Here is a 41,384-nt window from a genome sequence, read left to right on the forward strand (position 1 = left end):
CGCGGTGCCGGGTTCAGTGAGCGCGGCACGCTGGAGAACCTGCGGCGCGGGCTCGCCGCCCCGATCTCCGCCCAGCACCGGCATGCCTGGAGCGACGGCCTCGCGATGCGGGCGGCGCCGTTCGGCGTGTTCGCGGCGGGCCGGCCGGCGGAGGCGGCACGGCTGGTGGCGGTCGACGGCCGGGTCAGCCATGAGGGGGAGGGCATCTACGGCGGCCAGGCGGTCGCGGCGGGGGTGGCCGCCGCGATGGTGGGGGCCGGGCTCGCCTCGGTGATCGCGGCCGCGCTCTCGGTCGTACCGATGGACTCCTGGACCGCCCGTTCGCTGCGGCGCGCGGTCACGGCCGCGCAGCGCCCGTACCCGGACCGGCTGGCGAGGGAACGCGCGGTGCGCTCCGCGGTGGTGATCGGCGGCTACCCGTGGACGGACCTGGCACCGGAGGCGGTGGGGCTGGCCTTCGGCGCGTTCACGGCGGCGCGGGGCGACTTCCGTACGGCGGTGCTGACGGCCGTGAACATGGGCCGGGACGCCGATACGACGGCGGCGGTGGCGGGTGCGCTGGCCGGCGCCCTGCACGGGGCGTCGGCGATCCCGCAGGAGTGGGCGTCGAAGATCGGCCCGGTGCGGGGCAGCTGTCTGCCGTCGATGCGGGGGTACCACGTCCTGGACATTGCGGAGCTGCTGACCCCGGACGACACGGAGGACACGGAGGGTGCGCCCGCACCGGTCCGGGACCGCCCCGCCCCGGCCTCCTCCTGGTACGAGCCTGCCGGGTCGCCTCCACGGGACGAGACCGGTACCCCGCGGACCGGACCGGCAGCCAGGCCCACGTCCCCCTCCGTCGCCACCGGTCACGGAGCCACCCGATGACCGCCGCGGACGGGGCCGCCGGGGACACCTCGCCCACCCCGGGGCCCACGGTCCCGGACTCGGCCCCGCCGGACGCGGCCCCCCACCGCGTCGCCATCCACATCACGGCCGAGCCGGCCGCCCGTCCCCCCGCCGGCAGGCCGTCGGCCAAGGGCCCCCGGGCGCGCACCGCACCCGGCCGGCAGGCCCGGATCGAGGGGCTGCTCCTCGGCCTGGCGGCCGGGGACGCCGCCGGGTGGCCCGCCGCGCGGCACCGGGCGGCGCGGATGCCCGAGTGGACCCGGCGGCTCACCCGGGAGCTGGACACCTTCGCCGAACAGAACGCGACGACGACGCTGCCCGTACCCATCGCCCTCAACCAGCCGCCCGAGCCCCTCAGGCTCGGTCCGTCCGACGATGCCGAGTGGGCGGCGTTCGCCGCCCGGACGGTGCTGGCCGCCGCGGCCGACCACGCGCCCGGCCTCTCCCCCGGCCACCGGATGCGGGACGCGATCGACCGGTCCTGGAACGCCCTGGCGGCGAAGGTCGCCGCCGCGAGTGCCCGGGCGCCGGAGGTCGAGTCCGCCGTTCTTCCGCTCCGCGCCCGGATCTCCGTACGGGCCGGACTCGGCAACCTCGCCGCCGGACTGCGCCCGCCCGCCACCGGGCACGACAACCCGCACTACTTCGACGACGCGGCCTGCGTCAGGGCCGCCGTCCTCGCGGTCGTGCACCCGGGCGATCCCACCGCGGCGGCCGGACTCGCCGAGTTCGACGCCCGGTACACGCAGGACGGCGACGGCGTGCACGGCGCCCGTGCCGTTGCCGCGGCAATCGCCGAGGCGCTCGCGGGGGCGGACGTCGACACAGCGGTGAACGCCGCGCTCGAACAGCTTCCCGAGGGGACCGAGATCGCCCGCAACGCGGTCCACGCCGTGCGCCTGGCCCGGGAGTTCGCCGACGAGACGGCGGGCGCCTTCGCCCTGGTCCCCGTTCTGGAGCACCAGATCGTCGACCACGTCTACAGCTACGGGATCGCCGCGGCCGAGACCGTGCCCGTCGCCCTCGCCCTGGCGACCGCCGCCCGGGGCGACATCGCCCAGGCCGTGCCCGCGGCCGCCTGCCTGTCCCGGGTCGCCGACTCCGCGCCCGCCCTCGCCGGGGCGCTGACCGGGGCACTGGGCGGGGCCGGCACGATTCCCGCGGGCTGGCGCGAGGCCTGCCGCACGCTGGCGGGGTGTGCGCTGCCCCGCCTCGCCGGCACCGATCTCATCGAACTCGCCGGGCTGCTGGCAGCCACGGAACCGGCCACCACGGGTGGACAATCCCGGCATGACACTCAAAACACCCGCACCGTTCTCGGCAGATACGACCACCACGACGCTCACCCTGGATGAGCGGATCACCGGCGCACTCGTCGGCGCCGCCGTCGGTGACGCGCTCGGCGGCCCCGTCGAGGGCTGGACCCCGGAGCAGATCGCCGAGCGCCACGGCGGCCGGGTGAACGGCATCGTCGGCCCCTGGCACGGCGACGCGTGGCGCACCGCGCGCCCCATCGCCCCGTACCACAAGGGCGACGGGCACGTCACCGACGACACCCTGATGACGCATGCGCTGGTGCGGGTCTACGGCACGGTGCGCGATCACCTGGACGCGTACTCCGTCGCGGACCACCTCGTACCGGATCTGATGTCCCGTCCCCGCTGGATCCCGGAGCTGGAGGCCGAGGCGCTGCCGCTGCAGCGGATCTTCCTTGCGGAGAAGTGGATCGTCACGCGGCTGCACTACGGCCACGCCGACCCGCGCGAGGCGGGCTCGGGGAACATCGTGAACTGCGGGGCGGCGATGTACATGGCGCCGGTCGGCCTGGTGAACGCCGCCCATCCCGAGGCCGCGTACGCGGAGGCGCTGGATGTCGCGGGGGCCCACCAGTCCTCGTACGGACGGGAGGCGGCCGGGGTCCTCGCCGCCGCGGTCGCCGCCGCCTGCGTCCCGGACGCCACGCCCTCCTCCGTCGTCGGAACCTGTCTCGCCCTGGCGAAGGACGGGACGCGTGCGGCGATCGAGGCGGTGTGCGACGTGGCCGCCGGGTACAGCGACTTCGAGTCCGCGCTGGTGCCCCTGCGCGAGGCCGTGGCCCCCTTCGACACGGTGGGCCCCGACTACCGCGACCCCTCGCTCGGTGCCCGGCGGCCCTCCCGGCTGCACTCCATCGAGGAACTGCCGGTCGCGCTCGGCATGCTGCTCGTGGGCGGGGGCGACTACCGCCGCACGGTGCTCGGTTCGGTCAACTACGGCCGGGACTGCGACTCGATCGCGACGATGAGCGGCGCGATCGCGGGCGCGCTCCACGGCGAGCAGGCCATCCCTACCGCCTGGGTGAAAACGGTCGCCGACGCCAGCCGCCTCGATCTGCACGCCCCGGCACGGGTCCTGACGGAGGTGGCCCGCGAGGTCTTCGTACGGGACACGGCGCGCCGCCGGGCCCACGAGTCGGCGTTCGCGACGCTGGCCGGCCCGCGATGACCGTACGGCTGACGTGGGTTCAGCCCGAGGACCTGGTCGGGCACGAGCTGCGGCAGGCGGCGCAGGACGGCCGGGACGCCCGGGACATCGAGGAGCGCTGGTACGGATCCGGCGGCGCCCCCGCTCCGGAGCGCGCCGGCGCCTCGGAACTTCCCGCGGTGCCCCGGATGCGCGCACTGGCCGCACAGCTGCTCGACGAACTCGCCCTGCTGGAGAGCCCGCTGTCGGACGTCGAGCCGACGGGCCTGGCGGCGATCCGGGACGCCTGCCCCCGCTGGCCGGCCCCCCGCACCCGGCCCGTCGTTCTCGGACCCGAGCGGCTGCACGCTGCCTGGCTGGGCCGGGCCGCGGGCTGCCTGCTCGGCAAGCCCGTGGAGAAGCTGCCCCTCGCCGGCATCCGCTCCCTCGCGCAGGCCACCGGCAACTGGCCTCTCACCACCTGGTTCACGGCCCGTGGCCTGCCCGGCGAACTGGCCGCCGCCTACCCGTGGAACCGCCGCTCGGCCACCACCTCCCTCGCCGAGAACATCGACGGCATGCCCGAGGACGACGACCTCAACCACCCTCTTCTCGCCCTGCTGTTGCTCCAGCGCCACGGACGCGCTTTCAGCACGGCCGACCTCGCCCGGCTCTGGCTCGACGCACTCCCCGCCGGCCGGCTCTTCACCGCGGAGCGCATCGCGTACCGCAATCTCCTCGACGGCATCGAGCCGCCGGAGACGGCCCGCTACCGCAATCCCTTCCGCGAATGGATCGGCGCCCAGATCCGGGCCGATGTGCACGGCTGGACGCACCCGGCCGACCCGGCCGCCGCCGCCGAGCAGGCGCACCGGGACGCGGTGCTCACCCACACGGCCAACGGGGTGTACGGGGCGATGTTCACCGCGGCCGCACTCGCCGAGGCGGCCGGCGGCGAGACGGATGTGCACGGGTGTCTCGCGGCCGGACTGCGCGTCGTGCCGCCCCGCTCCCGGTACGCGCACGCGGTGCGCCTCGGGATCGCGAGCGCCCGTGCCGAACCGGACTTCGACACGGTCGTGGACCGGCTCCACGCCGCCTACGGGGCGACCCACCACTGGGTGCACGTCCTGCCCAACGCCGCGGTGCTCGCCGCCGCGCTCACCCACGCCGACGGCGACTTCGGCCGCTCCATCGGCTGCGCCGTGTCCGGCGGCTGGGACACCGACTCGAACGGTGCGACGGCCGGTTCGCTCGCGGGGCTGCTGGCCGGGCGGCCCACCGCGCTTCCCGACCACTGGACCGGCCCGCTGAAGAACCGGCTCGCCACATCCGTCCCCGGTTTCGACTCCATCGGCTTCGACACCCTCGCCGAACTGACCCACCAGGAGGTATGCCGCCCATGACAGCGATCGCGGTGCTCGGCAGCACCAACATGGACCTAGTCACCTACGTCGCCCGCGCGCCCGCGCTCGGGGAGACCGTCACCGGACGGGAGCTTCGGACCGTGCCCGGCGGCAAAGGGGCCAATCAGGCCGTCGCCGCGGCCCGCGCGGGCGGTGAGGTGGTGATGATCGGCGCGGTCGGGACCGACGAGTTCGGCTCGCGGCTGCGGACGAATCTGGAGCACGCGGGCGTGGACACGGACCTGCTGCACACGGCCGCCGGTCCCAGCGGCACCGCCCACATCGTCGTCGACGACGAGGGTGCGAACGCGATCGTGGTGATCCCCGGCGCCAACGGCACCGTCACCGCGCTCGGCCCGGGAGAGCACGCCGCCATCGCCGCCGCGGGTCTGCTGCTCCTCCAGCTGGAACTCCCGCTCTGCGCGGTGACCGAGGCCGCGCGGGCCGCGAAGGCCCGGGGAGTACGGACGATCCTCACCCCCTCCCCCGTACAGCTGCTGCCGTCCGAACTCCTGGACGCCGTCGACCTGCTGATCCCCAATGAGCACGAGGCGGCGGCGCTCTCCGGGTGCGACGAGCCGCACGCGGCCGCGGAGATCCTGCTCCGGCAGGTCCCGGAGGTCGTGATCACGCTCGGCCGGAAGGGGTGCCTGTACGCGGCCCGGGGAGGCGAAGCCGTCCTGTTCCCGGCGCCCGAGGTGACCGCCGTCGACACGACCGGTGCGGGTGACACGTTCGTCGGGACGCTGGCCGTGGCGCTCGGCGAGGGCAGGGCCGTCCCCGAGGCGCTTGCCTGGGCGTCGTCGGCCGCGGCGCTCTGCGTACAGAGACCCGGTGCCTCCACGTCCATGCCGTACCGCAGTGAGATCGATGCCGCATGAGTACGACGACCGCACCTCTCGCCGGCCTGCGGGTCCTGGACATCGCCACCCTGTTCGCCGGACCGCTCGCGGCCACGATGCTCGGCGACTTCGGCGCCGAGGTCATCAAGGTCGAGCATCCGCGCAAGCCCGACCCGTCGCGCGGGCACGGTCCCGCGAAGGACGGGGTGGGTCTGTGGTGGAAGCTGCTCGGCCGCAACAAGCGCACCCTGACGCTCGACCTGTCCTGCCCGGGCGGCCGGGACGTGCTCCTGCGGCTGGCGGCGGACACCGACGTGATCATCGAGAACTTCCGGCCGGGGACGCTGGAGCGCTGGGGGCTGGGCTGGGAGGAACTGCGCGCCGTCAATCCGCGGCTGGTACTGGCCAGGGTCACCGGCTTCGGCCAGTTCGGCCCGTACGCGCACCGGCCGGGCTTCGGCACCCTCGCGGAGGCGATGAGCGGCTTCGCCGCCGTGACCGGTGAGCCGGACGGGCCGCCGACCCTGCCGCCGTTCGGGCTCGCCGACTCGATCGCGGCGCTCGCCACGGCGTACGCGGTGATGACGGCCCTGGCCGGGCGCGACCGCACCGGGGCGGGACAGGTGGTCGACATGGCGATCATCGAGCCGATCCTGACGGTCCTGGGGCCGCAGCCGCTCTGGTACGACCAGCTGGGCTACGTCCAGCCGCGTACGGGAAACCGCTCCCGCAACAACGCCCCGCGCAACACCTACCGGACCTCCGACGGCCACTGGGTCGCCGTCTCGACCTCGGCCCAGTCGGTCGCCGAGCGCGTGATGCGCCTGGTGGGCCGCCCGGACCTGATCGACGAACCGTGGTTCGCCGCCGGGACCACGCGCGCCGAGCACGCCGACGAACTCGACGAGGCCGTCGGCCACTGGATCGCCCGGCGCACCCGGGAGGAGGCGGTGTCGGCGTTCGAGAAGGCGGAGGCCGCGATCGCTCCGATCCAGGACGTCCGGGACGTGATGGAGGATCCGCAGTACCGGGCGCTGGGCACGATCACCGAGGTCGACGACCCCGAGCTGGGGCCGCTGCGGATGCAGAACGTGCTGTTCCGGCTCTCGGAGACCCCCGGGGAGATCCGCTGGGCCGGGCGTCCGCACGGCGCGGACACGGACGAGATCCTGGCCGGGCTCGGCCTGTCGGCCCCGAGCATCGCGGCCCTGCGGGACGAGGGGGCGCTGTGAGCACCAGGGCGGTCGCGCTGACCTGGCTGTACGTGCCCGGGGACCGGCCGGACGTGGTCCGCAAGGCGCTCGGCTCGGGCGCGCACGTGGTGATCGTCGACCTGGAGGACGCGGTCGCTCCGGACCGCAAGGAGTACGCGCGGGCGGCGACCGCGGAGCTGCTCACCGATCCCGGTACGGCCGACGCGTCGGCCGTACCCGTCCATGTCCGGGTCCACGGTGAGGACGACGTCAAGGCTCTGGCAGGGCTTCCCGGGCTGTCCGGGATGAGGCTCCCCAAGATCACCCATGCGGCTTCAGTGCACCATGTCGCGGCGCTGGCGCCGGGGGTTGCGCTGTATCCGCTGCTGGAGTCGGCCATGGCGATCGAGCACGCGTACTCGATCGCCAGCGCCCATCACGACGTGCGGGGTGTGGCACTGGGCGAGGCGGATCTCCGGGCCGACCTGGGGGTACGGGACGATGCCGGGCTCGACTGGCCGCGCAGCCGTCTCGTGGTCGCCGCACGGGCGGCGGGGCTCGATCCGCCCGCCATGTCGGTGTTCACGGACGTCAAGGACCTGTCCGGGCTGCGGTCGTCCTGTGCGCACGGGCGGGGCCTGGGACTGCTCGGACGTGCGGCGATCCATCCCCGGCAGCTGCCTGTCATCGAGCGGGCGTTCCGGCCGACGTCGCGGGAGGTCGAGGCCGCGGAACAGATCGTGGAGGCGTCGCGGGCGCAGGCGGGGGCGATGGCGCTGCCGGACGGGAGGTTCGTCGACGCGGCGGTGGTGGCGACCGCGCAGCGGACGCTGGCGCTGGCGGGCCGCGTGGCATGAGGCCCGGTCGGCCCGGGTGCCGGGCCGCCGGGGGCACGCGAAGGGGCCGCCGGACCTGTGCGGTCCGGCGGCCCCTTCGGGTGGCTCCAGGTGCGTCAGCTCTTGTCGGCCGTCTGCGGGGCGTCGTCGCCCTCGGGCTCCTTCGCCTGCGCGTCGGGGGCGTCGGACGTGTCGGCGGCCTCGGGCCTGTCGGCACCCTCGGCGGAATCAGCGGTCCCGCTGTCCTTGCCGCTGTCCTTCGACAGGTCGACCGCGGCCGGTTCGACGATCTCCTCGCGTCCGGGGCGCAGCTTCGCCGAGATCACGAAGTACGTCACCGCGAGGACGAAGACGATGATCGCGGTCCATACGTTGAGCCGCAGTCCGAGCACGTGGTGCGCCTCGTCGACGCGCATGTACTCGATCCAGGCACGGCCCGTGCAGTAGGCCGCCACGTACAGCGCGAACGCCCGTCCGTGTCCGAGCTTGAACCGGCGGTCCGCCCAGACGACCAGGAGCGCGACACCGATGCACCACAGCGACTCGTACAGGAAGGTCGGGTGGTAGGTGTCCGCCACCCGGTTGGGGCCTTCGCTGATCTTCACCGCCCACGGCACGTCCGTCTGCTTGCCGTACAGCTCCTGGTTGAACCAGTTGCCCCAGCGGCCGATCGCCTGGGCGAGGGCGATACCGGGTGCGAGCGCGTCGGCCCAGGCGGGCAGCGGGATTCCGCGGCGGCGGCAGCCGATCCAGGCGCCGACGGCGCCGAGCGCGATCGCGCCCCAGATGCCGAGGCCGCCTTCCCAGATCTTGAAGGCGTCGACCCAGTTCTCACCGTCGCTGAAGTACAGCTGGTAGTCGGTGACGACGTGGTAGAGCCTGCCGCCGACGAGGCCGAAGGGCACGGCCCAGACGGCGATGTCGGCAACGGTGCCGGCTCGGCCGCCGCGGGCGATCCAGCGCTTGTTGCCGAACCAGACGGCGACGAAGACACCGATGATGATGCAGAACGCGTAGCCGCGGAGCGGGATCGGGCCGAGCTCGATCACGCCGGTCGACGGGCTGGGAATGAAGGCAAGGTTCATGACGGGGTCGACGCTACCTTGCCGGACGGGACGTGAGGCAAGCCGTCCGGCAACTTCTGGGTAACGGGCCGGGCCCTCAGGACGGCTCGGAGCCCGAGGGCGTCGCCCCGACCGTGCCCGGTTCCTTGCCCTTGTTGGCCTCCGCCACCCACTTCTTGAGATTCGCCACGGAGATCTCCTCGTCGCCCTTCTTGGGGAAGATCGACTCACCGTTGAGCAGCGCGGTCGGAGTCCCCTGGAACCCGCCCTTGCCGAAGGCGGTGTTCGACTTCTCGACCCAGCTGTCGTGCGTGCCGTCCTCCACGCAGCTGCGGAAGGCGGGCGTGTCCAGTCCGTCCACGGTGCCGGCGAGCTCGATCAGCTTGCTGTTCTCGCCGAAGGCGTCATCGGTCTCCGGCGGCTGATTGCGGTAGAGCACGTCGTGGTACGGGGCGAATTTGCCGACGTCCTGGGCGCAGGCCGCTGCGTTGGCGGCCCGCAGTGATCCGCTGCCGCCGAGGTTGCCGTCGATGATCGTGGCCAGGTGGTACTCCACCTTGATCTGGCCGCTGTCGGCGAGCTCCGCGATCGTGCCCCGGAAGGCCTCCTCGAACTGGGCGCAGACGGGGCAGCGGAAGTCCTCCCAGATCGTGAGCGTGGACGGCGCGTCGTCCGCTCCGACCTGGAGGGCCAGACCGTCCTTGCCTGACGCGCCGGACGGGGTGACCGCGGGTCCGGCCTCGCTGTCCGTGTCGTTCTTGCCCGCGTTGGCGGCGATCAGGCCGATCACGGCAGCCAGCGCCAGCACGCCCACCACGGCGGTCGCGACGATCAGCGTGCGCCTGCGGCGCTCCCGCGCCCGGTCCAGCTCACGCTGCTGTACGAGCCGGTCGCGTGCGGCTCTCTTTGGCTCATGGTTCTTGTCGCTCACACCGCGCAAACGAACCGGGGAGGCACGTGAGCGCCTCCCCGGTCCCATGTCCACCCGTACGGATGACGACTACCGGCGCTTTCGAACACCTTCGGCCAGCTCGCCGGCCAGGGCGCGGACGGCGGCGAGTCCGGCTGCCGCGTCGGGGGCGTCCAGCATCCTCTTGACGAAGGCCGAGCCGACGATCACGCCGTCGGCGAAGCCGGCGACCTGTTCGGCGTGCTCGCGGGTGGAGACCCCGATCCCGACGCAGACCGGCAGGTCCGTCGTGGCGCGGGTGCGGCGCACCAGCTCCTGGGCCTGCTCGCCGACCGACTCACGGGTGCCGGTGACCCCCATGAGGGAGGAGGCGTACACGAAGCCCGAGCCCGCCGCGGTGATCGTGGCGAGGCGGGCGTCCTTGCTGCTCGGTGCGACGACGAAGACGGTGGCGAGACCGTGCTTCTCGGCGTGCTCGCGCCACAGTCCGGACTCCTGGACCGGCAGGTCGGGCAGGATGCACCCGGCTCCGCCGGCCGCGGCGAGTTCGGCGGTGAAGCGGTCCACGCCGTACCGGTCGATGGGGTTCCAGTACGTCATGACGAGGATCGGGACGCCGGTGGCCTCGTAGGCCTCACGGACGGTGCGCATGATGTCGGCGATCTTGACGCCGCCCTTCAGCGCGATGTCGTCGGCGGTCTGGATGACCGGCCCGTCGAGCACCGGGTCGCTGTGCGGGAGGCCCACCTCGACGATGTCCGCCCCGCCCGCGACCACGGCCTTGACCGCCTCGATGCCGCCGTCGACCGTCGGGAAGCCACCGGGCAGGTACGCGATGAGCGCGGCCCTGTCCTCGGCTGCCGCCCTGGCCAGTGCCGCGTCCAGAAGCTCTCGGTTGCCGCTCACTTCTCCCCCTCCTGGTCGTACAGGCCGAAGTACCGCGCGGCCGTGTCCATGTCCTTGTCGCCCCGGCCGGACAGGTTGATCAGGATCAGCCCGTCCTTGCCGAGTTCCTGCCCGACCTCCAGCGCACCGGCCAGCGCGTGCGCGCTCTCGATGGCCGGGATGATCCCCTCGGTGCGGGAGAGGAGGCGCAGCGCCTGCATGGCGGCGTCGTCCGTCACCGCGCGGTACTCGCCGCGGCCGACGTCCTTCAGGTAGGCGTGCTCCGGCCCGATGCCCGGGTAGTCGAGGCCGGCCGAGATCGAGTACGGCTCGGTGATCTGTCCCTCGTCGTCCTGGAGGACGTAGCTGCGTGAGCCGTGCAGGATTCCGGGCTCGCCCGCGGTCAGGGTCGCCGCGTGCTCGCCGGTCTCCACGCCGTGTCCGGCGGGCTCGCAGCCGATCAGCCGGACGCTCTCGTCGGGGATGAAGGCGTGGAAGAGGCCGATGGCGTTGGAGCCTCCGCCGACACAGGCGACGGCGGCGTCCGGCAGCCGGCCGGCCCGCTCCAGGATCTGGCGGCGGGCTTCGACGCCGATCACCCGGTGGAAGTCGCGGACCATCGCCGGGAAGGGGTGGGGGCCCGCGACGGTACCGAAGAGGTAGTGCGTGCGGTCCACGTTGGCGACCCAGTCGCGGAACGCCTCGTTGATGGCGTCCTTGAGGGTCCTGGAGCCGGACTTCACGGCGATGACCTCGGCGCCGAGCATCCGCATGCGCGCCACGTTCAGCGCCTGCCGCTCCGTGTCGACCTCACCCATGTAGATGGTGCATTCGAGCCCGAACAGGGCGCAGGCGGTCGCGGTGGCGACGCCGTGCTGACCGGCGCCGGTCTCGGCGATGACCCGGGTCTTGCCCATGCGCTTGGTGAGGAGCGCCTGGCCCAGCACATTGTTGATCTTGTGCGAGCCGGTGTGGTTCAGGTCCTCGCGCTTGAGGAAGACCCGTGCGCCTCCGGCGTGCTCGGCGAAGCGCGGGACCTCGGTCAGCGCGCTGGGCCTGCCCGTGTAGTTGACCATGAGCTCGTTGAGCTCGGCGGCGAAGGCCGGGTCGGCCTTGGCCTTGTCGTACTCGACGGCCACCTCGTCCACGGCGGCGACGAGCGCCTCCGGGATGAACTTGCCACCGAACGCGCCGAAGTACCCCTCGGCGCTGGGAATCAGACCCTCGGGGTCCGGAATGAAGAAGTCGGACGACATGCGACGTGCTCCTCGACCTTGCAACGGGTGGGTTCACCGTATGCGCCGTGGGCGGAGCACCGCGCCGGCCGGTGAGCGGTCGGTGCGGTAGGACGTGCGGACCTCCCGGTGGGGGGAGGGATGCGACGGCCGGGGCTCGCTACGGCGCGGACCCCGTGCGCCATCGCATGCCGTTGACCTGTCCCGGTTCGTCGCCGATCACATAGCGGACGCGGCGGCCGTGCACCCGCCGGGCGGGGGCGCGGCAGCCCCGCGGCCGGCAGCCGCGGGCCAGGGGCGCGTGGGGGTCCCGGGCCGTCGCCCCGGCGGGGCGCAGGCCCGGCCGGATGCGGGGCGCGGGACGGTCGGACACGGTGCGGGTCAGCCCCGTCCGTGCCGGAGGGCCGGGTGGGCGCCTGCGGCGACCAGGTCGGCGACGGCGGACCGCGGGTCCCGGCCGGTGACCAGGGACTCGCCGACGAGCACCGAGTCGGCGCCCGCGTTGGCGTAGGCGATGAGGTCGTGCGGGCCGCGGACGCCGGACTCGGCGACCTTCACGATGTGGTCGGGGATCTCGGGGGCGACGCGCTCGAAGGTGGAGCGGTCGACCTTGAGGTCCTTCAGGTTGCGCGCGTTGACACCGATGATCTTCGCTCCGGCGTCCACGGCACGCTCCGCCTCCTCCTCGTCGTGCGCCTCGACGAGCGGCGTCAGGCCGATCGACTCGGCGCGCTCGATCAGGGAGACGAGGGCCTCCTGGTCGAGGGCGGCGACGATCAGCAGGGCGAGGTCGGCGCCGTAGGCGCGTGCCTCCCACAGCTGGTACGAGGTGACGATGAAGTCCTTGCGCAGGATCGGGATGTCCACCTTGGCGCGGACGGCCTCCAGATCGGCGAGGGAGCCGCCGAAGCGGCGCTCCTCGGTGAGGACCGAGATGACGGACGCGCCGCCTGCCTCGTAGTCCGCGGCGAGCGCGGCCGGGTCGGCGATCGCGGCAAGGGCCCCCTTGGAGGGGCTGGAACGCTTGACCTCGCAGATGACGGTCACGCCCTCGCCGCGCAGGGCGGCGACTCCGTCCTTGGCCCGAGGAGCGCGGGCTGCGCGTTCCTTGAGCTCGTCGAGGCTGACGCGCGCCTGCCGCTCTGCGAGGTCGGCGCGAACGCCATCGATGATCTCGTCGAGCACACTCACGCGAGCGGCCCCCTTCCGGAACGGTGTATGAGGGAACAGGATCAGCCATCTCGATGGTATCCGCAGGAGGGCGATGGGCTCGCATCCGGCGGCGGTACGTCCCACTACCTGGGCATTCAGGGCGCCAAGCCTGACCCGAACGGCAGATTCCGGACGACGGAGAAGATCAGCAGGGCCGCTCCGACCCCCCACCAGTAGGCGGGGGCGAGGGCGATCCGCAGCGGCTCGCCCCGGCTTGCGCGGACCATCCAGAGCAGCCACACCACGGCGAAGACGGCGTAGCCGACGACGGCCAGGGCGTTGGAGCCGAGGGCTGCGGCGATGTCGCCGTGGGCGAAGGCGTGGGCGCTGCGCAGCCCGCCGCAGCCGGGGCAGAACACTCCGGTGAACCGGAGCATGGGGCAGACCGGGTAGTGACCGGGTTCGTTGGGATCGACCGTGGCCACGTAGCCGAAGGCGCCGACGACGACGGCCATCGCACCGGCCGGGGCGGCGAGCCGCCTGAGCCGGCTCACGGGCGCGGTGGCAGGGGCGGACACGGGCTCGGGTCCGGCCGCGGCAGGGCGGGGGTGCGGCGGTCCGGGGGTGCCGGGTACGGGGGCCGGGTCCGGGGCGGCGGGAGAAGCTGAGGCGTCCACGCGCTGATTGTCCCCGCTCGTACGCGGAGGCGCAGCCCGGTCCGGGCTGCGCCTCGTGTCGTGTCTGTGGACCGGCGTGCGGTCAGGAGGTGGTCTGGGCCTCTCCGGCACGGGCCCTGGCCGCCGCCAGCTCGGCCGACTCCTTCGGCATGCCGAGGCCCGCGGCCTTCATGGCGAGACCGACGAGTCCGCCGACGGCGATGACGGCCAGTCCGGCCCAGAAGCCGAGCGGGTTCGCCGCGACCATGAAGACGCCTGCGATGCAGAAGCCGATGAAGGCGATGATGACACCGGTCCAGGCGGCCGGGGTGTGTCCGTGGCTGCTGCCCGCCATGAGTTGCTCCTCGTTGGTGTTGCGCTGAAGGTATCGCTGTACAGAAAGCTCGCTGCCATTGTCCCGTACGTGCGGGTGGAGCCGAGCCTGGGGGTCATGCCTCGCGCGTCGGGTCCTCGCCGCGGTCCAGGGCCTTCCACAGGTCCTCGGGCCGGTCGGGATCCGGGGCGGCGGGGGCGGCCTTGCGGGGGCGCGGGGTGCCGTCGCGCTCGTACCGTCCCGACATGGCGGGCCACCGGCTGCCGTACCGCAGGGCGAGCAGCCCGGCGAGCAGGATCAGCAGTCCGCCGACGGCCGTGACGTACGGCCAGGCGGTGTGGCTGAGCGCGTCGATGGTGGCCGAGGTGTTGCCGGTGGTCCGGGCGGCCTTCTCGTCGAGGGCGGCGCTGTCGGAGGCGCCGATGTAGGAGCTCAGCCCGGCGCCGAGGCCGCTGAGGGCCAGCAGTCCCGCGACGATCGTCCGGCCGCCGCCCCGGACGGCGAAGACGGCTACGAGGGCGGCCAGGCCGACGACGGCCAGGGCCGCCGGGAGGCCTGTGACGTCCTGGCCGTCCGCGGTCAGGGGCAGGGTGCCGCCGCCGACGGCTGCCGTGCCCTCGGCCCATTTCTGCCCTGAGGCGAGGAGGACGACGGTGGCGCCGGCGGCCCCGAGGAGCAGGCCGGCGCCCAGGCTGCGGCGGCTTCCTGCGCTGTCGGGCGCGGAGGCGGCACGGGCACGGGGCTGGGGTACGGGGACAGCACTCACGTACCCCACTATCCCTTACCGCCTCAGTGGGACCGGAGCCGGTTCGCCGTATGCACGGCGCGGAGCACCGCGGCGGCCTTGTTGCGGCACTCGGTGTCCTCGCCGACCGGGTCGGAGTCGGCGACGACGCCCGCTCCCGCCTGGACGTACGCGGTGCCGTCGCGGAGCAGGGCGGTCCGGATGGCGATGGCGGTGTCGGAGTCGCCCGCGAAGTCGAGGTAGCCGACGCAGCCGCCGTACAGCCCCCGGCGGGTCGGTTCGAGTTCCTCGATGATCTGCATGGCGCGCGGCTTGGGTGCGCCGGAGAGGGTGCCCGCGGGGAAGCACGCGGTGAGGACGTCGAAGGCCTTGTGGCCCTCGGCGACGCGCCCGGTGACGGTGGAGACGATGTGCATCACGTGCGAGTACCGCTCGACGGACATGAAGTCGACGACCTCGACGCTGCCGGGTTCGCAGACCCGTCCCAGGTCGTTGCGGCCGAGGTCGACGAGCATCAGGTGCTCGGCGCGTTCCTTCGGGTCGGCGAGGAGCTCGTCGGCGAGCGCCTGGTCCTCCTGCGGGGTGGCGCCGCGGTGCCTGGTCCCGGCGATGGGGTGGACCATGGCCCGGCCGTCCTCGACCTTGACGAGCGCCTCCGGGCTGGAGCCGACGACGTCGAAGCCGTCGAAGCGCAGGAGGTACATGTACGGCGACGGGTTGGTGGCGCGCAGGACCCGGTAGACGTCCAGGGCACTTGCCGTGCAGGGCGTCTCGAAGCGCTGGGAGGGCACGACCTGGAAGGCCTCGCCGGCCCTGATGCGCTCCTTGATGTCGTCGACGGCGTCCTGGTATGCGGGGCCGCCCCACAGCGCGGTGTACGGCGGGAGCTCGGAGGGCGGCAGGGCGGCGGGGGCGTTCTCCACCGGCCTGGACAGGTCCCGTTCCATGGCGTCGAGCCGGGCGACGGCGTCGGCGTACGCCTCGTCGACCCCGGTGTCCAGGTCGTTGTGGTTGATGGCGTTGGCGATCAGGAGGACCGTGCCGTCCCCGTGGTCGAGCACGGCGAGGTCCGAGGTGAGGAGCATCGTCAGCTCGGGGAGCTTCAGGTCGTCGCCGCCGTGCTCGGTGATCTTCTCCAGCCGGCGCACGATGTCGTACCCGAGATAGCCGACCATGCCGCCGGTGAACGGCGGCAGGCCGTCGTCGCCGACCAGGTCGCGCGGGGTGTGCAGGGTCTCGACGGTGGCGCGCAGGGCCTGCAGCGGGTCCCCGTCGACGGGGACGCCGACGGGCGGGGTGCCGAGCCAGTGGGCCCGGCCGTCCAGGGTGGTGAGGGTGGCGGCGCTGCGCACTCCGATGAAGGAGTAGCGGGACCAGGTGCGGCCGTTCTCCGCGGATTCGAGGAGGAACGTGCCGGTGCGCTCGTCCGCGAGCTTGCGGTAGAGCCCGACCGGGGTGTCACCGTCCGCGAGGAGCCGGCGACTGACGGGGATGACGCGCCGCTCGACGGCGAGCTTGCGGAAGGTCTCGAGATCCATGGCGGCTGACCTTACTGGGACGGGGTGAGCGGAAGGACGTCCGCGTCGAAGCAGGTGCGGTCACCGGTGTGGCAGGCGGCACCGGTCTGGTCGACCTTCACCAGGACGGTGTCGGCGTCGCAGTCCAGGGCTACGGACCGGACCTGCTGGATGTGGCCGGAGGTGTCGCCCTTGACCCAGTACTCCTGGCGGCTGCGGGACCAGTAGGTGCAGCGGCCCGTGGTGAGGGTGCGGTGCAGCGCCTCGTCGTCCATCCAGCCGAGCATGAGCACCTCGCCGGTGTCGTACTGCTGGGCGATGGCCGGGACCAGTCCGTCGGGTCCGCGCTTGAGGCGGGCCGCGATGGCCGGGTCGAGGTTGCTGGCGGGGGTGGTGCCGGGCGTGCTGGTCATGCGCCCCATTGTGCCGCGCCGGGGACGGCCGTCCGGGTGTGCGTCCACTGGGCGGACCATGGGCGTCGGTCGTACGCTGGCGGGCATGTCGACCCATGCGAAGCGTGAACGTCTTCTGCTCGCCGACCTGTTGGAAGCGGCGGGCCCCGAAGCTCTGACCCTGTGCAACGGCTGGAAGACCCGGGACCTGGCCGCCCATGTGGTGGTACGTGAGCGCCGCGCGGACGCGGCGGGCGGGATCGTGCTGGGCGCGCTGAAGAACCGGCTGGAGCGGGTGCAGGCCGAATTCGCCCAGAAGCCGTACGAGGAACTGATCCAGCTCATCCGTACGGGTCCGCCGCGGATGTCGCCCTTCGGGCTGAAGCAGCTGGACGAGGCGGCCAACACGGTCGAGTTCTACATCCACGCGGAGGACGTGCGCCGGGCCCAGCCCGACTGGTCGCAGCGGACCCTGGACCCGGTCTTCGCCGATGTGCTGTGGTCGCGCACCGAGAAGTCGGCCCGGATGCTGGGCCGCAGGGCCCCGGTGGGACTGGTGCTGCGCCGCCCGGACGGCCAGACGGTGGTGGCCCACAAGGGCACCCCGGTGGTGACGGTCACCGGGGAGCCGGGTGAGCTGCTGCTGTTCGCCGCGGGCCGGCAGGACGCCGCGCGGGTGGAGCTGGAGGGCGACAAGGACGCGCTGGCCCGGTTGCACACGGCGGAGCTGGGGCTGTAGCCGGCCGGGTCAGGCGTCACGTCCCGCCTGTACGGGGACCCAGCGGGCCCGGTGCCGGGGGCCTTCCCGCGGGGTGTCCGGCCGGGGCCTGGATCCGAGCAGTCCGAGGAGGAACCCGGCGGGGATCGTGATCAGGCCCGGTGTCTGGAGCGGGAACACGTGGAAGTTCCATTCGGGGAACAGTGCGATGGGTGTGCCCGAGAACGCGGGTGACAGGACCATCAGGCCGACGATCAGCGGAAGCGTTCCGTACACGGTCCAGCGCACCCCGCGTGCGTTGAACCCGGGGCGGAAGAGCGCGTACAGCAGGACGGGCGGCAGGATCGAGGCCGCCGCGGCGAACGAGAGGGAGAGCAGCACCTGGGGGTTGCGTTCGTGGGTGTACGCCGAGAGGAGGACGGCGAGCGCGCCGATCCCGAGCACCGCCAGGCGGGCACGGCGGATCTCCCTGCCGGACGCCTTTCCGGCGCCCTGGGCGCCCTTCGCCGCGAAGTCGCGGGCGAGGGTCGAGGCGGCTGCCAGGGTGATGCCGGCCACGGCGGCCAGGGTGGTGGCGAAGGCGGCGCAGGCGACGAGGGCGAACAGCGGGCTGTCGCGCGGCCCGTTCGCGCCCGGGTCCAGCACGCCGGTCACCATCAGCAGGGCGGTGCCTCCGGCCGGGTCGGCGGCGCGCAGGGTGTCCCGGCCCAGCAGGGCGGAGGCCCCGAGCCCGACGATGACGATCCCGGTGCACAGGACGGCGACCGGGGCCACGGACCAGACGGCTGCGCGGCGCGCGGTCCAGGCGTCGCGCAGCGGGTGCAGCCGCATCATGATGTGCGGCATGCAGGCAGCGCCGAGTACGAGGGTGAGCTGAAAGCCGATCAGGTCGAGGCTGCCGGCGAACCCGTGGCCGAACTGGAGCCCGGGGCGCGCGTAGGCGCCGCCCGCCTTGCTGCCTTCCTGGGCCGCGTCGAAGAGAGCGAACGGGGACCAGCCGAAGCGGGCGAGCACCAGGCCCGCGAGCAGGGTGACGGCGGCCAGCACGACGGCGACCTTGAGGATCTGGATGTAGCCGGTGCCGCGCATGCCGCCGAAGGCGGAGTAGCACACCATCAGCGCGCCGCTGGCGACCGTGCAGCCGGTGAGCGCTCCTTCGGGGAGCCCGAACATCGCCGTCATGACGTGTCCGGCGGTGGTCAGCTGCACCAGGAGGAGCGGGGCGAGCACGACGAGGGTGGCGACGCCCAGCGCCCGGCGCACGGAGCCGTCCCCGAGCTGGTCGGCGAGGAAGTCGCCGAGGGTGAACACGCCCTTGCGGCGCAGGCGTTCGGCGAAGACCCGCATGACGAGGACGAGCGAGGCGACGGTCGCCAGCGCGAAGAGCACACCGTCGAAGCCGGCGAGCGCGACGGACCCCGTGGTGGAGAGCAGCGTGGCGGCGCTGACGTAGTCCCCGGCGATGGCGAGCCCTCCGCCGACGGGGCCGAGCGAGGCTCCGCCGCCCGCGTAGAAGTGCTCGGGGTCGTCCTGGTCCGCTGCGGCGAGACCGCAGAGCAGCAGGGACACGGCGACGAACGCGAGGAAGATGACCACGGCCAGGGACCGGGCGTCGACCGCGCCGCTCACCGCGGTGGCTCCGCCGGTAGGGCCTTGAAAGGGGCAACTGATGGCATGGGCCCAGGGCATCAGGTGCGGCGGGCGGGGAACAGGCGGCGGGTCCGGGGCGCGGCGCCCGTACAGCCCTCGCGGGGCGGATCTGTGCTTCCGCACAAGGTGAGGGGCGGGGACCGGAGTCGAGGGGGCGGGGCCCGCGCAGGGCCCCCGCCCCCTCCCCCGCGTCTCAGCCGCCCAGCAGCCGCCGCGCCGCCAGCGCCAGGGACACCTCGACCGCGTCGGAGGGCCGTGTGAGACAGCGGCCCGTCAGCTGTTCGAAGCGCCGCAGCCGGTTCAGCACCGTGTTGCGGTGGCAGTACAGCCGCGCCCCCGCCCGTTGCGCCGAACCGTCCGAGTCCAGCCATGCGGTCAGCGTCTCGATGAGCACGTCCCGGTCCGCGGGGTCCAGCCGGTCGAGCGGGCCGAGTACCCGGCCGGCGAGGGCGGTGCCGAGTCCGGGCGAGGAGACGACCAGGGCGGTCGGCAGGTGCTCGTCGAGCAGGACCGTGCCGCCGGACGCCGGGCAGGCGCGCAGCGCGGTCTCGGCGAGGCGCCGCGCGTCACCGACCGACGCCAGCCCGTCGACCACGGAGCTGATCCCGATCCGGGTCCCGGGCGGAGCCGTCAGTTCGGCTGCCACGGAGGCGAGTTCGTCCGGTCCCGGAGCCTCGGACATCCCGCCGTCGGTGACAGCGGTCTCCGTGTCGCCCTCGCGCGGGACGGCCGGGTCGGCCGCCACCGGCCCGGCTCCCAGCGGCAGGATCGCGAGTTCGGCGTCGGCCCCCGCGTGCCAGAGCACCGGTGTCCCCTCGGGGAGGGTCAGCGGCGGCTGGGACGTACCGTGCGGGGCGCGGCGCGCGGTGGCGACCGCGAGCACCGCGTACCGTCCGTGCACCGGCAGTCCCAGCATGGCCGCGGCGTCCGGGAGGTCGGCTATCCGGGCTGTGCCGTCCAGCAGGGCCGACGTCATCAGCCGCTGCTGGTTCTCGCGGCGCCAGGTGAGGCGCCGTTCGGCCTGACGGTACGCCTCGGCCACCACTCCGCAGTGCTCGTCCACGAAGTTCCAGACGTCCGCCGCGACATGGACGAGCAGCCGGATGTCCTCGGGGTGGCGCCGCGCCGTCTCGTCGACCAGGTCCTGCCAGACCATCGCCCCGCCCATCCGGAAGGCGTGCAGGACCGCGTCGAGCGGTACGCCCTGTTCGGCGCGGGTCTCCCCGATCCACCGGGAGGTGCGGTGGGCGGCCTCGCGGAACTCCCGGGGCTGGATCAGGGAGGCGACGTTGTGGCGCAGGGAGTGGTGGACCTCCTGCCAGATCTCGGCGGGGTCGCTCTCGATGGCCGTGCGGTAGGCCGGCTCCTGTTCCCGCAGCTGCTCGACGAGCCGGTCCGTGAGCTCCGGCAGCGCTTCCAGCAGCACGTGGGCGGCCCTGTGGAGTACGGCGATGGCCTCACGGTCGGCCAGGGAACGGAAGCGGTGCGGCAGCGGTGCTACGGGGGGCGGCCCGTGCAGCGCCCTGATCCGTGAACGTACGACCTGTGGCATGGCGGCCTCCACCGGGAATCGGCCGACTGCGGAAATGCCGGCCCGGTGCGCGCCCGGCCCGCCATTGGGCGGGCGCACACCGAATGATCCTGACGCCCGCAGAATGGCATACCGCCCGGTCGGTACCTAGGGGTCTGCGGCGTTCTTCTCATCACGGTCCTGCAACCTCGACGTCGCACGGGCGGTGCCGGCACGCCCCGCCCGGCCCGCGACATCCCTCGGACCTGCGGCGGGACCGCCACAAGCGGCCCGGCATGATCCGGACGAGCGGTCCTGGCGGTCCACGGTCCTAGCGGTCCAGCAGCCTGGCGAGCTCGGTCCTGGACCTGACCCCCAGCGCCGCGAACACGTTGCGCAGGTGGTGGTCGACCGTCCGCGGACTCACCGAGAGCCGCACCGCCACCTCGCGGTTCGTGGCACCCTCCGCCACACAGCGGGCGATCCGCTGCTGCTGCGGGGTCAGTCCGGCGAGCGGCCCCGCCCCGCCCTGGTCGGGCACGTCCACCGCTTCCCCGGCCGCCCGCAGCTCCCCGCCCGCCCGGTCGGCCCAGGCGCGGGCCGAGCAGCGTTCGAAGGCGACCAGGGCGTCGCGCAGCGGGCCGCGGGCCTCACGGGTGCGGCGCCTGCGCCGCAGCAGCTGGCCGTGGAGCAGTTGGGTGCGGGCGCGCTCGAAGTCGCCGCCCGCACGGTCGTGGTGGGCCAGAGCCTCCTCGTACCGCGCGGCGGCCTCCTCCTGCGGTGCCAGGAGGGCCCGGCAGCGCGCCAGTTGGGCGGGGGCCTGCGGGTCGGTGGTCCGGGAGGTCCACAGTGCGAACTCCTCGACGGCCTCGGCCAGGCCGTCCGTGCCGTCGTCGGCCCGGCCGGAGAGGGCCACCGCCTCGATGTAGCAGGGGATGGCGAGCATCCGGACGGCGAAGTGCCCCATCCGCGGTCCGGGCCGGACCAGTGGCCCGAGCCGGGCAGCCGCCTCGCCGGGCCGTCCGGCCGCGAGGTCCGCGCGGGCCACCGCCCAGGTGGCGAGGGTCGCCGCCTGGGTCAGGCCGTGCGGACCGGCGCCGGCCAGTGCGGCGTCGGCATGGGCCGCGCATGCCTCCGCGGGCCCTTCCACCGAGGCGGCGAGCGCCAGTACGGCGTGCAGATGGGTGGCCGCGTTGGGCTGCCCCGTGCGCCGGGCGGCATGCAGGCCCTCCAGTGCGTGGGCACGGGCCCTGGCGTGCCGTCCGGCCCGCAGTTCGGCGTACGCGAGGTTCTCCAGGGCGTGCGGCAGCAGGGCCTCGGGCCCACGGGTGCGTACGGCGGCGAGCGCACGGGCTCCCGTCCGGCAGGCCGCGTCGACCTCGCCGAGCACCAGGGCCGAGACCGCGGCCCTCAACAGCTCGTCGGGCTCCTCGGCACGGTCCGCCCCGTCCAGGCAGCACCGCAGCAGGGCGTGGCCCGCGACGGTGCGCCCGCCGAGTACGGCGCACATCCCTGCGCGGTACTGGACCGTGGCCCGGTCGGCCGGGGCGACGGGGATGCGGTTCATGGCGTCCAGATAGGCGATGGCGTCCCCCATGGCCCACGCGGCCTCCGCAGCGCCGAACAGGGCGTCCAGGGTGCGGCGCGGATCGTGCGGCGCGAGCAGTGCCGCCGCGTTCAGGAGCGCCTCGCGCGCATCGGCCGCCGGTCCGTCGCGCAGGGCGAGCATGCCGCGTACGTAGGGTGCGACGCCCCCGGCGGGGTGGGCGCCGACGCGGGCCAGCATGGCGCGGGCACGGCCGGTGTCGCCTGCGAGCCGGGCCTGTTCGGCGGCGGCCGCGAAGAGCGCGCCGCGCTGCGCGTCGTCGGTGGAGAGCGCGGCGGCGCGCGCGAGCGCGGCCGACCGTTCCGCGTGCGGGCGGGGGGCGACGGCCGCCGCCACGAGTTGCCCGGCGAGTGCGGTGTCGGGCCCGGGTGCGGCGCAGGCCCTCTGGACGAGCGCCGGCAGCGGGGGCGATCCGGGCCCGGTGAGCAGGGTGGCGAGCAGCTCGTGCACGGCCCTGCGCCGGGCCGTCGGCGCCCTGTGCAGGACGGCGCGGCGCAGCAGCGGGTGGCTGAAGTGCACGCGGCTGCCCGCTCGTTGGAGTGCACCCGCGCTGCCCGCGGGCGCGAACAGGACGCGGTCCAGATGGGCGGGGACCAGCCCGGCGCGGGCTCCGGCCCGCAGCAGCAGGGCGGCGTCCGCGCCCGCCCCGTCGGGTTCGTGTTCCTCCGCGGCCGCGGCCAGCAGCAGGAGGGTGTGGGTGTCCGGGTCGAGTCCGTCGAGATGGGCGGCGTGGGCGTCGAGGACGCTCTCGCCGCCGGGCAGCGGGTAGGGCAGCGCGGTGCGCCCGGCCAGCTGGTCGGCGGTCAGGCGGCCGACGAGGCCGGCGAGCAGCCGGGGGTTCCCGGCCGCTTCGCGCAGGAGTTCGCTGCGGACGACCGGGTCGACGTCGCCCGTGGCGTCGGTGAGCCGGTCCAGGAGTGCGGCAGCCGCGTCGTCGTCGAGCGGGCCGAGGCGCAGGGCGGGCAGTCCGGCGAAGGTGGTCTCGTCGGCGGCGCCGATCACCACGGCGACCCGGCTGCCCGCGCCCAGTCTGCGTGCCGCGAAGCCGAGCGCGGCCCGCGAGTCGGGGTCCCAGGCGTGGGCGTCGTCCACGCAGACCAGCAGCGGCCGTTCGGCACCGAGGCCGCGCAGCAGGCCGAGCAGGCCGCCGGGGGTGATGCCGGTGCGCAGGACGCGGTCGGGGGAGACGGCCAGCGGGCCCTGCGCGGAGCAGAGCAGGGCGTGCAGTCCGCTGTAGGGCAGGCGTTCCTCGGCGGGGGCGGCGGAGGCGTACAGCACGGGCCCTTCGCATCGTGCGAAGTAGTCGGCTGCGGCCCGCCGCAGGAGGGCGGTGCGGCCCAGGCCGGGGGGCGAGGTGAGCACGAGTGCTCCACCGTCCCCTGCCCGCAGCCGCCCCAGGAGGGTGTCCAGGATGGCGAGTTCACCGCTGCGGCCGTACAGCCGGAGCGGACTGTGCACGGTCGTCGTTAGGGTCACGCTCTTCACGTTACTTCCGCGTAAACAGCGTCGGAAGGTTCGCGTCCGCTCCCCCGCCCGGGGCGGCCCGTAGCGGTGCGGGCTCCCAACAGAACGCGGTGCGGGCTGTGCGGGGGCACAGTCCCGGGCCGGTGTGCCGCACCCGCCCGTAACGTCGGTGCATGACTGATGAATTCCGTACACACGACGGTCTGACCCTTCGGTACTGGTCCTGGTCCGGGAGCCCGGCCGGCGCACTGCCCCCGGTGGTGCTCCTGCACGGCTTCGCCGCCCATGCCCGGCTGAACTGGGAGGGCCCCGGGGTCGTCGAGGCACTGGTCGCGCAGGGCCGCCGGGTGTACGCCCTGGACGCGCGCGGTCACGGCGACTCGGACAAGCCGCACGGCGACACGTACTACGGCGAGTCGCTGATGGCCCGTGATGTGCGCCTGCTGATCGACCGCATCGGCGCGGAAAGGGTGCATGTCGCGGGCTATTCCATGGGTGCCGTGGTGGCGCTGCTCACGGCGGCCGACGACACGCGGGTCAGCCGCCTCGTGGTCGGCGGGATCGGTGCGGGCGCGGTGGAGGTGGGCGGTCTGGACACCCGTGCGATGCCTCCGGAGCTGGTGTCCGCCGCGCTCACCGCCGAGGACGTGTCCGATGTCCCGGAGCGGACACGGGCCTTCCGGGTGCTGGCCGACGTGTCGGGCTCGGACCGGTTCGCGCTGGCGGCGCAGATCCGTTCGGTGCACCGGGACGCGCTGCCGCTGGACCGGATCAAGGTCCCCACGCTGGTCCTTGCCGGGGAGGACGATCCTCTCGCGATACGTCCCGGGGTGCTGGCCGACGCGATCGCCGGGGCGGAGCTGACCGTGCTGCCCGGCGACCATCTGACCGTCGTACGGGATGCGGGTTTCGCCGGGGCCATCACCCGGTTCCTGTCCGAGGGCTGAGGCCCGGGCAGCACGACGAGGGGCCGGACCGCGGTACGCGCGGCCCGGCCCCCGTCGTCCCCCCGTCGGTTACGAGGTGTGCGGGCAGTTGCCCCTGTACTCGGCGATCGTCAGGCTGGTCGACGGCAGCGGGCACAGGAACTGCTCGTAGCGGGTGTCATTGTCGATGAAGCGCTTCAGCCACGAGATGCTGTACTTCGCGATCGTCGTGTTCGACGAGTTCGGGGTGAAGTGCGTGGCTCCCCGCAGCTCCAGGTACGCCTTGTCCAGCGAACTCGGCAGCGAGTTGTAGAACGGCTCCGAGTGCGTGGCGACGGGGGCGATCGTGTCGCCGTCCGCACCGATCACCAGCGTCGGGGTCTTCACCTCGGGCCAGGACTTGTCGGTGTTCCAGCCGGTCAGCGGGATCGCCGCCTGCAGCGACGGACGGTCCTTCGCGGCCTCCAGCGTGCCGCCGCCGCCCATGGAGTGGCCCATCACACCGAGCCGGGAGGCGTCGACCCGGCTGCGGACCGAACTGTCCTCGGTGAGGTAGTCCAGCGCGGCGAGCAGCTGGTCACCACGGCTGGCGGGCTGGTCCAGGGTGGTGTTGGTGTCGATGGTGAAGACGACGAAGCCCTGCGAGGCCAGGCGCGTTCCCAGCCAGGCGATGCTCGACTCGTAGGCGGTGAAGCCGGGCGAGATGACCACCGCGCCGAAGGTGCCGTCGGAGGTGGTCGTCGGGTAGTAGATCGTGCCGCCGCCGAAGCCTCTGACGCTCAGTGAGGAGACAGAGGTCTGGGACGTCGCGTACGAGCCGCGGAGGGCTTCGATACTCGAGTTGCTCGGTGCGGGACCGCGCTCGTACGGGTTGGCGGCGGCCTGCGCTCCGCCGGGGATGAGCGCGGTGACCAGACCGGCCGTGGCAGCAGCGGCTGCCAGGCCGAGCCTGATGGTGCGGGAGCGGCTCTTCGACATCCGGTGGCGGCGCGGGGAGATGTCGCCGGAGGGGAGGTGCTGCTGCACTGGGGATCCTCTCGGTTGTGGCGGAACCACCGCGACAGCCGACGGCCCCTCGTCCGGGGGCCTTCGGGGGGTGCACCGCGTGGGTAGCGCCGTCATTCGCTGACGTTCGCCACTTTCGCGGTGCACCCCCTGAGCGCACATCGGCGATATCACCGGTCTTCGTGACGGGCTGCCGGCGGGCGGGTGCGGGCAGCACGAAGGGCCGGGCCGCGTGACGCGGCCCGGCCCCTGGTCCTGTCGGTCAGGAGGTGTGCGGGCAGTTGCCCTTGTACTCGGCGATCGTCAGGCTGGTCGACGGCAGCGGGCACAGGAACTGCTCGTAGCGGGTGTCATTGTCGATGAAGCGCTTCAGCCACGAGATGCTGTACTTCGCGATCGTCGTGTTCGACGAGTTCGGGGTGAAGTGCGTGGCTCCCCGAAGCTCCAGGTACGCCTTGTCCAACGAGCTCGGAAGCGAGTTGTAGAACGGCTCCGAGTGGGTGCCGACGGGGGCGATCGTGTCGCCGTCCGCACCGATCACCAGGGTCGGGGTCTTCACCTCGGGCCAGGACTTGTCGGTGTTCCAGCCGGTCAGCGGGATCGCCGCCTGCAGCGACGGACGGTCCTTCGCGGCCTCCAGGGTGCCGCCGCCGCCCATGGAGTGGCCCATCACACCGAGCCTGGAAGCGTCGATCCGGGTGCGGACCGAACTGTCCTGGGTGAGGTAGTCCAGCGCGGCGAGCAACTGGTCACCACGGCTGGCCGGCTGGTCCGACGTCGTGTTGGTGTCGATGGTGAAGACGACGAAGCCCTGCGAGGCCAGGCGCGTTCCCAGCCAGGCGATGCTCGACTGGTAGGCGGTGAAGCCGGGCGAGATGACGACCGCACCGAAGGTGCCGTCCGAAGTCGACGTCGGGTAGTAGATCGTCCCGCCGCCGAAGCCCCTGACGCTCAGCGAGGACACGGTCGTCTGGGACGTCGCGTACGAACCGCGGCTTGCCTCGATACTCGCGTTCGTCGGAGCCGGACCACGCTCGTAGGGGTTCTCGGCGGCCTGGGCACCCGGCATCAGAGCGGTGACCAGACCGGCCGTGGCTGCCGCGGCGGCGACGGCGAGCTTGATGGTGCGGGAGCGGCTCTTCGACATCCGGTGGCTGCGTGGGGAGATGTCGCCGGAGGGGAGGTGCTGCACGAGGGGGGTCCTCTCGGTTGTGGCGGAGCCACAACGCGGCAGCCTTCGGCCCCGTCGTCCCGGGCCTTCGGGGTGCACCGCGTGGGTACCGCCGTCATTCGTTGACGGTCGCCACACTCGCGCCGCACCCCGTACGCACACATCGGCGAGATGGCCGGTCTTCGGGACCGGCCCCTCTGCGCCCCCGGGTCAGCGGACCGGGTGTCCGGCCTCCCGGAGAGCACCCTTGACCTCGGAGATCCGCAGGTCACCGAAGTGGAAGACGGACGCGGCCAGGACCGCGTCGGCACCCGCCTCGATGGCAGGCGGGAAGTCGGACAGCCGGCCCGCACCACCGGAGGCGATGACGGGGACGGTGACGTGCGCCCGTACGGCCTTGATCATCTCGGTGTCGTAGCCGTCCTTCGTACCGTCGGCGTCCATCGAGTTGAGCAGGATCTCGCCCGCGCCGAGCTCGGCCGCCCGGTGGGCCCACTCGACGGCGTCGATGCCGGTGCCCCTGCGGCCGCCGTGCGTCGTCACCTCGAAGGTGCCCTCGGGGGTGCGGCGGGCGTCGACGGAGAGCACGAGCACCTGGCGCCCGAAGCGTTCGGCGATCTCCCGGATCAGCTCCGGGCGGGCGATGGCCGCGGTGTTGACCCCGACCTTGTCGGCCCCGGCCCGCAGCAGCTTGTCCACGTCGTCGGGGGTGCGGACACCGCCGCCGACCGTGAGCGGGATGAAGACCTGCTCGGCGGTGCGCCGCACCACGTCGTACGTCGTCTCCCGGTCGCCGCTGGAGGCGGTGATGTCGAGGAAGGTCAGCTCGTCGGCGCCCTCGGCGTCGTACAGCTTGGCCATCTCGACCGGGTCGCCCGCGTCGCGCAGGTTCTGGAAGTTGACGCCCTTGACGACGCGGCCGTTGTCCACGTCCAGGCACGGGATGACCCGTACGGCGAGCGTCATCGCTCACCTGCCCGGTAGGCCTCGACCTCGACCTCGACGACCAGGCTGGGGTCGACGAAGCCGGACACGATGATCATGGAGGCGGCGGGGCGCACGTCGTCGAACAGCTCCTTGTGGGCGCGGCCCACCTCGTCGACGTCCCTGGCGTGCGTGATGTACATCCGGGTGCGGACGACGTCCTCGCGTCCCAGGCCGGCCTGCTTCAGCGCGTCGAAGGCGACCTGGAAGGAGGTGACGGCCTGCTCGTACGGGCTGCCGGCCGAGATCTGGCCGCCCACGACCGAGGTGCAGCCGGAGACCAGGACGAGGCCGCCCGGGAGCTCCACCGCGCGGGAGTAGCCGAACTTCTCCTCCCAGGGGGCGCCGGAGGAGATGCGGCGTACGGAGTCCGTCATACGGAGACCGCCTCCAGTGCCTCCTCCAGGGTGAACGCCTTCGCGTACAGCGCCTTGCCGACGATCGCGCCCTCGACGCCTTCCGGGACGAGCAGGGAGATCGCCCGCAGGTCGTCCAGCGAGGAGACGCCGCCGGAGGCCACGACGGGCTTGTCGGTGGCGGCGCAGACGTTCCTCAGGAGCTCCAGGTTGGGGCCCTGCAGGGTGCCGTCCTTGGCGATGTCGGTGACGACGTAGCGGGCGCAGCCCTCGGAGTCGAGGCGGGCGAGCGTCTCGTAGAGGTCGCCGCCGTCGCGGGTCCAGCCGCGGCCGCGCAGTGTCGTACCGCGGACGTCGAGGCCGACCGCGATCTGGTCGCCGTGCTCGGCGATGACCTTGGCGACCCACTCGGGGGTCTCCAGGGCGGCGGTGCCGAGGTTGACCCGGCGGCATCCGGTGGCGAGGGCCGCGGCGAGCGAGGCGTCGTCGCGGATGCCGCCGGAGAGCTCGACCTTGATGTCCATGGCGCCGGCCACTTCGGCGATCAGCGCGCGGTTGTCGCCGGTGCCGAAGGCGGCGTCCAGGTCGACGAGGTGCAGCCACTCGGCCCCGGAGCTCTGCCAGGCGAGGGCGGCTTCCAGCGGCGAGCCGTAGGAGGTCTCGGAGCCGGACTCGCCGTGTACGAGGCGGACGGCCTGGCCGTCGCGGACATCGACGGCGGGGAGCAGTTCAAGCTTCGGCATTACAGCGTCTCGATCCAGTTGGTCAGCAGCTGGGCGCCGGCATCGCCGGACTTCTCGGGGTGGAACTGGGTGGCCCACAGCGCGCCGTTCTCCACGGCCGCCACGAACCGCTCTCCGTGCGTCGCCCAAGTGACCTTGGGGGCACGGATCTTGGCGTTGGTGACTTCGAGGGACCAGTCGTGCGCGGCGTAGGAGTGCACGAAGTAGTAGCGGGACTCGGGGTCGAGTCCGGCGAAGAGCTGGGAGCCCTCGGGGGATTCGACGGTGTTCCAGCCCATGTGCGGGACGACGTCGGCCTTGAGCGGTCCGACGGTGCCGGGCCACTCGTCGAGGCCCTCGGTCTCCACCCCGTGCTCGATGCCGCGCTCGAACAGGATCTGCATGCCGACGCAGATGCCCATGACGGGACGGCCGCCGGACAGCCTGCGGCCGATGATCCATTCGCCGCGGGCCCGCTTCAGCCCGTCCATGCAGGCCGAGAAGGCGCCCACGCCGGGGACGAGCAGCCCGTCGGCGTTCATCGCGCGGTCGAAGTCGCGGGTGATCTCCACGTCCGCGCCGACATGGGCGAGGGCCCGCTCGGCGGAACGCACGTTGCCGAAGCCGTAGTCGAAGACGACGACCTTCTTGCTTTCGCTCACAGTCCTGCCCTCAGTCCCAGATTCCCTGGATCCGCATGATGCCTGCGACCAGGCACATCACGGATCCGATCCCGAGAAGCACGACGACGCCCTTGGGCATCCCCTGCTTCCAGAAGGAGTAGACGCCGCCGGCCAGGAAGAGGCCGACGACGATCAGCACGGTGTTGAGGCCGGTCACAGGGCGCCCTTCGTGGACGGAAGAATCCCGGCTGCGCGCGGGTCGTGCTCGCTGGCGTACCGCAGGGCGCGCGCGAGCGCCTTGAACTGGCACTCCACGATGTGGTGGGCGTTGCGGCCGTACGGGACGTGGACGTGCAGGGCGATCTGCGCCTGTGCGACGAAGGACTCCAGGATGTGCCGGGTCATCGTCGTGTCGTACTCGCCGATCATCGGCGCCATCTTCTCGGGCTCGGTGTGCACCAGGTACGGGCGGCCGGAGAGGTCGACGGTGACCTGGGCGAGCGACTCGTCCAGCGGGACGGTGCAGTTGCCGAAGCGGTAGATGCCGACCTTGTCGCCGAGCGCCTGCTTGAAGGCGGCGCCGAGCGCGAGCGCGGTGTCCTCGATCGTGTGGTGCGAGTCGATGTGCAGGTCGCCCTCGGTCTTGACCGTGAGGTCGAAGAGGCCGTGGCGGCCGAGCTGGTCGAGCATGTGGTCGTAGAAGCCGACCCCGGTCGCGACATCGACCTTGCCGGTGCCGTCGAGGTTGATCTCGACGAGCACGGAGGTCTCCTTGGTGGTCCGCTCCACCCTGCCTACGCGGCTCATGCGTCGTGCTCCTTCTTCAGTTCGCGCACCGCATCGAGGAACGCGTCGTTCTCTTCCGGGGTGCCCGCGGAGACCCGCAGCCACCCCGGTACGCCGTTGTCCCGGACCAGGACGCCCCGGTCGAGGATCTGCTGCCAGGCGGTGTGGCTGTCGGCGAAGCGGCCGAACTGGACGAAGTTGGCGTCCGAGTCGGTGACGGCGAAGCCGAGCTCCCGCAGGCCGTCGACCAGCCGGTCGCGTTCACGCTTGAGCTGCGCGACGTACCCGAGCAGCGTATCGGTGTGCTCGAGGGCGGCGAGCGCGGTGGCCTGGGTGACGGAGGACAGGTGGTACGGCAGGCGCACCAGCTGGACGGCGTCGACGACGGCCGGATCGGCGGCGAGGTAGCCGAGGCGCAGGCCCGCGGCGCCGAACGCCTTGGACATGGTGCGCGAGAGCACCAGGTTCGGGCGGCCCTCGATCAGCGGCAGCAGGGAGGGGTGGTGGCTGAACTCGCCGTACGCCTCGTCGATGACGACCATCGAGGGACGTGCCGCCTGGGCGGCGTCGTACAGAGCGAGGACGGTGTCCGCGTCGACGGCGGTGCCGGTGGGGTTGTTGGGCGAGGTGATGAAGACCACCTCGGGGCGGTGCTCGGCGATGGCCTTCTTCGCGGCCTCCACGTCGATCGTGAAGTCCTCGTTGCGCGGTCCGGAGATCCAGCCGGTGCCGGTGCCGCGTGCGATGAGGGCGTGCATCGAGTACGAGGGCTCGAAGCCGATCGCGGTGCGCCCGGGGCCGCCGAAGGTCTGCAGCAGCTGCTGGAGCACCTCGTTGGAGCCGTTGGCCGCCCAGACGTTGGTGTACCCGACTCCGTGCCCGGCGGTGCGGGTGAGGTAGCGGGCGAGCTCGGTGCGGAGCTCCACGGCGTCGCGGTCGGGGTAGCGGTTGAGGTTCCGGGCGGCCTCGCGGACGCGCTCGGCGATGCGGTCGACGAGCACGTCGGGGAGCGGGTAGGGGTTCTCGTTGGTGTTCAGCCGGACCGGTACGTCGAGCTGGGGCGCGCCGTACGGGGACTGGCCGCGCAGCTCGTCGCGGATGGGGAGGTCGTCCCAGGCGTTGCGCGTGGCGCTGTCGTTGCTCACTGCTGCGGAACCTTCCAGCCGAACCTGGCCTTGAGCGCGGCGCCGTGGGCGGGGAGGTCCTCCGCCTCGGCGAGGGTCACGACGTGGTGGGTGACCTCGGCGAGCGCGTCACGGGTGTAGTCGACGATGTGGATGCCGCGCAGGAAGGACTGCACGGACAGGCCCGAGGAGTGGCAGGCGCAGCCACCGGTGGGCAGGACGTGGTTGGAGCCGGCGCAGTAGTCGCCGAGGGAGACGGGCGAGTACGGGCCGACGAAGATCGCACCGGCGTTGCGGACCCGGTCGGCGACGGCGGCCGCGTTCTCCGTCTGGATCTCCAGGTGCTCGGCGGCGTACGCGTCGACGACCTTGAGGCCGTCCTCCAGGTCGTTGACCAGGACGATCGCGGACTGCCGGCCGGCCAGCGCGGGTTCGATCCGGTCCGAGACGTGCTTGGTCGCGGCGACCTGGGGCCGCAGTTCGGCCTCGGTGGCGGCGGCCAGCTCCTCGGAGTCGGTGACGAGCACCGCGGCGGCCATCGGGTCGTGCTCGGCCTGGCTGATCAGGTCGGCGGCGACGTGCGCCGGGTCGGCGCTCGCGTCGGCGAGGATCGCGATCTCGGTGGGTCCGGCCTCGGCGTCGATGCCGATGCGACCCTTGAGGAGGCGCTTGGCGGCGGCGACGTAGATGTTGCCGGGGCCGGTGACGAGGTTGACCGGCAGGCAGTCCTCGGTGCCGTACGCGAACATCGCGATGGCCTGGGAGCCGCCGGCGGCGTACACCTCGTCGACGCCGAGGAGGGCGCAGGCGGCGAGGATCGTGGGGTGCGGCAGCCCGCCGAACTCCTTCTGCGGCGGGGAGGCGACGGCGATGCCCTCGACGCCGGCCTCCTGGGCCGGGACCACGTTCATGACGACGGACGAGGGGTAGACCGAGCGCCCGCCCGGCACGTACAGCCCGACGCGCTCGACGGGCACCCACTTCTCGGTGACCGTGCCGCCGGGGACGACCTGGGTGGTGTGCGTGGTGCGGCGCTGCTCGCGGTGGACGAGGCGGGCGCGGCGGATCGACTCCTCGAGCGCGGCCCGTACGGCGGGGTCGAGCTGCTCCAGCGCCCCGGTGATCGTGGCGGCCGGGACCCGGATCGAGTCGAGCCGCACGCCGTCGAGTTTCTCGCCCCACTCGATCACTGCCGCGGAGCCACGATGGCGTACGTCCTCGCAGATGGGCCGCACCGTCTCCAGGGCGGCTTCCACGTCGAACTCGGCACGGGGCAGCAGGTCGCGCAGGGCGCCGCCCTCGGGGAGGGCGGTACCGCGCAGATCGATTCGAGAGATCACCCCGCAATTCTCTCAGACCGGTTCCGGCGTCCGGTCGTCCGTATCACTGGCTGATACATGTCCCGGCTGTCACAGCTGACTACTAGCGTTCACGTCGTCACACAGAGGGAAGAACGGTTGTACGAAGCGCGGGACCAGCTGCGCAGGCGGAGGTATTTCAGTGACCGAGCCGCACGACGGCGACATCCCGGACGGACTCAGCGCGGCGGAGCTGGGCATGTGGCAGTCCTTCCGGAACGGCACCACCTACGATCTGCGCTCCCACGACGCGATGCGCGACGATCCGTTCGCACCGCACCTCTGGGGGCCGGAGCGGAGTGTCGGCGCCCGGACGGTGGCGCGGCTGCTGCTCAGCGGGCCGCCCGCGCGGCCGGGGCGGGTGGCCGCGCTGAAGCTCCGGGGCGTGCGCATCACGGGAAAGCTGGACCTGGCGGGCGGCCGGGTCGCTCCGTACGTGGAACTGACGGGTTGCCGCTTCGAGCAGGAGGTCGTGCTGCCCGAGTGCCATTTCACGACGCTGCGCATGGTGGGCTGCGCGGTGCCGAGACTGGACGCCGCCCGGCTGCACACGGAGGGCGACCTGCATCTGCCGCGCTGCCGGGTCGACCGCGGCATCCGGCTGACCGACGCCCAGATCGGCACGGATCTGCTGATCAGCCAGATCAGCGTCGGCCCCGACCGGCGCGGCCGCGCCTTCGTGGGCGACGGGATGTCGGTGGCGCAGGACCTCCAGGCGGAGATGATCGAGACACGTGGTGAGCTCAGCCTGCGCGGGGCCAAGGTCGGCGGCTCGCTGAGCCTGCGGGGCAGCCGGCTGCGCGCGACGGACGGGCGGCGGGCGCTGAACGCCCCGCAGCTGAGCGTGGAGCGCACGCTGTACATGACCGAGGCCTGGGTGAGCATCGACACCGGGAACCAGGGCACCACTCCCCCGTTCGGCATCATCCGGGGCATCACCCCCGCGCGCGGGACCCGTGCGCAGGTCTTCGAGTGCAGGGGCGCCGTACGGCTCGACGACGGGCGTTTCGGGGACGCGGTGGATCTGCACAAGGGCCGGTTCGTACTGGCCCCGCACGAGGAGCTGTCGCTGCGCCGGATCGTCACGCCGGAGCTGCGCTTCAACGCGGAGCGCCCGCAGGAGGGCCGGGTCGTCCTGAACGGCGCGCGGGTCGTCACGCTGATCGACCTGTCGACCAGCTGGCCCGGCCCCGGCGGGCTGGCGATGGGCGGTTTCGTCTACGAGAACCTCGTCCCCTACGGCCACTTCCCGCTCTCCCGGCGCCTGGAGTGGGTGCAGGCAGCGACGCCGGAGTACGTACCGGAGCCGTACGAACGCCTCGCCACGGTGCTCCGCAACTGCGGCGAGGACGCGGATGCCCGCGAGGTGCTGCTCGCCAAGCAGCGGCGCCGGCGCGAGACGCTGCCGCCCGCGGCCCGGCTCTGGGGCTATCTGCAGGACTGGACGGTGGCGTACGGCTACCGGCCGGGGCGGGCCGCCGTGTGGATGGCGGTGCTGTGGGCGGCGGGAGCGGTGGCCTTCTCGCAGTACCACCCGGCGGCCATCAAGGCGGAGGAGCATCCCCAGTGGAACGCCCCCCTGTACGCACTGGATCTGCTGGTGCCGGTGATCAATCTCGGACAGGACGGCTACTGGCGCATGGAGGACGGCTGGCAGTGGGCTGCGGCGGTCCTCGTCATGCTGGGGTGGATATTGGCCACGACGGTGGCGGCGGGCGCCTCCCGGATGCTGCGCCGCGGCTGACCGGATGACTTCTCCGATCCGGCCGGATCTCCGGCGGACACAGTGATCGAAAGGTCTGTCGAGCCACGGCCGCACGGTCGGTTCTTCACAACAGGACAGTCGGATTCAGGCCAGCCGCAGCTGTTTCCTTTGCCCTTTCTTGACCCCCTCCAGGGCAACCCTCCCACTCCCTACAGAAGCTTCACAGTGGCCCTCTGGCGCGGCCCCGACCAGGGCTTTTCAATGGTCTGCACCATGGCTTCCCTCCGCGCGATGCTGACTTCCGCGTGCACGCTCCGACGCGGCCCCCGGCTGTCCGCCGGGCTGCCCGCCGACGACGCCGTGCTGCTCGACGCGCCCGACGAGCGGCTGTCGCCCGCTCTGGTGGCCGCCGCCCTGGGAGAGTTCGAACCCGCGGCCAAGCTCCTCGCCACCACCCGGGACGCCGCCGAGTGGGAGACCCGCGACCGCTGCCTCGCCCGTCTGGTGGCCTTCGCCCGCAACCGCGACGGCTGGCTCACCGACTGGCTGGCCGCCGCGCCGCGCGACCCGGACGCCCTGCTCGTCAAGGCCGAACTGGCCGTACGCCGCGCCTGGGAGTCCCCCGCCCACGCCGAACTGCTGCGTGAGGTGGCCCCGCTCATCACGGCGGCGGCCGAGGCCGATCCCCGCGACCCGGTGCCGTGGCGGCTCGCCCTGGACCACGCCCGTGGCACGCACGCCACCCACACCGTCTTCGAATCGCTGTGGGAGCAGGCGGTACGGCGCTCGGCGCACCACTACGGGTGCCATGTCGCCGCGCTCCAGTACCTCTCCGCCGCCTGGTACGGCTCGCACCGCGAGTGCTTCGACTTCGCCGAGCGGGCGGCGGAGGACGCCACGCCGGACTCCCTGGTTCAGGCGCTCCCCGTACGGGCCGCCTTCGCGCTGCTGCACGACGAGAGGGCCGAGCGGCGGACGAACTCCGTGCAGGAGGACCGGATCGACGCGGCGGCCGATCTCGCGATCTCGCTGTCCGCCGCCTATCCGCCCGGCGATCCGTGGCCCGCCGAGGTCCGCAACCTCCTCGTCCATGTGCTGGTCGCAAGGGGGCGATGGGAGGAGGCGCTGGAGCAGTTCGAGCTGATCGGACGGTATGCGACGTCGTTCCCGTGGGCGTCGGTGTCCGACGATGCGCTCAGTGGATTCCTCGACGCGCGAGCGGATGTGCGGCTCCGGGTGGCCTCTTCCACGCCCTTGCGCGGCCGGGCCGGACACGGCGGGCTCCGCGGCCATTAGGCTTGACCGTTGTGACCACCGCTCGTCTCCCCCTGTTCCCGCTGAACGCGGTGCTGTTCCCCGGCCTCGTGCTGCCTCTCAACGTCTTCGAGGAGCGTTATCGCGCCATGATGCGCGAGCTGCTCGAGATCGACGAGGACGAGCCGCGCCGCTTCGTCGTGGTCGCGATCCGCGACGGCCGCGAGATCGCCCCCACGGCCACCGGGATGCCCGACGCGGTCGCCGCGGCCGGCCCCGTCGAGCGCGCCCCGGCGGACGGCTTCGGCCCCGACCCGATCCAGAGCTTCCACCGGGTCGGCTGCATCGCCGACGCGGCGAAGATCCGTGAGCGCGTCGACGGCAGCTTCGAGGTCCTCGCGACCGGCACCACCCGGGTCAAACTCCTCTCCGTCGACGCGAGCGGCCCGTATCTGACGGCCGAGGTCGAGGAACTGACCGAGGATCCGGACGACGAGGGGGCGGACAGCGGCGACACCAAGGCCGCCGAGGAGGCCGGCGCGCTGGCCGAGGGCGTCCTGAGGGCCTTCCGCAGCTACCAGAAGCGGCTTGCCGGGGCCAACGAGCGCTCCCTGACGACGGGTGCGGACCTGCCGGACGATCCGTCCGTCGTCTCGTACCTGGTGGCCGCCGCGGCCGTTCTCGACATCCCGTCGAAGCAGCGGCTGCTCCAGGCCCCCGACACCGCGACCCGGCTGCGCGAGGAGCTGACGCTCCTGCGCAAGGAGACCGCAGTCATCCGTCATCTGCCGTCGCTGCCCGCGATCGACCTGACCCGCGGACCCACGCACCCCAACTGACCCGAGGACCCTGCCGGTGGCGAAGAAGGCCAAGAAGCAGCAGCAGCCCGGCGGCACCCCGGCCACGGTCGCACTGACCGCGGCGGGCACCGCGTTCACGGTCCGCTCCTACGATCACGACCCGGCGTCCCCGTCGTACGGCGAGGAGGCGGCCGAGGCGCTCGGCGTCGCGCCCGACCGGGTGTTCAAGACCCTGGTCGCCGATGTCGACGGCGAACTGGTCGTCGCGGTCGTCCCCGTCGCCGGGTCGCTGGACCTCAAGGCGCTGGCATCGGCGGTGGGCGGCAAACGGGCGGCGATGGCGGATCCGGCGGCGGCCGAACGCACGACGGGCTATGTGCGCGGCGGCATCTCTCCACTGGGCCAGCGCAAGCGGCTGCGTACGGTCATCGACGCCTCGGCCCGCACGCACGCCACGATCTGCGTGTCGGCGGGCCGGCGGGGCCTGGAGGTCGAACTGTCGGCGGACGACCTGGCCGTACTGACGAACGCGGTACTGGCCCCGATCGGCCGCGGGTAGCTCCTCGGCCCCTCCGCCTGCCGGGGCCGCACCGCTACGACTGCTTCGGCCCCTCCGTCGTCCCGCCGTCGGGCCACTGCCCTCCGGCGGAACCGGGCGCGGGGCCGGAAGCGGGACCGGCGGCCGGCCAGTCCGTCCCGTACCCGTCCTCCCACTCCGGCTCGGGGTCCCGCGGCCCGAACAGCGCCGTCAGACCCAGGTGCACGGCCATCGCCGCAACCGGCCAGGCGAGCATCCCCGCCCCCACCGCGTGCAGCTCCAGCGGCGCGTCGAACGTCACGCCCTTGCCGACCTCCTTGGCATGGGCGACCACATCCGACGTCGGCCCGAACCACGTACCGATCCCCCACGCCAGCAGAGAGCCGAGCAGTCCGCCCAGGGCGAGCGAGACCACCAGCGCGATCCCTCCGCTCCTGCGGAAGAGGAAGACGGCGGCCGCCGACACGAGGCCGAACGCGAGCGCCAGCAGAACGAACGTACCGTCCGCCCCGATGGCCTCCTCGCTCTCGCTGTTCTTGAGGAACACCGCCGTGTCGTCGGAGACCAGCGGCACGCGAGGCGCCAGCCACAGCCACAGCAGCCCGAGTGCCACACCGGCCACCGTCAGCAGCCCGGTGACCACGGCGGCCCGCCGCACATCGGCCACGAGATCGGTCCCGTGCAGCGGCTCCTGGCCGCCGGGCGCGGCATGGGATCCCGACGGCGTGGCCTGCCAGGGATCATCGGACGGGGGCTGGTGAGGCGGCGTCAACGGTGCGGTCACGCTGCCATCGTGCCAGGCCCCCCGGCGCGCCGCCTCACCGGACCGCCGGCAGGGCTACCGGACCGCCGCGCGCCGGTACGCCCAGGTCGCCACGGCCAGCGACAGGACACCGACCACCGCGCACACCCCGAGGTCGAGGGCGACGACCGCCCAGTCCGGGTGGGCGTCGAAGGACCTGGCCAGCGCCTCGACCCCGTACGTCGACGGCAGCAGGTCGCGGGCCCATCCCACCGGCCCCGGCAGCCGGTCGGCCGGCAGCACGCCGAGCAGCAGCGCGGCGGACATGCCCAGCTGTCCCAGCAGGGTCGCGAGCTCCTGCCGCGGCGCCAGCAGCCCGAGCGCGGCGCCGAGCCCCGAGAGCGCGGCCCCGGACAGCGGAATGACGGCGACGAGCACCCACAGGTGGGTCATGGGCAGCCCGAACAGGACGCTCCCCGTGACGGCTGTGACGATCGTGCCGGGCACGGTGAACGAGGCGTACGCACCCGCAGCGCCCAGCACCACCGCCGCGGGCGGCACCGGCAGCGTGGCGTAGTGGTCGAGACCGCCGTCCGCCCGCAGCCGTCCGAAGTACTGGGCCAGCAGGTTCAGCGCCACGAAGGCCACGACCAGCACGCTGGAGCCCGCGACCACGGCCCGCGCCTCGGCGCCGCCGTCGACGACGCCCCGCATGAGCACCATGATTCCGATGGACTGGAACGTCGCCACGAAAAGCAGCGGAATCCGGGCGACCCTCGCCCGCGACAGCTGCGCCCGGTACACGGCGGCCAGCGAGGGCAGCAGCCGGGCCCGCGGAGCGAGCGGGGCCGGGGTGGTACGGGCGGCCCGGGCCGCATCCGTCCGTCCGGCCGCCGGCCTGGACACCTTTTCCGCGGACTCCACAGGAAGGATGCTCGTCACCTGGCGCTGCTCCCCTTCGTCACGTTCATGATCACGCCTTCACCAGTCCCTCGGCCGCCCTGGCCGCATCCCCGCCCAGCGCCAGATAGACGTCCTCCAGGCTGGGCGTGGCCAGCGTGAAGTCGTCCAGCGAGGAGAACGCCGCCCCGCCGGTCACCGCGGCGACCGCGGCCCGTGCCTCGTCCGGCCCCAGCCGCAGCACCCAGCGACGCCCGGACTCCTGGGCGGAACCACGTAGTGCGGCCACCTCGGGAACGTCCAGGGGCGCCCTCTCGCGCCACACCAGCTCGACCCGGACCTCGCCGGCCACCTGCTCCTTGAGCCCGGCCGGGGTGTCGCAGGCGATGACCTTGCCGCGTTCCATGACGGCGACCCGGTCGAGCACGGTCTCCGCCTCGATCACATTGTGGGTCACGAGCAGCACCGTCGCGCCGTTCTCGGCCCGGCGCCTGTCGACGGCGGACCACACCGCACGCCGGGCGACGGGGTCCATGCCCGTCGTCGGCTCGTCGAGGACGAGGACGGGGCGCTCCCCGACCAGGGCGGCCGCGAAGCAGGCGAGCCTCCGCTGGCCGCCGGACAGGTTCCTCAGGGGCCGCCCGGCAAGTTCGGTGAGGCCGAGTTCCTCGAGTACGGCATCGCGTTCGGCCCGCGCCGCCCGCACCGGCAGGCCCCTGAGCCGCCCGGTGGTCTCGGCCGCGAGGGACACCGTCAGCTCGTCCAGGGCGGTGGACTCCTGCCCGAGGTACCCGATGAGCCGGGAAGCGCGCTCGGGGTGGCGTACGAGATCGTGCCCCAGCACCTCGACGCTGCCGGAGTCGGGGCGCATCAGCCCCGTGAGCTGGCGTACGAGCGTGGACTTGCCCGCACCGTTGGGTCCGAGCAGCCCGAAGATCTCGCCGCGGCGGACATCGAGGCTGATCCCGTCGGTGGCCCGCACCTCGGGGGTGCCGGCCCGGCCGCGTCGGCCGCGGACGGCGGGATAGGTCCTGACCAGATCACGCACCGCGCACACGGTCCCGGTCCCGGTCTGTGCCTGTGCTGTGCCCGTACTCACGAGGTACGAGAGTACGGGGTCGGATGCCCCGTAATGCGCCCGGGGGCAAGCAGGGCCCCGCCGCTGCCGCCGCGCCTACTCCGCGACGGGGGCAGGCTCCGCGGCGGCCCGCACATCGATCTCGCGCCAGAAACCCGCCCGGATGGCGTAGCGGTCGTGCTCGTCGATCTGGTCGTCCTTGTGGGCGAGCAGCCCGAACCGTGCCGCGTACCGCAGCAGTTCCCCGTCGATCCGGTGCGGGATGCGCGGGTACATGGTGGCGAGCTTCTGCAGGTGGACGGTCTCGGGCAGCCGCTCCATCCAGCGCCGGGCGAAGACCTGGCCGACCTCGAAGGGGTCTCCGCCGACGGTGGTGATGTCCTCCTCCCGGTCCGCCCAGCGCTGCTCGGCGCTGGTGAGCTGGGCCAGGGTCGGCAGGGACGCGGTCTCCGCGGGTTCGCCGAGGGGTCCGCCGCGCTCCACCCAGCCCCTGTCGGACGACCAGCGCAGGGTCGCGTTGGGGACGGGAGGGTGTACGGGGTGCTGGGCGGCCTGCGAGCCCGGGGCACGCAGGCTGGCCAGGTCCTTGGGGGTGGGAACGCCTTTGTGGCCGGCGGCGGGCGGCGGATGTGCGGCGGCCTCGCCCACCGGTGTGCCGTTGCCGTTGCGGGCCGCGGCGGCCTGGGCCTCCGACGCCCGCTCGGCCGAGGCGGCCAGCGCGGCCTCGGGCAGCGGCGCGGAGAGGATCGCGGCGATCTCCGGGCGCGGGACGGGCGGCGGGGCGCACACACCGCCGGTCTCCTTGGCCCGTACGGCCTTGGTGATCCAGGCCCGGTCGAGCACCCGGCGTTCGTCCGCCTCGGCGACAAGGTCCTCGGACTGGTTGTAGTCGCCGTCGGCGGCCTGGACGGCCCAGAGGTGGACGGCCACGCCGTGTTCCTTGGCGGACATCAGTCCGGGCAGCAGGTCGCCGTCCCCGGTCACGAGGACCACATCGGAGCAGGCGCGGTTTCTGGCCAGTTCGGTGAGCTCGGCGTGCATCGCCGCGTCGACGCCCTTCTGCGCCCACCGGCCGTCACTGCGGGTGAGGGCCCCCAGCCGAACGGTCACCCGCGACATCACCCGGAGCCGGCGGTGTTCGGGCTGCGGTACGCGGTCGGGGGCGCCGTCGAACCAGTAGATCCGGAGCAGGGGCTGTTCCGTGTCGGCCTCCGCGCGTTCGCGCAGTCCCTGGATCAGGGCGGCGTGGTCGACGGTGATGCGGGAACGGGCGGGCTCTCCGGCCAGCAGACTCGCGGCTGCGCCCAGCAAGTAGCCGGCGTCCACCAGGACGACGCAACGGTCCACGCGTTCCACCCTCTTCCAGGATTTCGGGAACGGATCAGCGGACCGGGTCGTGGGGGGTGGGTCCGCTCGCTCGGGGTTCGCTTACTCAGGGTTTCCTTCGAGTCTGCCCGACCGTACGAGGGTTAAGGTCCGGAACTCGATCATCGGCGTGGCGGATCCGGGAAACGGCGCATGATACCGCCCGGACTACGCTGGGTAATGATCCAACATGCGGCTTATGGGGTGGTATGTGAGTCTGGCATCGGTCCTGGCCCCGAGATTCCCCACAGGAGGCATCACCATGGCCAAGAACAAGAACCGTAAGCAGGGCAGCCAGCACGACCGCGCGTCCGCCGCGGAGCGTGGTGCGGAGGAGGCGAAGTCGACGGCCTACGAGTCGCAGACCCAGCCGCAGTCGCAGGCCCAGGGCAGCCCTTCGGATGTTGCCCGTAAGCACCAGCGGCGCTTCGGCCACAACTGACGGTTCCTTAGGGCCGACAGGCCGAGAGGGGCGCCCCCCCCCCGGGGGGGGGGGGGG

The 41,384-nt window shown here is 73.1% G+C and carries 42 protein-coding genes (1 of these 42 running past the window's edge); 14 read left to right on the plus strand and 28 right to left on the minus strand.

Going from position 1 to position 41,384, the window contains the following annotated elements; translation table 11 throughout:
• The 7 genes in view from ACFQ6X_RS17220 to ACFQ6X_RS17250 are tightly spaced (each overlapping or abutting the next) and all read left to right on the plus strand, a layout consistent with a single transcriptional unit that may run on beyond the window.
• Positions 1-870, plus strand: the 3' portion of a protein-coding gene (locus ACFQ6X_RS17220) for an ADP-ribosylglycohydrolase family protein (RefSeq protein ID WP_383182241.1). The gene continues 342 nt to the left of window position 1, outside the view; the window shows 870 of its 1,212 coding nt (coding positions 343-1,212); its start codon lies beyond the left edge, outside the window; the stop codon is at positions 868-870.
• Positions 867-2,246, plus strand: coding sequence for an ADP-ribosylglycohydrolase family protein (locus ACFQ6X_RS17225; RefSeq protein ID WP_383182243.1), 1,380 nt, complete (start codon positions 867-869; stop codon positions 2,244-2,246). Before ACFQ6X_RS17220 ends, ACFQ6X_RS17225 begins: the two co-directional genes overlap by 4 nt.
• Positions 2,182-3,375 carry an ADP-ribosylglycohydrolase family protein gene (locus ACFQ6X_RS17230; protein WP_383182245.1) on the plus strand — a complete coding sequence of 398 codons (1,194 nt, stop codon included), beginning with the start codon at positions 2,182-2,184 and terminating at the stop codon, positions 3,373-3,375. The genes ACFQ6X_RS17225 and ACFQ6X_RS17230 overlap by 65 nt, the downstream gene beginning before the upstream one ends.
• Complete coding sequence (locus ACFQ6X_RS17235) at positions 3,372-4,739, plus strand: ADP-ribosylglycohydrolase family protein (RefSeq protein ID WP_383182247.1); 1,368 nt, start codon at positions 3,372-3,374, stop codon at positions 4,737-4,739. Before ACFQ6X_RS17230 ends, ACFQ6X_RS17235 begins: the two co-directional genes overlap by 4 nt.
• On the plus strand, positions 4,736-5,620 hold the full coding sequence (gene rbsK / locus ACFQ6X_RS17240; protein WP_383182249.1) for a ribokinase: 885 nt from the start codon (positions 4,736-4,738) through the stop codon (positions 5,618-5,620). The genes ACFQ6X_RS17235 and rbsK overlap by 4 nt, the downstream gene beginning before the upstream one ends.
• On the plus strand, positions 5,617-6,813 hold the full coding sequence (locus ACFQ6X_RS17245; RefSeq protein ID WP_383182251.1) for a CaiB/BaiF CoA transferase family protein: 1,197 nt from the start codon (positions 5,617-5,619) through the stop codon (positions 6,811-6,813). Before rbsK ends, ACFQ6X_RS17245 begins: the two co-directional genes overlap by 4 nt.
• The gene (locus tag ACFQ6X_RS17250) at positions 6,810-7,631 is read left to right on the plus strand and encodes an HpcH/HpaI aldolase/citrate lyase family protein (protein WP_383182253.1); all 822 of its coding nucleotides are present in this window, start codon (positions 6,810-6,812) and stop codon (positions 7,629-7,631) included. Before ACFQ6X_RS17245 ends, ACFQ6X_RS17250 begins: the two co-directional genes overlap by 4 nt.
• Positions 7,632-7,726: 95 nt before the next feature.
• On the opposite strand, the gene lgt is transcribed toward ACFQ6X_RS17250, so the two are convergent.
• The 11 genes from lgt to hisI all read right to left on the minus strand — a co-directional run bounded on the left by lgt (position 7,727) and on the right by hisI (position 16,521).
• Complete coding sequence (gene lgt, locus ACFQ6X_RS17255; protein ID WP_383182255.1) at positions 7,727-8,695, minus strand: prolipoprotein diacylglyceryl transferase; 969 nt, start codon at positions 8,693-8,695, stop codon at positions 7,727-7,729.
• 76 nt (positions 8,696-8,771) lie between these two features.
• Positions 8,772-9,605, minus strand: a complete 834-nt coding sequence (locus ACFQ6X_RS17260) for a thioredoxin domain-containing protein (protein WP_383182257.1) — start codon at positions 9,603-9,605, stop codon at positions 8,772-8,774.
• A gap of 69 nt (positions 9,606-9,674) precedes the next feature.
• Positions 9,675-10,490: a tryptophan synthase subunit alpha gene (trpA, locus tag ACFQ6X_RS17265; RefSeq protein WP_383182259.1), complete on the minus strand. Its 816-nt coding sequence runs from the start codon at positions 10,488-10,490 to the stop codon at positions 9,675-9,677.
• A complete protein-coding gene (trpB, locus tag ACFQ6X_RS17270; RefSeq protein WP_383182261.1) occupies positions 10,487-11,725 on the minus strand; it encodes a tryptophan synthase subunit beta in 1,239 nt (412 codons plus the stop codon). The genes trpA and trpB overlap by 4 nt, the downstream gene beginning before the upstream one ends.
• Positions 11,726-11,864: 139 nt before the next feature.
• Positions 11,865-12,077, minus strand: a complete 213-nt coding sequence (gene trpM / locus ACFQ6X_RS17275; protein ID WP_383182263.1) for a tryptophan biosynthesis modulator TrpM — start codon at positions 12,075-12,077, stop codon at positions 11,865-11,867.
• 8 nt (positions 12,078-12,085) lie between these two features.
• Positions 12,086-12,895, minus strand: coding sequence for an indole-3-glycerol phosphate synthase TrpC (trpC, locus tag ACFQ6X_RS17280; RefSeq protein ID WP_329212096.1), 810 nt, complete (start codon positions 12,893-12,895; stop codon positions 12,086-12,088).
• Between the two features lie 116 nt (positions 12,896-13,011).
• A complete protein-coding gene (locus ACFQ6X_RS17285; protein WP_383182266.1) occupies positions 13,012-13,533 on the minus strand; it encodes a DUF2752 domain-containing protein in 522 nt (173 codons plus the stop codon).
• A gap of 82 nt (positions 13,534-13,615) precedes the next feature.
• Positions 13,616-13,867: an HGxxPAAW family protein gene (locus tag ACFQ6X_RS17290; protein WP_351170787.1), complete on the minus strand. Its 252-nt coding sequence runs from the start codon at positions 13,865-13,867 to the stop codon at positions 13,616-13,618.
• Between the two features lie 94 nt (positions 13,868-13,961).
• Positions 13,962-14,621, minus strand: coding sequence for a TIGR02234 family membrane protein (locus ACFQ6X_RS17295; protein ID WP_383182268.1), 660 nt, complete (start codon positions 14,619-14,621; stop codon positions 13,962-13,964).
• 14 nt (positions 14,622-14,635) lie between these two features.
• The gene (locus ACFQ6X_RS17300) at positions 14,636-16,129 is read right to left on the minus strand and encodes an anthranilate synthase component I (RefSeq protein ID WP_329212088.1); all 1,494 of its coding nucleotides are present in this window, start codon (positions 16,127-16,129) and stop codon (positions 14,636-14,638) included.
• 11 nt (positions 16,130-16,140) lie between these two features.
• A complete protein-coding gene (gene hisI / locus ACFQ6X_RS17305; protein WP_383182270.1) occupies positions 16,141-16,521 on the minus strand; it encodes a phosphoribosyl-AMP cyclohydrolase in 381 nt (126 codons plus the stop codon).
• Between the two features lie 85 nt (positions 16,522-16,606).
• Here hisI and ACFQ6X_RS17310 point away from each other — a divergent pair, with 85 nt between their 5' ends.
• Positions 16,607-17,239 carry a TIGR03085 family metal-binding protein gene (locus ACFQ6X_RS17310; RefSeq protein ID WP_383182272.1) on the plus strand — a complete coding sequence of 211 codons (633 nt, stop codon included), beginning with the start codon at positions 16,607-16,609 and terminating at the stop codon, positions 17,237-17,239.
• A gap of 9 nt (positions 17,240-17,248) precedes the next feature.
• On the opposite strand, the gene ACFQ6X_RS17315 is transcribed toward ACFQ6X_RS17310, so the two are convergent.
• From ACFQ6X_RS17315 to ACFQ6X_RS17325, 3 genes are all read right to left on the minus strand, one after another.
• The gene (locus ACFQ6X_RS17315; protein WP_383182274.1) at positions 17,249-18,847 is read right to left on the minus strand and encodes a cation acetate symporter; all 1,599 of its coding nucleotides are present in this window, start codon (positions 18,845-18,847) and stop codon (positions 17,249-17,251) included.
• A 214-nt stretch (positions 18,848-19,061) separates the two neighbouring features.
• A complete protein-coding gene (locus ACFQ6X_RS17320) occupies positions 19,062-20,420 on the minus strand; it encodes a PucR family transcriptional regulator (protein ID WP_383182276.1) in 1,359 nt (452 codons plus the stop codon).
• A 289-nt stretch (positions 20,421-20,709) separates the two neighbouring features.
• Positions 20,710-23,460 (minus strand): LuxR C-terminal-related transcriptional regulator, encoded by a 2,751-nt coding sequence (locus tag ACFQ6X_RS17325; protein ID WP_383182278.1) that lies wholly within the window; start codon positions 23,458-23,460, stop codon positions 20,710-20,712.
• Between the two features lie 161 nt (positions 23,461-23,621).
• On the opposite strand from ACFQ6X_RS17325, the gene ACFQ6X_RS17330 reads away from it, so the two are divergent.
• Positions 23,622-24,395 carry an alpha/beta fold hydrolase gene (locus tag ACFQ6X_RS17330; RefSeq protein WP_383182280.1) on the plus strand — a complete coding sequence of 258 codons (774 nt, stop codon included), beginning with the start codon at positions 23,622-23,624 and terminating at the stop codon, positions 24,393-24,395.
• Between the two features lie 69 nt (positions 24,396-24,464).
• Here the strand turns inward: ACFQ6X_RS17330 and ACFQ6X_RS17335 are convergent, their stop codons facing one another.
• The 10 genes from ACFQ6X_RS17335 to hisD all read right to left on the minus strand — a co-directional run bounded on the left by ACFQ6X_RS17335 (position 24,465) and on the right by hisD (position 32,485).
• Positions 24,465-25,400, minus strand: a complete 936-nt coding sequence (locus ACFQ6X_RS17335) for an alpha/beta hydrolase family protein (RefSeq protein WP_383182282.1) — start codon at positions 25,398-25,400, stop codon at positions 24,465-24,467.
• Positions 25,401-25,641: 241 nt separating this feature from the next.
• Positions 25,642-26,526, minus strand: a complete 885-nt coding sequence (locus ACFQ6X_RS17340; protein WP_383182335.1) for an alpha/beta hydrolase family protein — start codon at positions 26,524-26,526, stop codon at positions 25,642-25,644.
• 234 nt (positions 26,527-26,760) lie between these two features.
• On the minus strand, positions 26,761-27,516 hold the full coding sequence (hisF, locus tag ACFQ6X_RS17345; RefSeq protein ID WP_329212074.1) for an imidazole glycerol phosphate synthase subunit HisF: 756 nt from the start codon (positions 27,514-27,516) through the stop codon (positions 26,761-26,763).
• On the minus strand, positions 27,513-27,911 hold the full coding sequence (locus tag ACFQ6X_RS17350) for a RidA family protein (protein WP_383182285.1): 399 nt from the start codon (positions 27,909-27,911) through the stop codon (positions 27,513-27,515). Before ACFQ6X_RS17350 ends, hisF begins: the two co-directional genes overlap by 4 nt.
• Complete coding sequence (gene priA / locus ACFQ6X_RS17355; protein WP_329212070.1) at positions 27,908-28,633, minus strand: bifunctional 1-(5-phosphoribosyl)-5-((5-phosphoribosylamino)methylideneamino)imidazole-4-carboxamide isomerase/phosphoribosylanthranilate isomerase PriA; 726 nt, start codon at positions 28,631-28,633, stop codon at positions 27,908-27,910. The genes ACFQ6X_RS17350 and priA overlap by 4 nt, the downstream gene beginning before the upstream one ends.
• A complete protein-coding gene (gene hisH / locus ACFQ6X_RS17360) occupies positions 28,633-29,274 on the minus strand; it encodes an imidazole glycerol phosphate synthase subunit HisH (protein ID WP_351170820.1) in 642 nt (213 codons plus the stop codon). Before hisH ends, priA begins: the two co-directional genes overlap by 1 nt.
• 10 nt (positions 29,275-29,284) lie before the next feature.
• A complete protein-coding gene (locus ACFQ6X_RS17365) occupies positions 29,285-29,452 on the minus strand; it encodes a hypothetical protein (protein WP_014045382.1) in 168 nt (55 codons plus the stop codon).
• On the minus strand, positions 29,449-30,042 hold the full coding sequence (gene hisB, locus ACFQ6X_RS17370) for an imidazoleglycerol-phosphate dehydratase HisB (protein ID WP_031098999.1): 594 nt from the start codon (positions 30,040-30,042) through the stop codon (positions 29,449-29,451). The genes ACFQ6X_RS17365 and hisB overlap by 4 nt, the downstream gene beginning before the upstream one ends.
• Positions 30,039-31,166 carry a histidinol-phosphate transaminase gene (locus ACFQ6X_RS17375; protein ID WP_383182287.1) on the minus strand — a complete coding sequence of 376 codons (1,128 nt, stop codon included), beginning with the start codon at positions 31,164-31,166 and terminating at the stop codon, positions 30,039-30,041. Before ACFQ6X_RS17375 ends, hisB begins: the two co-directional genes overlap by 4 nt.
• Positions 31,163-32,485, minus strand: coding sequence for a histidinol dehydrogenase (gene hisD / locus ACFQ6X_RS17380; protein ID WP_383182289.1), 1,323 nt, complete (start codon positions 32,483-32,485; stop codon positions 31,163-31,165). Before hisD ends, ACFQ6X_RS17375 begins: the two co-directional genes overlap by 4 nt.
• A gap of 160 nt (positions 32,486-32,645) precedes the next feature.
• On the opposite strand from hisD, the gene ACFQ6X_RS17385 reads away from it, so the two are divergent.
• The 4 genes from ACFQ6X_RS17385 to ybaK all read left to right on the plus strand — a co-directional run bounded on the left by ACFQ6X_RS17385 (position 32,646) and on the right by ybaK (position 36,821).
• On the plus strand, positions 32,646-34,247 hold the full coding sequence (locus tag ACFQ6X_RS17385; protein ID WP_383182291.1) for an oxidoreductase: 1,602 nt from the start codon (positions 32,646-32,648) through the stop codon (positions 34,245-34,247).
• Positions 34,248-34,469: 222 nt separating this feature from the next.
• Complete coding sequence (locus tag ACFQ6X_RS17390; protein ID WP_383182293.1) at positions 34,470-35,504, plus strand: hypothetical protein; 1,035 nt, start codon at positions 34,470-34,472, stop codon at positions 35,502-35,504.
• Between the two features lie 11 nt (positions 35,505-35,515).
• On the plus strand, positions 35,516-36,301 hold the full coding sequence (locus tag ACFQ6X_RS17395; protein ID WP_383182295.1) for an LON peptidase substrate-binding domain-containing protein: 786 nt from the start codon (positions 35,516-35,518) through the stop codon (positions 36,299-36,301).
• A 16-nt stretch (positions 36,302-36,317) separates the two neighbouring features.
• Positions 36,318-36,821, plus strand: a complete 504-nt coding sequence (gene ybaK / locus ACFQ6X_RS17400; RefSeq protein WP_383182297.1) for a Cys-tRNA(Pro) deacylase — start codon at positions 36,318-36,320, stop codon at positions 36,819-36,821.
• Between the two features lie 34 nt (positions 36,822-36,855).
• Here the strand turns inward: ybaK and ACFQ6X_RS17405 are convergent, their stop codons facing one another.
• From ACFQ6X_RS17405 to ACFQ6X_RS17420, 4 genes are all read right to left on the minus strand, one after another.
• Positions 36,856-37,584 carry an ABC transporter permease gene (locus tag ACFQ6X_RS17405; RefSeq protein ID WP_383182299.1) on the minus strand — a complete coding sequence of 243 codons (729 nt, stop codon included), beginning with the start codon at positions 37,582-37,584 and terminating at the stop codon, positions 36,856-36,858.
• Positions 37,585-37,638: 54 nt separating this feature from the next.
• On the minus strand, positions 37,639-38,484 hold the full coding sequence (locus tag ACFQ6X_RS17410; RefSeq protein ID WP_383182301.1) for an ABC transporter permease: 846 nt from the start codon (positions 38,482-38,484) through the stop codon (positions 37,639-37,641).
• Positions 38,485-38,515: 31 nt separating this feature from the next.
• The gene (locus ACFQ6X_RS17415) at positions 38,516-39,499 is read right to left on the minus strand and encodes an ABC transporter ATP-binding protein (RefSeq protein ID WP_383182337.1); all 984 of its coding nucleotides are present in this window, start codon (positions 39,497-39,499) and stop codon (positions 38,516-38,518) included.
• A gap of 117 nt (positions 39,500-39,616) precedes the next feature.
• Entirely contained in the window at positions 39,617-40,876 is a 1,260-nt protein-coding gene (locus tag ACFQ6X_RS17420; protein WP_383182303.1) for an NYN domain-containing protein, read from the minus strand.
• Between the two features lie 271 nt (positions 40,877-41,147).
• Here ACFQ6X_RS17420 and ACFQ6X_RS17425 point away from each other — a divergent pair, with 271 nt between their 5' ends.
• Positions 41,148-41,327 (plus strand): hypothetical protein, encoded by a 180-nt coding sequence (locus tag ACFQ6X_RS17425; RefSeq protein WP_329212048.1) that lies wholly within the window; start codon positions 41,148-41,150, stop codon positions 41,325-41,327.
• The last annotated feature ends 57 nt before the right edge of the window (positions 41,328-41,384 follow it).

This window comes from Streptomyces sp. NPDC056452, from assembly GCF_042796085.1.
Classification (GTDB): domain Bacteria; phylum Actinomycetota; class Actinomycetes; order Streptomycetales; family Streptomycetaceae; genus Streptomyces.

Excerpts from the sequence above, each read along its gene's own strand:
- ACFQ6X_RS17225 (WP_383182243.1), top strand. The coding sequence starts at position 867 with ATGACCGCCGCGGACGGGGCCGCCGGGGACACCTCGCCCACCCCGGGG.
- ACFQ6X_RS17230 (WP_383182245.1), top strand. The coding sequence starts at position 2,182 with ATGACACTCAAAACACCCGCACCGTTCTCGGCAGATACGACCACCACG.
- ACFQ6X_RS17235 (WP_383182247.1), top strand. The coding sequence starts at position 3,372 with ATGACCGTACGGCTGACGTGGGTTCAGCCCGAGGACCTGGTCGGGCAC.
- rbsK (WP_383182249.1), top strand. The coding sequence starts at position 4,736 with ATGACAGCGATCGCGGTGCTCGGCAGCACCAACATGGACCTAGTCACC.
- ACFQ6X_RS17245 (WP_383182251.1), top strand. The coding sequence starts at position 5,617 with ATGAGTACGACGACCGCACCTCTCGCCGGCCTGCGGGTCCTGGACATC.
- lgt (WP_383182255.1), bottom strand. The coding sequence starts at position 8,695 with ATGAACCTTGCCTTCATTCCCAGCCCGTCGACCGGCGTGATCGAGCTC.
- trpB (WP_383182261.1), bottom strand. The coding sequence starts at position 11,725 with ATGTCGTCCGACTTCTTCATTCCGGACCCCGAGGGTCTGATTCCCAGC.
- ACFQ6X_RS17290 (WP_351170787.1), bottom strand. The coding sequence starts at position 13,867 with ATGGCGGGCAGCAGCCACGGACACACCCCGGCCGCCTGGACCGGTGTC.
- ACFQ6X_RS17300 (WP_329212088.1), bottom strand. The coding sequence starts at position 16,129 with ATGGATCTCGAGACCTTCCGCAAGCTCGCCGTCGAGCGGCGCGTCATC.
- hisI (WP_383182270.1), bottom strand. The coding sequence starts at position 16,521 with ATGACCAGCACGCCCGGCACCACCCCCGCCAGCAACCTCGACCCGGCC.
- ACFQ6X_RS17310 (WP_383182272.1), top strand. The coding sequence starts at position 16,607 with ATGTCGACCCATGCGAAGCGTGAACGTCTTCTGCTCGCCGACCTGTTG.
- ACFQ6X_RS17320 (WP_383182276.1), bottom strand. The coding sequence starts at position 20,420 with ATGCCACAGGTCGTACGTTCACGGATCAGGGCGCTGCACGGGCCGCCC.
- ACFQ6X_RS17330 (WP_383182280.1), top strand. The coding sequence starts at position 23,622 with ATGACTGATGAATTCCGTACACACGACGGTCTGACCCTTCGGTACTGG.
- ACFQ6X_RS17340 (WP_383182335.1), bottom strand. The coding sequence starts at position 26,526 with ATGTCGAAGAGCCGCTCCCGCACCATCAAGCTCGCCGTCGCCGCCGCG.
- hisF (WP_329212074.1), bottom strand. The coding sequence starts at position 27,516 with ATGACGCTCGCCGTACGGGTCATCCCGTGCCTGGACGTGGACAACGGC.
- ACFQ6X_RS17350 (WP_383182285.1), bottom strand. The coding sequence starts at position 27,911 with ATGACGGACTCCGTACGCCGCATCTCCTCCGGCGCCCCCTGGGAGGAG.
- priA (WP_329212070.1), bottom strand. The coding sequence starts at position 28,633 with ATGCCGAAGCTTGAACTGCTCCCCGCCGTCGATGTCCGCGACGGCCAG.
- hisB (WP_031098999.1), bottom strand. The coding sequence starts at position 30,042 with ATGAGCCGCGTAGGCAGGGTGGAGCGGACCACCAAGGAGACCTCCGTG.
- ACFQ6X_RS17390 (WP_383182293.1), top strand. The coding sequence starts at position 34,470 with ATGGTCTGCACCATGGCTTCCCTCCGCGCGATGCTGACTTCCGCGTGC.
- ACFQ6X_RS17425 (WP_329212048.1), top strand. The coding sequence starts at position 41,148 with ATGGCCAAGAACAAGAACCGTAAGCAGGGCAGCCAGCACGACCGCGCG.